The organism is Paenibacillus sp. N22P23, assembly GCF_059383735.1.
Window position 1 is genome coordinate 115,344 of the sequence record NZ_JBXENT010000007.1, and the last position, 57,671, is coordinate 173,014.

A 57,671-nucleotide genomic window follows, 5' to 3' on the forward strand; every position below is an offset into this window, starting at 1 on the left:
TGCGGCGGCGGGGCTGCTCTTCGCCGCCATGCTCTCCGCGGGCGCGGCACGCTCGCCCCGCGGCAGCGCGAGCGCTGGCTCGCGCCTGGCGCCCCGGGCGGCGGCATGGCTATGCCGCCCGGCGCTGCCGGGGGCGCTCGCTGCGCTCGCGAGCGCCTACGGCGCCTGGGCGCTGCTGGCGCAGAACATCGACAAGCCACGCCACATCACGCCGCTCATCGGCGTGATGTGGCTGCTGCTTGCGCTGTTCTGCGCGGCAGCGCCGCTGGCGCGGCTCGCCGCGCAAGATGCACCGGCAGTGCCCGGTGCATCCGCTGCTGCGCAGCAGCCCCCTGCGCCGGCGGAGCGCGGCTTGCGTATGCGCCGCACGCTGCCGACCGCGGGCGCGCTGCTAGCCGCCTGCGTCATTGCGCTGCAGGCGGCTGTGGGCGGCACGCTGGTCGCCAGGCAGGCGGATGAAAAGCCGGCTGTCTATCAGCTGGAGCAGGGGCTGCGACAGTTAGCCAGCGATCATCCTGCGAGCCGATTCGTCATCTACACGTGGGAGGAGACGCGGGTGCTTCAATATCTGCATTCGCCGGTGACCAACCGTCGAATCGAAACCTATGCCTATTTTCTGGCGGATGTACAGGCGGACCCGGAGGCCACGATTCTGTTGACCGATCATGTGCTGAAGGGATTTGAGGCACAGGTTGGATCGTTGGAGAAATACGTGCAGCCAATCGCAGTCTACCAAAGTGACGAACGGTTTGATCCGGTATACAACGAAATCATTTTATATAAGTGGATAGGTAGTCCCAAAGAATAACCCTGCAGACTGCGGGGTTATTCTTATTTTCCACTCAAATCCCTCCTAAATAGGGCTAAACTACCAAATGGATCTCAAGGGAATTTCAGGAAATAAAAGTGATTGACACCCTAGATGAAAATGATTATCATTGTTAACGGGTCATCTGAAAGTTGATTTTTTTGTATATTTATGTCTGACGGAAGGTGATATGCAATCATGCGATTAAAGTTTACGAAGACCATCATGCTGGTCATTGCGCTTTTCTTTGCACTCGCACCAACAGGGGCATGGGCTTATTCATACGGTGATGCCAATACGGAGGATGTAGCGGAAACCTTTAAGATTGTTGTGTCTTCGCTCAGCAAATCTCCTGCAGACTGGGATACTGCGCTGGCGGCGCAAAAAGAAAGACGCGAAGAAATTGCTTCACATTTCGGCAATGCAGTAGCCGCTACGCTAGATGCCAACTTCAAGTCCCTCAAAGCTAAGGAGACGATTGCCAATTACAAGGCGATTCTAATCATGAACCTTGATCGGCGATTTGAGAACACGCTGAAGGACGTAAGTGATTACACGAATGCGAAGATGCTGCTTGCCAAAGCGCGCGCAACCTTCGTAACCTTGACTCCTTACGCAGAAGCCAAGCTCTCAGCTGCTAAGATGGACAGTTTAAGTGCCGACTTCGATATCGCACTTGATGCCATCGGCAATCCAGGATTGTTCGGCGTAGGGCAGAAGGACGCTGATGAGAAAGCGTTGAAAGATGCCGTCAACCGTATTTACAGCTCGCTTAAACCGCTGTTTCCTTATACCGCGTACAAGGAGCCGACCAAACCGGCTGCCGGATCCGGTACAAGTACAGATAAAGGCACAACCGCAAAACCAAACACGAACACAGGCAGCACAGATACAGGCACCAAGAAGCCTGATAAACCGGCATCCAAGCCAAGTGAACCTGCGAAGCAGACGGAACAGCCAGTTGACAAGCCGGATGCAACAGAAACGGATGCAGCAGCGCCGGATGCAGCGGAAACAGCCGAAGGCGATAAGCCTGCAGCTGGGGAAGCAGCTTCTACAGAGGCAGCACCGGCGGATGATCAAGTCGCTGCAGGTGAGGATCAAGCAGTACCGGCGGATGATCAAGACGCAACAGCTGAAGAACCTGCAGATACAGCCGATAATCAAGCAGCTGATGCGACGGAAACAACAGACGACGCAGCTGCAACTGACAATACGGCAGTAGCGGACGAAGCTGCGGCAGCAGAGCCTGAGACCATTGATGGCACGAAGGAACATGCCGCAATGGCACGTACGGACAAAACCAATACGGGCGTCACTGTCGGTGTAATCGGCGGCGTCCTCATTGTTGGAGCAGGTGCGGTTTGGTGGGCAAGACGCAAGAAGTTTTTCTAGGCGAGTACCAAGTGCAAGCAGCAATCATCCCAATTCGAACAAGGAGTGTTCAAAACGATGAACCGAATGAAGAAGTCCTTATCCATCCTTCTTACGTTTACAATGCTGGTAGCTGCCGTATTCGCTTTCGCAGCAACTGCATTTGCTGATGATGCCCCACAGAAAGCACCGGTAAATACCGATGTAGCACCACAACTGAAAGCTTATCAAAACCTGCTTGACATGTTTGCTCAGAAGAAACCGGTAGCCGATATCAAGAAACAATACGAAGCTGATTTCAAGCTTAACGTTAAAGGCGTTGACGACAGCATCAAAGCCGGCGACCCCGTCATCAATGAGAACATCAACTTCGTTCTGGAGAACGCAGTTGCAGGCAAGCTTACATATGAGCAAACACAGCAAGCCGTTGATAAAGGGCTGCAATGGTACTTCTACTTCCTAATCAAAAACCTGACAAACGTAGGTGCGAAAGGTGCCCTTACAGCAGGCGATCAAGTTAAAGCGCAGGAGTTCATTGACAAAACAGCTGCAGTTTACACCGCTGCACTCGATGCAACAGTGAAAGCAACAGACAGCAAATTCGGCACTTCCTCTTCCAAACTGGTGACAGAAACGTTATTCCCGGCTTTCAAAGCAGATATCGAGAAGAAAGACGTAGCATCGCTTAACGTTCACCGTCAATTGCTTGATAAAACGTTGATCAAAGTGTTCGCCCTGGCAACACTTGCAGCAGCTGACGACGTTCAAGAGGTTGCTGCGGCAGAGAAGCCAGCAGCAATTATCAAAGGCTACTTCTATTACATGAGCGTGTACGGCTACCTGAAAGGCGGAAACGCTCCTGATGCCGATATCGTATACAAAGCATTCGCTTCCGGCGATGCGAAGCAATTCAACTACGATGCAATCAAGAAAGCCATCATTCGTTGTAACATCGCAAAAGTAAGTGCATACACAATCGAAGTACTTGAGAAACTCGAGAAAGGCGATGTAGCTGGCGCAGCTGGTACAGGCGGCGAGCTTTACGGCTTCTTCGCAGCTCTTGAGCCGTTCCTTGGTGAAACCTACAAAGAAGCTAAACACCTGACGGACGAAATTCTTGTAGCTTCCGCTGCGGGTAATGCAGATGCAGTTCGCGAAATCGGCTACAAAATGGCTGCTTATGCAGCAACGGTTGACGGCATTTCCTTCAATGTCGGTGACAAAGAAGTAGCAGTAGCTGGCACAGCACAAGAAGTAACGCCTTCTTTCATCGAGAAAGCTACCGGCCGTACGCTCGTGCCTACTCGTTACTTGGAATTGCTGGGCTTCCAAATTGACTTCAACAATACAACGAAAACAGCTTCCGTAACGAAAGACGGCGTAACGCTTGCTCTTACAATTGGCAGCGATGCAGTCACTAAGAACGGCGAACCTGTTGCAGACTTCAAGCTGGATCAGCCTGTAGTCGTGAAAGACAGTGTAACGTACCTGCCGCTTCGTGCGATTGCAGAACTTTCCGGTAACCACATCTACTTCAATAAAGGTGAAGTTATCGTAATCAAATAAGTACGGGCGTTTCCTTTGCCCGCGACCACCGCTTCCCGTCCTCTTTGCAGGGCGGGTTAGCTCATTTTATGAACGGTAAGGAGTGAGTCTTCGCATGAATTTGCAAGCCTTTCTCATCACATTTCGCGAAGCATTCGAAGCGATCTTGATTGTCGGCATCATTATTTCGTATTTAAACCGAATTGGTCAGTCCAAGTGGAACAAGTTTGTGTGGCTGGGGGTTGTTATGGCGATCGTCGCCAGCCTAGGCGTAGCACTTGTCTTCCAAATTGTGCTGGACGGTTATGCGACAATGGGTAGCAGAGAATATTTGCGGATTGGTATTTTGCTGGTTTCAGCGGGATTGTTAACCCATATGATCCTGTTTATGAGCAAGCAGAATCGGGAGATGCGAAGTAAGCTGCAGCAGAAAGTAGCGCTTATTCTTACGGCCGGCGGCGCGCTGAACATGATTGTGCACTCCTTCCTCGTCACACTCCGTGAAGGCGTTGAGACCGTCTTCTTCTTCGCAGCTATCTCCGGAGGCGACATTTCGCAGGTGCTGCAAAGCTGGGGAGCTTTGTTCGGATTAGTTGCGGCAGGCGTACTTGGAGTCGTCGTTTTCAAAAGCAGTAAAAAAATCCAGCTCAGCACGTTCTTCAAAATTACGAGCGTATTCTTGATCATGATTGCAGCGGGTTTGTTCGTTCAAGCGATTGGCGTCATGCAGGATTTGAAGCTGATCGGCAGTGTCTATAAGACAGCCGGCGGCGAGATTGGTGCGATGTACGATCTGACCTGGCTGATGCCAGAACATCCGATCGATGAGACGAACTATATCCGCGATACCGGCAATCATCCGATTCTGAATGGTCAAATCGGCATTTTCTTCAAGGCGTTCCTTGGTTACACCCAAGACCCGTCGCTGGAGGAATTCGTACTCTATTGGATGTACTATGGCTTCGTATTTGTCTTGATTGCGAGACAGAAGAAGCTTGCGGATTCAGCAGAGTCAGAGGATCAGGCTGCATTAGATGAGGGAACTTCGCAAGAGGGGCCGGACAAGTCGGAACGCAATGACATTAATACAGCGATATAACGAATCTGATAAGGCTTCCTTTCGCCATCTTGGCGCAGAGGGAGCTTTTTTTATTGAATAGGAATGATCAACTCTCAAATTTAGTGAATAGCTCCGGAACGGCATGTGTCATGCGGAAATCGGAATTCAGAATTCTCTAACGAACCGTAGCGCTCTTATTTGCTCCAAAATAGCTCAAAAAAATTCTAACGAACCGTAGAGGCCTTATTTGACTGATTGTGGTTATTTGGGAGCCGACTATCCCCAAATAACGCCCCTACGGTTCGTTAGAGTTTCCAAGTCCAGAAATTCGACTAAATAACGCCTCTACGGTTCGTTAGCGTTTCGCAGCGAGTGAGATACGAGTTGGTGAACGCGGTATGCGGCATCTGGTATTCAGTATCTGGTATTCGGTAAGTGGTATCTCTTATTTTTTACTACTCGGTAGCTGGCATTCGCCAACGCTCATCCTTATACCATCTTTTCAAAAGAATAATTTGCATAAAATTTCCAACCAATGTACATTCTAATGGGGAAAACCTGCAGATTTTGGCCAATTATGTAAAAAGGAAGCGCATCCAACTACATCATAGACGCAAGTGGCAGGGTTTGTTATAATTGTGAGGGAAAATTGACCAAGGTGTCAGCACCTATACCGCCCTATAGACTCATAACCATGGAGGCGAATTGTGTGGAGAAGTACATCAACAATTACGTGATTGTGACGATCTTCATTCTTCTTGGTATCCTACTTCCGGTGGTTGCTTTGGCTGTTGGACGTTTGCTGCGTCCGCACAAACCGAATGAAGAGAAGAAGACCACTTACGAGAGCGGGAACGAGCCCGTTGGGGAAGGTCAGGTTCGTTTTAATGTGCGCTACTACTTGTTTGCGCTCATGTTTGTCATCTTTGATGTAGAAACCGTTTTCCTATACCCTTGGGCCGTTGCGTATAAGCAGCTCGGCTTATTTGTGCTTGTTGAAATGGCCATTTTCACGGGATTATTGTTAATTGGATTACTCTACGCCTGGAAGAAGAAGGTGCTCAAATGGAATTCAATTTAGAGTCGATCACGCCCGAAGAACGCAAAGAACTGGAACGCAACGTGTTTATGGGTACGCTGGAAGAATTAAAGGCGTGGGCTCGCAGCAACTCGTTGTGGCCGCTTACTTTTGGACTGGCATGCTGTGCCATTGAAATGATGGGGACGGGCGCATCTCACTATGACCTTGACCGGTTCGGCGTCATGTTCCGTACTTCGCCGCGTCAATCGGACGTCATGATCGTTGCGGGGACGGTGACGAAGAAGATGGGACCGCTCCTTCGCAGGCTTTATGATCAAATGCCGGAACCCAAATGGGTGATTGCCATGGGTTCATGCGCAACTGCAGGAGGGCCATATGTGAAATCCTACGCTGTCATGAAGGGCGTTGATCAGATCGTCCCTGTTGATGTGTACATTCCGGGCTGTCCCCCGAATCCGGCAGCACTTATCTATGGAATCAATAAGCTTCAAGAGAAGATCCGCTACGAGGCGAAAACCGGGAAGCGGGTGACTAGTCGATGAGCGAGGATAAAGAGAAGGAACTGGATCAGAAGGGGCAGCCGGATAGCGAAACACCTGCGGAGCCACAACAGGCTGCACCAAGTGAGCAGCCCGGCTCAGCAGCGCCGAGCGAGCAGGTCGCCGAGCCGTCGGCAGCAGACCCAGTAGGCGAGGCCGCAGTGGTGCCTGCATCGGCAGCGCCGGAAAGTGAGCCATCTACGCAGCCTGCGGCAGATGCAGCACCGAGCGCGCAGGCAGCTGCACCTTCGGTGAGCGAGCCCGCGGTGGACCCGGAGCGGGAAGCCAAGCTGAAAGCTGCAGCAGAGGCACGAGCAGCAAGGGCGGCAGCCAAAGCTGCTGCAGGCGGCGAAGGAGGCAGCGATGCTCCAGCCGGCGAAGTCGATCCCGAGAAGGCAGCGAAGATCAAGGCTGCCGAGGAGGCGCGTGCGGCGCGAGCAGCGGCGAAAGCGGCTGCTGAGAGCGAAGCCGCCCCGGCTGAGCCGAAGCCGCCGTCACCGAAGCAACCGCAGCTGGATGAAGCTTCGGCCCTCATACGTTCATTCGTTGCTGAAGACGCCATCGTTGAAGCCTACATAAATGAAATAAACGGCCATATGCCGACGCTTATCATTCGGACCGATCGTCTGCTTGAAAGTGCCGAGCTGTTAAGGTCGCATGAAACGCAACAATTCAACTATTTGCGGAACTTATCCGGTGTCGATTATGAGACGCATCTGGAAACCGTGTATCATCTGGTATCGCTGCAATCGAAGCGGGAGATGACGGTGAAAGTGAAGACGGATCGCGATAATCCGCAAATTCCATCCGTTGTTCCGGTTTGGAACACTGCGAACTGGAATGAGCGCGAAGTGTACGATTTGCTCGGTATTGATTTTCCGGGACATCCCGATCTGCGCCGCATTATGATGCCGGACGATTGGGTGGGATATCCGCTGCGCAAAGATTATGAACCGCTAGACCCGGAGGTGTGATGAGCCGTGATTCGTACAGAAGAACTGCTGCTTAACGTCGGCCCACAGCATCCCAGTACGCATGGCGTATTCCGTATTGTCGTCAAGCTGGACGGCGAAGTCATTACGGAAGCGACGCCGGTGATGGGATACCTGCACCGTGGGACAGAGAAGCTTGCGGAGGATTTGAACTATACTCAAATCATTCCTTATACCGACCGGATGGATTATGTCTCGGCGATGACGACCAATTATGTACTCGTTCATGCAGTAGAGACGATGATGGAGCTGGAGATTCCGGAGCGTGCAGAGTTCATGCGGCTAATCGTGATGGAACTGCAGCGGATAGCCAGCCACTTGGTTTGGTGGGGCACCTATCTGCTTGATATCGGCGCGATGAGTCCGTTCCTCTTCGCATTCCGCGACCGTGAGATTATTATCAATTTGTTTAATGAGCTGTGCGGCGCACGATTAACGTACAATTACATGCGCGTTGGCGGCGTCAAATGGGATGCTCCTCCGGGCTGGATCGAGAAAGTGCACGAGTTCATCCCCTATATGGAAGGCAAGCTCGATGAGTATAACAGGCTCATAAGCGGAAACGAAATCTTCCTGGCACGGATAAAAGGCATTGGACGTTATGATGCGCAAACAGCGATCGATTACGGGCTCTCCGGCGCGAATCTGCGCTCCACAGGTGTTGATTGGGATTTACGCAAAGCGAAACCTTACAGCTTGTACGACCGATTCGAATTCGATGTGCCGGTCGGTAAGAATGGCGATTGCTACGATCGCTATCTGATCCGTCTTGAAGAGGTCCGCCAGTCGCTTCGCATCTTGAAGCAGGCCTTGGCGCAGTTCCCGTCCTCTGGCGATGTCATGGGCAAAGTGCCTCGTGTCATACGTCCCCCGGCCGGCGAACTCTATGTCGCCATCGAATCGCCGCGAGGCGAGATCGGCTGTCATATCGTTTCCAAAGGAAAAGCGGAGCCTTACCGTCTTAAATTCCGCCGGCCTTCTTTCGTTAACCTGCAAATTCTGCCGAAGCTGCTTGTCGGGGAAACCATGACGAACCTCATTACGATTCTGGGCGGCATTGATATTGTCGTAGGGGAGGTTGACTGCTGATGGGATCTTGGCTCGAAGAAACGCTGACGTGGGGAAACGCGCTGCTGTTCTTCCTATGGGGCGTCATCCTGCTCGTTATTGTACTCGGCTTTGTCACCTACGCGATCTTCTTTGAACGTAAAGTCATCGGCTGGATGCAGTTCCGAATCGGCCCGAACCGCGTTGGCCCATGGGGGCTGCTGCAGTCGGTAGCCGATATTACGAAGCTCTTGATCAAAGAAGATACGATTCCACGTAAAGCGGACAGGATGCTGTTCATCCTTGCTCCTGCGCTCGCGTATGTGCCGGCTTTTGCCGTGCTGGCGGTGATCCCGTATACGCAGAAGCTGTATTTTGCCGACATTAACGTAGGTTTGCTCTATTACGTGGCACTTTCGGGCATCTCGACAGTTGCAATCGTACTGGGCGGTTGGTCGTCCAACAACAAATACGCGCTGCTCGGCGGCATGCGTTCCGCAGCTCAAATGATCAGCTATGAAGTACCGCTCGTCATTTCCGTCGTCGGGGTCATCATGATGTCGGGCTCGCTCAATCTCCGCTCCATCGCGGAGCAGCAGGGCGATTGGTTCTGGCAGTGGAACTTCATTCCGCAAATCATCGGTTTCGTCATCTTCGTCATCGCGGCTGTATCGGAGCTAAACCGTACGCCATTTGACTTGCCGGAGGCGGAATCGGAGCTTGTAGCCGGTTATCATGTCGAATACAGCGGCTTCCGTTTTGCCTTCTTCATGCTGACTGAGTATGTGTACGTGTATGCCATCGCAGCGCTCACAACCGTATTATTCCTTGGCGGATGGCACGCACCGGCACCGTTCCTGACTTGGATACCGGGCATCATCTGGTTCCTGCTCAAGTTCTCGTCGATCGTCTTCTTCTTGTTCTGGATCCGGGCGTCCATGCCGCGTATCCGAGTCGATCAGCTGATGGGGCTGGGCTGGAAAGTGCTGCTTCCGGTAGCCATCTTGAATGTGTTTCTAACGGCGGTGTACATGGAGCTGTTCGTCAAATAAGCTTCCGGCTCGGGCTGACGGATCCGAAGGAAGAGTCTCTAGCAAATAAGGCAGTAACGTTCAGGAGGGAACAGGAATGAAAGGTCTCTTAAAAGGGCTTGGTGTCACGCTCAAATCAATGACCGAGAAAAAAGTTACCACTTCCTATCCCGATGTGCCGATCATCATGCCGGACCGCTACCGCGGCATCCAGCACTTTGAACCGGACAAATGCATCGTGTGCAATCAGTGCGTACGTATATGTCCGACGGAGTGTATCTCGCTCGTAGGTAAGGCGAACCCGGATCCGGACAAAAAAGGGAAGGTCATCGACACGTATGACATCAATTTCGAACTCTGCATTCTCTGCGATCTGTGCACCGAAGTGTGTCCGACCGAAGCGATCGTCATGACAGGCAATTTCGAATTGGCGGCTTACAGCCGAGATGAGCTGTTCAAGGATCTCAAGTGGTTGGACGAGAACAATCGCAACGTCCGCCAAGACAATAACAATATCGGTGCTCCCGCAGCTGCCAAGGGAGGCGCGAAATAGACGATGTTCAACTTCGATTTTTCCGGTGAGTTCGTCGCCTTCTTCGTGTTCTCCGTCCTCATTATCAGCGGCGCTGTACTGATGGTCAGTTTCACTAAAGTCGTGCACATGGTCGTCTCGCTTGCGGCCGTATTCATCGGCATTGCCGGTATGTTCGTTCTGCTTGAGGCAGAGTTTCTGGCTTTCGTGCAGGTGCTCATTTACGCTGGAGCGGTGTCCATCCTGATGATCTTCGGGATCATGATGACCAAACATCAGGAAGCGGAGGCGGAGCAAGCAAAGCCGCTGCGCGAAACACTGACGGCAATTGGAGCGCTTGCGCTGTTCGGCATTCTGTTCTATGCCATCCGTCAGTCCGAGTTTCCGGAACCGGAGCAGCCGCTCATGGGGGCGACGGCGGATAATACGATGGAGATCGGGAAGCTGCTGTTTACCGGTTATGTCATTCCTTTCGAGCTCGTGTCGGTGCTGCTGACGGTTGCCTTTATCGGAGCAATCGTGCTGGCGAAGAAGGAGGCCGAATAGGATGTTATCCTCGTATTTAACAATGGCCGCGATTCTGTTCTGTATTGGACTTTATGGTGCGCTTGTCAAACGTAATGCCGTTATCATCCTGTTGTCCATTGAGCTCATGCTGAATGCAGTCAACCTCAACCTCGTCGCATTCTCCAAGTATGGTGTCGTTCCATCGCTGACCGGCCAAATGTTCACGCTGTTCAGCATCGCCGTAGCAGCTGCAGAGGCAGCTGTCGGAATCGCCGTACTGATTGCGCTGTTCCGTGCACGCGGGACCGTAAATGCGGATGAGTATGACGAAATGAGGAGGTAACGGCATGGATACAAGTTTCTCACAATCAGCTTGGCTGATTCCGCTCTTTCCGTTCGCGGCCTTCCTGCTGCTGCTTGCCTTCGGGCGTGGACAGCGGATGCTTGGGGTGACACTCGGTGCAATAAGCTCCTTAGCAGCTCTGGTGCTGTCTATTCTCGTATTAATCGAGCATATGGCTGATGGATCTGCTTACTATCAATATGCGTTCAAATGGATTAGCCTCGGCAGTCTCGTGATGAATGCCGGCTTCGAGGTCACGAATTTAACGGCGATCATGCTCGTAGTCGTGACAACCGTCAGTTTCCTAGTCAATGTGTATTCGGCGGGTTATATGAAGAGCGACGAACGGATTTCCGTCTTCTACAGCTATGTAGCGCTCTTTACGTTCTCGATGCTCGGACTTGTGCTGGCGGATAATATGCTGACGCTCTATATTTTCTGGGAGCTTGTCGGTGTATGTTCCTTCCTGCTGGTCGGTTTCTGGTACAGCAAACCGGAGGCGAAGGCGGCAGCAAAGAAGGCGTTCATTGTGACGCGAATTGGCGATGCGGGCTTGCTGCTTGGCATTCTGCTGCTCTACTGGTACATGCCGGAGCATGCGCTGGATTTTGTGAGCATCGGCAACGCCTTTGACGGTGGCACGGTTTTCATAGCGGCAGGCGTAACAACCTGGATCGCGGTGCTGATCTTTATCGGCGCTGTCGGCAAATCCGGGCAGTTTCCGCTCCATGTCTGGCTTCCGGATGCGATGGAAGGCCCGACACCGATCAGTGCGCTGATCCATGCTGCAACAATGGTTGCTGCAGGGATCTATCTCGTTGCACGGACGTTTGATATTTTCCAAGCTTCGCAAACGGCAATGGATATCGTCGCTTATGTAGGTGGCTTTACCGCCATATTCGCCGCTACCATCGGTGTGGCGCAGAACGATATCAAGCGAATTCTCGCCTACTCCACGGTCAGCCAGCTTGGTTACATGATGATGGCACTGGGTCTGGGTTCGATGACAGGCGGTATCTTTCATCTCTTCACGCATGCGTTCTTCAAAGCGCTGCTCTTCCTCGGAGCGGGCAGCGTCATTCACGCCGTACATACGCAAAACATTCACGAGATGGGCGGCTTAAGCTCCAAAATGCGAATCACAACCTGGACGTTCGGCATCGGGGCGCTAGCGCTCTCCGGAATTCCGCCGTTCTCCGGCTTCTGGTCCAAGGATATGATCCTGAATGAGGCGCTTCATGAGAAACCGGTGCTCTTCGTAGTTGGCGTGGTAGCTGCATTCTTCACTGCTTTCTATATGTCGAGGCTGTTCTTCCTCGTCTTTATGGGCAAGCCAAAGGGCGATCATGCACATGAGTCACCGTCCTCGATGACGATTCCGTTAATCATCCTTGCGGTGCTGGCGGTCGTGGCAGGGTTTGTTCAAACCCCTTGGAACGACACGCTCGGAACATGGTTAACCGACGGTGCCGAGCAGGAGCATGGCGGAGGCGGTCTAGTGATGGTGATCTCTGCAGCTGTTGGGCTGCTGGGTTTATATCTGGGCTGGTTGGTCTTCGTCAAAGGCACAATTGCACGCGATGCGGTATCTTCAAGGGCGCCATGGCTTGTAAGACTTCTTGAGCGCAAATATTACATGGATGAGCTGTATGACATGCTGCTGGTGCGTCCGCTGCGCGGGCTGGGCCAGTTGCTGAATATGGTGGACGACTATGTGGTGGATGGACTTGTTCGTGTAGCAGGCGGAACGGCGGTACTGTTTGGCCGCGGCGGAACACGATTGCAATCCGGACAAATCCAAACCTATGGACTCATTACACTGCTTAGTCTCGTCGTTCTCATTGTGGCTATCGTCGGAAGGAGGTTCTGGTAATGCTGGCTGATCTTCCGATTCTATCATTAATTACTTTCTCGCCGTTGCTAGGTATTCTGGTGCTTCTGCTTCTGCCTAAACATCGGAGCCGCTGGCTGAAGGTGGCTGCCATCTCGGCTACTATTCTTCCTTTGCTGCTGTCGCTTTGGCTGTATGCCGATTATGACGGCACTAAAGGCGGGAAGAGCTATGAAGAGAAGGCGACCTGGATTGAAACCTCGCTGAACAAAGAAGCGGTAGGCGAAGTGAGCTCGTATTCGTTCTCCTTCCAATATCACATGGGCATCGATGGTCTATCGCTGCCGCTGTTGCTGCTCACAACGATTGTGGGTGTCATGGCTGCACTGGCTTCCGTGCACGTGAAGAAACGGTGGAAGTCGTTCTACATTTGGTTCTTGATGCTTGAGATCGGCATGATAGGCGTATTCCTGGCGCGAGACGTATTCTTGTTCTTCGTCTTCTTCGAAATGACCCTCATTCCGATGTTCTTCTTAATCGGCATATGGGGCTATATGAATCGTGAGAAAGCGGCGAATAAGTTTCTGCTCTATAACGGGATCGGCTCTGCGATTATGCTGCTAGCCTTCGTACTGTTAGTCTCAACAGCGGGCTTCAGCGTGGAGCAGCTGCCAGAGAAACAGCAGACGAACCTGAGCTACAGTGGCAGCTACGAAGTGATCGGCTCGAATCTGACAAATCCGGATTCCTATGTGAATATGTCGACGGAACAGATGCAGGGTCAGGATAATCCGCTCTATCTCTCGGAACGGATGCGCTGGGTGATTTTCCTGCTGCTGCTGATCGCATTCGGTATTAAGCTGCCGATCTTCCCGTTCCATACGTGGATGCTGCAGGTACATGCCGAAGCGCCGCCTTCCGTCGTTATGATCCACTCCGGCGTTCTGCTTAAGATGGGGGCGTATGGCTTGCTCCGATTTGGGATATTCATGTTCCCGGGAGTGGCGAAGGATTGGGCGGTGGCGCTAGCCATACTCGGAGTCGTAAATATTCTGTATGGTGCGGTACTAGCGCTCGTGCAGAAAGAATTTAAGCTCGTGCTGGCCTACTCCTCGATCAGTCATATGGGGATCGTGCTGCTCGGGATCGCTTCCTTTAATGAGATCGGCCTGAACGGTGCGCTGATTCAATTAATCTCGCACGGCTTAATCTCTGCGCTGTTGTTCTTGATTGTCGGCAGCATCTATGAGCGTACGGGCTCGACGGAGCTGAAGGACCTCGGCGGATTGGCAAGAAGCATGCCGTTTATGAGCGGTATTCTGCTGACGGCAGGCATGGCCTCTCTCGGATTGCCCGGTCTGTCCGGGTTCGTGGGCGAGTTCCTCTCGTTCTTGGGGCTGTTTGATTCGATGAGAGTGATTACGGGCATTGCGGTGCTCGGGGTTATTCTTACAGCGATCTATGTGCTTCGAAGTATACTTGGCATTACCTTCGGCTCGATGCCGGAACGGTTCGGGGCGGCGCGGGATGTGCGGCTGATTGAAGCGGTGCCGATGATTACGCTGCTTGCTTTCATCGTACTGATCGGGGTGTACCCGGCTGTTCTGACGGAGCCGATGAAGCATGGCTTTGACATGCTGCTTCAGCAACTTACAGAGAAGGCGGGGAGGTAGACGATGGAAGCTGCACAACAACAGCTGCAATCGCTCACCTGGAGCGATGCGGCCTATCTCGCCCCGGAATGGATTTTGATCGCGTTTATGATTGTGCTTGCTGTACTGGATTTGTTCATACCGCGCCGTTCATCTGTTATTGGCTGGCTGACGCTGGGCGGCTTTCTGACTTCACTAGGTTTTGTCGTATGGCGGATGCTGGATATGGCCCAGAAGACGGCCGATGCGGAAGCAGCCGGTCAAGCGATGAGCGGTGTCATTCGCATCATGGCGGACAGTTACCGGATTGACTATTTCTCCAGCATGCTCAAAATCGTGTTCTTAGTGGCAACTTCACTAATCGTGCTGATGAGCCTCGGTACAGTAAAGCGGTCCGATATCGCGAATAAAGGCGAGTTCTATTACTTGCTGCTTCCGGCAGTCGTCGGCGCGATGATTATGGCTTCCTCAGGAGACTTGATCACGCTTTACATCGGGCTGGAGCTGTTAAGCATTACAACCTACGTACTCGTCGGAATTCGGAAACAGGCGGTGCAATCGTCAGAGGCAGCGTTTAAATACGTCGTCACCGGTGGTATTTCCTCGGCGCTTATCCTATTCGGAATGTCGTACCTCTATGGGATTACAGGTGCTACGAATCTTGGCGCCATCGCGCAAGGCGTTCAACAGCATGCGGCGGACTTCCCGGCGCTGCTCTATGTCGGGTTCTTCTTTATCCTTGCGGGTCTGGGCATCAAAATCGCCGCAGCGCCGTTTCATTATTGGGCAGCGGATGTGTACCAGGGAGCACCTACACCGGTTACTGCTTTTCTGGCAGTCGTCTCGAAAGGTGCGGCTTTTGCCGTTATTTTCCGACTCGTGTACAACGTGGCTTTCTACGCTTCATCGCCGGAGAAGCCGATTGCGGATGATATTTTCTTAGCTTTGAACGTCATGGCAGCGGCAGCGATGCTGGTTGGTTCCACGATGGCGCTAAGACAATTCAACGTAAAACGGCTCATCGCTTTGTCCGGAGTTGCGAATGCGGGTTATCTGCTCGTGCCGCTCGGACTCTCGCTCAAAGGGATGCATGCCTCGAACTTCGGTGAATTTATATTCTACCTTGCGGCTTATCTGCTCATGACCATCGGTGCGCTTAGCGTATTCTCGGTCATTAGTAAGTCGGCTGGCAGCGATGAAGTAGGCGGCTTCTCAGGACTCTATTACAGAGCGCCGTGGACCGCAGTGGCAATGGTCGTCTTTGTACTCTCGTTAGCGGGACTGCCAATCACAGGTGGCTTCTTCGGGAAGCTGTTCATCCTGCTTGGTGCGGCTCAATCTCATCTCTACTGGATTGCAGCAGTCATGGTCGTGAGCAGTGTAATCTCGTACTATTTCTACTTCGGCATCATCAGGCAAATGTTCATGCGGGCAACAATTGATAATGAAGTGCAAGTGCCGGTAACAACCGGAATCGTCATCTGGCTGTGCGCTGTCGCAACAGTTGCGCTCGGTATCGTACCAAGTCCGGTGCTGAACTGGATTAACACCCACTTCTCGATTGTGAATGATTTGTTTGTTCGCTAGCGAAGAAGCGGCAAGGCTGGGTTAGGTTAGGGTCGAAAAGACGAGGAGCGGGCCTGCGGGTCCGCTCTTTCCTGTTTGGAAATGATAAGATGGGGTGGATCACTCCGGTAAAACAATTAGGGGGAGAATAGTTTTCATCGCAAAAGGGTTGAGGAAAGCGCTAACGAACCGTGGAGGTCTTATTTGCCCCCAAATAGCTTCCTAATAACTCTAACGGATCCTAGTGACTCTATTTGACTGAGTTTGGGTGTTTTGGAGCCGATTGTCCCACGATAGCGTCTCTACGGTTCGTTAGCGTCACGGAGCCTAGAAATCCGGCCAAATAAGGCTCCTGCGGTTCGTTGGCTTTTCGAGGGGGAGGCACATGGTAGGCGAACGTTCAGTGGGTTGGATGCTCAATGTTTAGATTGTCCAAGGATGTCCACAGGAATCACAAACACAAGTTGCTGCTTGGCGGATTTGAGGGGGCTGCTTGTCCTAGTTCTTTATTCTCGGAGTTCAACGAATCTTTAGATTAAGTCAGGCATATCGACGCATAAACATCGGAGTAAATAGCCTTTAAAGCAGGACTATCGACCTTTTAATTGTTGTTTCTACAATTTACTTAAAGGAGAATGGGACTCCGGAAGCGAAAAGTTTCAGATCACAGGCTGCGGGTTAAAGGCAGACTAAGATGGTCATCTGTCATTCACAATTTAGCCACGGTATGAAGCCGAAAGGGCCAGGCGATGTTATGCCAACAATAGGCTGCAAAGATAAGTCATATTCAGCGGTGCGCCAATTTGGCAGCCGCATCATCACCGCGGCTGCCGCGCTTGCGCCGCGCACCCTGCTGCAGGCTGCGCTCGCAGCGCTGCTGCTCTGGAGCGTCCCTGCCGGCGCGGCATCCGCCGCAGCAGCAGGGGAAGGGGACCCCGCGGCCTTGCCGCCTGCGGCGGCAACCGCCGCCCAAGGCGGCCAAGATGAGCCCGCGCCCTCCGGCGGCTGGCTCATCAAATGGCGCGACCCGGCGCAGGCGAAGGCGCTGCCGGGAACGCGCTTGATCCGCCGCCTGGCGATGCCGGCGACGGGCGCGGTGGACGTTGTCGGCCCCGAGAACCCGGGGGCGGACACGTCCGAGTGGCTCCTCCGGCTGCAGCAGATGCCGGAGATCGCTTACGCCGAGCCGATCAGCTGCGTCAAGCTGCTGGCTGCGCCGGCGAGCAATGATCCAGAGCTGCCGAAGCTGCATCATCTGGATCAAATCGGGGCCGAAACCGCCTGGACGAAGGTGCATGATCAGCTGGATCTGACCATTGCGCTTATCGATACAGGCGTAGATTTGGATCACCCCGATCTCAAGAACAATCTGGTGGCGGGTACCAATCTGGTCAATCCGGGCAAGCCGCCGGAGGATGACAACGGGCATGGAACGGCCGTAGCCGGCGTGCTCGCGGGTGAAGGGAACAACAAAGAGGGCATTGCGGGCATTCTATGGCATGCCAAGCTAATGCCGATAAAAGCGCTTGATCAAGATGGCTTCGGCGATGAAGAGCGGCTGGGCAAGGCAATCGTCTACGCGGTCGATCATGGTGCACGGATTATCGTTCTTTCCGTCGGCCTTTATCGCTATTCACCTTATCTGAGGGATATCGTGCAATATGCCGAGTCTAAGGGAGCGCTGCTCGTGGCGGCCAGCGGAAACGACGGGCTGGCGCTTGGTTCCAAAGCCGAGGTGAAATACCCGGCTGCTTATGCTACGGTACTTGCCGTGGCGGGTGTTGACGCGGACGGGAAACCGGAGCCGCGCTCCAATGCCGGACCGGAGATTGATATTGCGGCACCATGGCATGTCTATACGACGGCACTGGGAGGCGGGTACAAGCATGAAGAAGGCACCTCGATGGCTGCGCCTCAGGCGGCGGCAGCGGCAGCGCTCGTATGGGCGGAACATCCCGGCTACAAGCCATACCAAGTACGTGCTTTGCTCAGACAGACTGCAAGGGATATTGGCAAACCGGGGGTGGATGATGCTAGCGGTTATGGTCTGCTTCAGATCGACCGTGCTGTAACGGAAGTGCTTCGAGCAGATGGCTATGAACCGAACGATACCAGGCAGGCAGCGCGCAAGTTCCCGCTGGGCAAACGGATCGCCGCAGAGCTTGCAGGCGGCAAAGACAAGGATTGGTACACGCTGGACGCGCCATATGACGGTGTGATTTCCCTTCAGATACAAGGTCTCTTGACCGGAGGGGAGACTACACCGATCCTTCAGCTGACGCATGTTGCAGGGGGCGTTGTGCAGGGTACAAAAGTTACGAAACTCGGCAACCAAACCGTGGAATGGAACGTTAAGAAAGGGAGGAATGAATTTGAGCTCCGCTTCTTTGCTCAAACGAGCAAACAGCGGCTGCCTTATTTACTGACCTCCTCCTTCGAAGTGGCACCGGATACTTATGAAATAAACGATAAGCAGTATCAAGCGTTTACGCTAAAGCCGCAGTCTCAGAAGGTGACGGGCAATTTTCATCAGACGGGTGATCGCGACTGGTATGCCATTCGTTTTGAAACGGGGGGCACGCTCAAGCTCTCGCTTTCTACCGACTCCGCACGCATTGATCCCGCACTCGCCTTTGGGCGAGAAGGGGCAACGCTGCAGGAAATCGATGAGAACAGCGAAGGGGAAACCGAAACCTCGGAGCTGATCAATGTTACGCCGGGTCTATACTACATACGCGTTCACAACGGAATGTCGGCACAGGCCGGTCCGTCTGCGGCGGCGTATACACTGAATATAGAGCTTATTTCAAAATATACGGATCCCAACGAGCCAAACAACAAATCGTATGAAGCAACAGGTGTTGCGAAGGGTTCAGATTACTGGGGTGTAATAGGTGCAGAAGATGCGGACTGGTATCAGCTGCGCCTAGGCAGTGAAAGTGTGTTATCCGTGCAGGTCAACGGCATTCCGAGTGGAATCCGAATGAAGGCGGAGGTGTTCGATAAACGGCAGAAGCCGCTATTTACCTTGCAATCCGCAAAGAATGAAACCAGCATGGTCAAAGAACAGCGCGTACAGGCAGGCCTGTATTACGTCAAAGTGACGGCGAGCAGCAGCTTTGACAGGCAGTACTACGGCTTTCGCATGAACGCTGAACCGGTCGTAGCGGGGTTTCGCGATATAGCCGGTCACTGGGCAGAGGAAACGATTGTGTCGCTGACCAAGGACGGCATCGTGGAAGGGAGCGGCAATTACCGCTTCAACCCGAATCGAAGTATTACAAGAGCCGAAGCCGTTTCGATGCTGGTGAGGGCACTGAATCCGAATGCAAGCCCAGGACCGAGCTTCACCGATGTAACGACGAAGCACTGGGCGTACGCCGCAATTACGAAAGCTTCGGGAACGGGATGGGTCGGTGGTTATCCGGGCGGGGCCTTTGGTCCTAGTAAGCCAATAACCCGTGAGGAAATGGCCGTTATTCTGCTTCGGGCACTAGAGCTGAATAGCTCACGACCCTATGCAGCGACTTTCGCGGATGTGAAGCTGTCACGTTGGTCCGCACCGGCGATTCAGACGATGAAGCAGCAAGAGCTGCTCGGGGGATACCCGGATGGCAGCTTCAAACCGGAGCAGACGGCAAGCAGGGCGGAGTTCGCTGCACTGCTGCTTCGGGCAATGAACAGGTAGAATTTGTAGCAGGGAGTCAATCACATGGATCACTTAGCCGCTAATGCCGGCATACATGCACTTATTTCCATTGTTGTGGAGTTATTCAGCATTGCAATGGCTTGGATTGTTTTGCAGGAGTTGAAGCTCGATACCATCTTGAAGCGCCCGCGCAGCTCGCAGGCACGCATTTTGCAAATTATGCTCGCCATTGTGCTGGGGCATGGCTTTGCCGGCTTCGTGCTCGATTACTGGAACTGGTCGGGCTTGCTGAAGGGAATTGTCGAATAACAAGGTGGCAAAATGTCAACAATGGGTAGTATATGACGGTACGAAACGAGAAATAGGCTGCGAAGACTATAAAAAATGCCATTTTGGGTGCAGGTTCGACAGGTAGAAAATAACGCTTGTCGTTTCTTGTAAGCTGGTGGTAAGATGTAGGTTGGGTACGGAGCGCCGTACCATTAATTGTGCATAAGACAAGAATCTACTGCACGCGGAGGGAAACCTAAAGATGAGCAAAATAATCGTCCGCGGCGGCCAGCGACTATCCGGAAATGTTCGTGTAAGCGGAGCAAAGAATGCCGTATTACCGATTCTCGCTGCCACGTTACTTGCAAAGGAAGGCGAGAGCGTCATTTATGACGTGCCTAATCTAGACGATGTAATTACCATTCAACAAGTGCTTGCCGCATTAGGCGGAAAGCTCACATATGAAAATGAAACCATGCGTATCTCCGCAGCGAACTTGACTTCGTTCGAAGCTCCTTATGAATGGGTGCGCAAGATGCGTGCATCGTTCCTCGTTATGGGACCGCTTCTGGCTCGTCTTGGCCGCGCGAGAATTTCCCTCCCGGGTGGATGTGCAATCGGCACGCGTGCCATTGACCAGCATTTGAAGGGCTTCGAGGCTATGGGCGTCGAAATCGTGCTGGGTCAAGGTTTTATTGAAGCTCGCAAAGAAGGCAAGCTCAAAGGCGCCAAGATTTATCTCGATGTAGCCAGCGTTGGCGCAACGGAGAACATCATGATGGCGGCTGTACTTGCAGAAGGCACGACTTCGATCGAGAATGCGGCGAAAGAGCCGGAGATCGTTGATCTTGCCAACTACTTAAATGCTATGGGCGCGAAGGTTCGCGGAGCAGGCACAGGTATTATCCGTATTGAAGGTGTAGAAGAGCTGAAAGGCGCTCAACACACTGTCATTCCGGACCGTGTCGAAGCCGGTACATTTATGATCGCGGCTGCCATGACAGGCGGTGACGTTCATATTGACGGTGCAATCGGCGAGCATTTGGCACCGGTTATCTCGAAGCTTGAAGAGATGGGCGTTGTCATTACGGAGACAGACAATGGTCTTCACGTAGTGGGTCCGAAGAAATTGAAATCAGTAGACGTTAAGACGTTACCATACCCCGGATTCCCGACGGATATGCAGTCGCAGATGATGGCGATTCTTATGATTGCCGAAGGCACAAGCATCGTAACGGAGACGATTTTCGAGAATCGTTTCATGCATGTCGAGGAATTCCAGAAGATGAGTGCCCAGATCAAAATCGACGGCCGCATGGCAATCGTAAGCGGAAATACAGCACTGACAGGTGCGAAAGTGACCGCTACAGATCTTCGTGCGGGTGCAGCACTTATATGTGCGGCGCTATGCGCTGACGGTGAAAGCGAAATTACAGGCCTTCACCACGTAGATCGCGGATATGTCGATATTACCGGTAAGCTTGCAGCGCTTGGCGCTGATATTTACCGCGTGGATCCGGCACCGGCTGAGCCCGTGTATACGAAAGTCCTCGAAACCGTTGCTGCGGTTCTAGAGGAAGCGGAACCCGTTGTCGTAGCGGCAATGTCCGCAGAGCCTGTGAAGCGTGAGAAAGAAACGCCGCGCTTGAAGGTTCAACCGACTTGGGCATAAGATCATTTTATAACACATAACCGAAGAAGCTGCCTTAAATGTCACTTGTGACTTTTGAGGCAGCTTTTGTTTTGTTAAGCTTCGCGCTAACTAACCACTAAACCAATTCCTCCCCCGCGAACAAAGCTGACAGGTCGGAAATTGAACTCTCAACGCCGAAACCACACCGAAATGAAGCCGAGAGTTCCAACAATGGACTCTCAGCAAACAATGGATTTGCCCAAGTACCTCCTCTGCGATTCGTTAGCTATTCTCGGACTGCTCTAACAAATCGTACAGGGCTTATTTGCCTAAATATAGCACCGAAAAAAATCTAACAAATCGTACAGGGCTTATTTGACGATTTGGGGGTACTTTGAAGCCGATTTTGCTCAAATAAGGCCTCTACGATTCGTTAGATTCTCGGAGGCGAGAAATTCGACCGAATAAGGCTTCTACGATTCGTTAGTTGTTTACGGACAACGCTAACACCCCTGCGATTCGTTAGCTATTCGCGGACAACGCTAACCCGCCTGCGATTCGTTGGCTATTCGCGGAACGCTCTAACCTATTTCATAGGCACCTACTGCACTAGCTAGCACGTATTCGCATTCTCCCTCTTCCAGCGAAGTTACCGCGTGGTTAGGACTCATCGAATTACTGTTCATTCTCTCTCTTTCAACAATCTCATCTCCCTTTTTCGGTACTATCCTACCTTTCCGGTTCATAGACTGTAGCAAATGTGAATTAAGAGAAATGAGATTAGCAGGACAGACAGGAAGGAGCTGCAGATGGAACGTGTGAAATGGCGGACAGGCAGTCCGAGGAGGAGTCGGTGGTTGAAAGGCTGGATGTTGTGGTTTGCATGGGGGGTACTGCTCGTCGTGTTGGTGAGAGGGGCTGTCTATTTCCTGGATGATAGGGGAGGCGCAGCCAAGAGCGGTGAGAATGGCCTATTAGCGGAGCAGCAACAAATACTCGAGGATGCGGCGTCAGAGCAAGTTGTAGTGGAGGAAAGCGCAGAGCCGAGCGAGATGGAGACGAAGTCCGAGAAGGAACCGCAATCGTTACAACCTTCAACGGCAGATAGGAACGGCAGTAAAGGTTTGAAGGCGCTTAGCGCGTACGACCGGATGTGGGTTAAGGTCTATCTCACCAAGGAGAAGCGGATTGAGAAAATGCCAATTGAGCTTTATGTCCGCGGCGTGTTGGCCGGTGAGATGCCGATTGATTTTGAATTTGAAGCTTTGAAGGCGCAGGCCATCGCTGCCCGAACCTATATCTACAAGCGAATGCAATTGAATGATCACAGCGGGCTGAGTGGTGATGCAGAGCAAGCAGATGTGAACGATACCGTGATGAACCAAGTGTACGTGCCTCTGAGTTCGCTTCTGTCGCGTTGGAGCGGGACAACCAAGGAGAAGAACCTCCAGAAGCTTAATGAGGCTGTGGGGCAAACGAAGGGGCAAATTGTAACGTATGAGGGAGAGCCGATCCAAGCGGCCTTTTTCTCCACGAGCAATGGTTACACGGAGAATGCTTCGGATTATTGGAACCTTGATCTTCCGTACTTGCGCAGCGTTGCCAGCCCATGGGACAAGGCTATTTCCCCTAGATATAAAGAAACGGTCACGATGACGTTGAACGATTTTAGCCTGAAGCTTGGCATCAAGAAGAGTGCGGCCCGTCAAATGCGTATTCTGGATACGACCGCGGGCAAACGCATTAAGACCGTTATGGTCGGCAGGGAGATGCTAAGCGGCAGAGAGATTAGAGAGAAGCTGGGACTAGCCTCCTCACAATTCAATTGGACGATTATCGATGAAGATATCCAAATCACGACTTTCGGCTATGGGCATGGCGTTGGAATGAGTCAGTGGGGGGCAAACGGAATGGCGCAAAGCGGGGGCACAGCGGCGGAGATTCTCGCACACTATTATTCCGGGACGAAGCTTACGAAAGCGAAAGGGTTGGTAGAATAGCTTAATGATCGCCCCTATCTTCTCTAACAATCTCAAAAAATGTTAAACCCTCACGTATAAACTGCTAGGTTGTGGCAACAATGGCTAGTGAGGTGATCGAACAATGAGTGATAACAAATCAAAGTTCAATGAAGAAGCTCCCAAAAATGTAGTGGGAGGCACTGCCGTCAAACCATCTGCATGGAGAAAGCTGCTTTCGAAGAAGTGGGCAGCACCGTCAGCATTCCTAGCCGCGGCAGCAATTATCGTAACCTTAATGTGGCTCTATGGGGGAGCTGGGGAAACTAGTAACAAGCCAGCCAGCACCGACGTAGAAGTCTCGCAAGGTACGACGGATGGAATGACAGCAGAGCAATTACCGGCGGATGATGAAGCAGTTAATTCATCGGAGTCAGAACTGATGCAGTGGCCTGTTGACCGCAGCCAGCTGGATGTTGTAGCACCGTTCTATGATGCGAAAGCTACCGGTGAAGAGCGTCAAGCAGCCCTGATTCAATCGGGCAACACGTTCGTAACGAATATGGGGATTGACTTCGCGAAGAACGACACGGCATTCGATGTATCGGCAGCACTGAGCGGCCGCGTCATCGTATCCGAGAAACACCCGCTTAACGGCAATATCGTCGAAATCAAGCATGCTGACGGAATCGTAACCGTTTACCATAGCTTGAGCGACGTACAAGTTAAAGTGGGCGATGAAGTGAAACAAGGCACGATCATTGCAAAAGCCGGCAGAAGCGAGCTGGAGAAGGAACTTGGCGTCCACATGCACTTTGAAGTGCGCAAGGACGGTAAAGCGATTAACCCAAATACGCTCATCACATCTGATTCCGCAAGCGCAACTGAGAACTAGAAGCAAGCGGAGTACTTTAGAAGGCGGGATTATATCCTGCCTTCTTTTTTTATGTTCTTTTACGTGCAAAATGGGCCTTTTGGAGCGGTTGAGCAGCCGTTTCTGAAAATAATTGCGGTACTTTAGCTTGTCATGCTTGGACACAGAGAATATATACCCGTACCCCTCATATAATGTACCAAACTATCTCGAGTAGGGAGGCGGGAGCGTGCACGATTACATCAAAGAACGGACCATAAAAATCGGCCGTTGCATCGTCGAGACGAAGCACACGGTGCGGACGATCGCTAAAGAATTTGGCGTCTCCAAAAGCACAGTGCACAAGGATTTGACCGAGCGTTTACCGGAAATAAATCCCGATTTGGCAGACCAGGTCAAGCACATTCTGGAATACCACAAATCGATCCGGCACCTGAGGGGAGGAGAAGCAACCAAAATCAAGTATAAGAAGAGCTCAGGACGCAAGCGCGAAGTTCTTGCCGCAGCAAAATCGTAAGCGATTTTTTCTACAAAAATAGAGGAATTTCGTACATTTCAGCGAATACTAAACAAGATGATCATTGCATCCGACTACTAAAGACGATTGTTTTGTAAGTACATTCGTAAGTTTGTATATGCAGCACTCGTCATTCGCCGTGGAGGAATTAGAGACCTTATGTTCAGCAAGGATATTGGGATTGATTTAGGAACTGCTAACGTGTCCATTCATGTAAGAGGGAGGGGCGTTGTACTTGATGAGCCTTCTGTCGTCGCGATTGAGAGCGAGACGAAGCGCGTGCTTGCAGTAGGTGAAGAAGCGCATCGGATGGTAGGACGTACCCCTGGTAACATAATCGCCATCAGACCGCTTAGAGACGGTGTTATCGCAGATTTTGAAATTACGGAAATTATGTTGAAGGCATTCATCGATCGCGTGGGCGGCCGTTCTTGGTACAGCCGCCCCCGTATTTTAATATGCGCACCGACCAACATTACATCGGTAGAGCAGAAGGCGATCCGCGAAGCTGCAGAGCGCAGCGGCGCCAAAGATGTCTTTCTTGAAGAGGAGCCTAAGGCAGCTGCGATTGGCGCAGGCATGGATATTTACCAGCCGAGCGGCAACATGGTTGTTGATATTGGCGGCGGGACGACGGACGTGGCTGTACTATCCATGGGCGACGTTGTGACCGCCTCTTCGATTAAGGTCGCAGGGGACAAGTTTGACGAAGCGATCATGAAATACATCAAGAACAAGTACAAGCTCTTGATCGGTGAACGGACAAGCGAAGATATTAAGATTAAGATCGGTTCTGTCTACGACAATGGCTTTAGACAAGAGATCGACATTCGCGGACGGGATATGGTTACGGGCTTGCCGCTGACAGTGACGATCTACTCGGAAGAAGTGCGTGAAGCGCTTTGGGAACCGGTATCGTCTATTGTTTCAGCAGCTAAGTCTGTACTGGAACGGACTCCGCCGGAATTATCGGCCGATATTATTGACCGCGGCGTTATCTTGACAGGTGGCGGCGCACTGCTGGGCGGCTTGGATGCATTACTCGCAGAAGAGCTTAAAGTACCGGTTCTGATTGCAGAAGACCCGATGCACTGCGTTGTTAAAGGAACAGGCTTGCTGCTTGACCATTTAGACCGTGCACCGCGCAGAGACCTTGGAAAACGCTAAGCGATAAACGGATGGATGGATGCAGGATGTTCGGGTAGGACGCCTTTAGGGGGGCGTGCCAAGGGACAAGCTTTTGTACAGAATAGTTCAAAAGTCATGCAACCGTTCTATTCATCGTGAGGACGGATTAACCGATATATACGATAATCGATCCAATAACGTTAATCCGCTCAGGAGGTAGCTCATGCTAAGAGGTCTGTATACAGCTGCATCAGGCATGATTTCGCAGCAGCACCGGCATGATACAGTAACGAATAATATTTCAAACTTGAATACCCCTGGTTATAAAGAGAAAAGTGCGGTTACGCACTCCTTTCCAGATATGCTGCTGAGGCTCTCCGGCGTTCAAGACGGCGGAGGCCGTGTAGTAGGCAAGCTGAACACCGGGGTGTTCGCAGAAGAAAGCTTGCAGATCAATCTGCAGGGCGATTTGATGCAAACGAACCAGTTCAGTGATTTTGCCATTGTATCGGACATTGAAGTGCCTGGCATGACATTTGACGGATCAGGCAAGGCGATGGCGGCGGACGGTAACTACGTGTTCCAACCGCAGGCATTCTTCACGGTTCAGAATACGAATGGTGAGACCCGCTATACGCGTGACGGTAAATTCAAACTTGATGATGAAGGCTTTCTGACACTGCCAGATGGCTCCCGCGTACTAGGCGCTAATGAACAGCCGTTTCAGCTGCCGGTCGGCATGACGTTTAACAATTTGACGTTGACGAGCGACAATCAATTGGTTGATCCGCAAACAGGCGAAAGTGCCGGTCAACTGCTCATCTCCGTTATCGATAATCCGAATAATCTCGTTCGTGAAGGTGACGGAAAGTTCAAGCTTGGCGATGAGAACGTAGGTGTTCGGGCTATGGCTGCTGACGATCGGGTAGAACTTAGGCAAGGCTACGTAGAGCGCTCTAACGTGGATTCGGCACAGTCGATGGTCGACTTGATGTCGGCGGCGCGCGCATATGAAGCAAATCAGAAGGTTATTCAATTTTTTGATAAAAGTTTAGATAAAGCGGTAAATGAGATTGGCAGAATATAACCGCTAGCAAGCAATGCTTAACGATGCACAGCAGAGGAGGCTACTGAATTGAACGGTTCGATGATTAATGCAATGGTGTCCATGAATGGGCTGCAGGAGAAGCTGGACTTGCTCGCTGACAATATTGCCAATGTGAATACAGTCGGCTATAAGCGCAAGACCGGCACTTTTGAAGATTTGCTGACTACGCTAAAGAAGCAGCCGGAAGTGTTTAATCAACCGGGACGTCTGACTCCGCTTGGTTTCAACCAAGGCTGGGGCTCGCGTCTGACGATGATTCAACCGGATTTCTCTCAAGGACCGATTCAGCAGACGGACCAACCTCTTGATGTCGCAATCGAAGGCAATGCTTTGTTTGAGGTTACGGTTAATGCCGAAGGCGATCTTGGTTATACACGAGGCGGCTCATTCCAAACTACGTTTACGCGGGATGGCGTCAATATCCTGACAACCAAAGAAGGATACCCGATATCGTCTGTAGATGGCAATCCGATTGAAATACCTGCAGAGATGAAGGAAGTCCGCATCGACCCGAATGGCAGCATTATTGGTACTCTTCCATCTGGAGAGATGGTACAGATGGGGCAGCTGAAGCTGGTTCAAGTGGACAAGCCTTCACTTTTGTCGCAGGTTGCGGACAACTTGTTCGCCATTGCGGATGGATTTCAGGTAAATGATGTCATGCATGACGTAACGGCTAGCGCGGAGTCGAAGATCGCGATAAAACAAGGTTTTCTGGAGCAATCTAATGTTGTCTTGTCCGACGAGATGACGGAATTGATTAGCGTGCAAAGAGCTTATCAGCTCAGCTCAAGGGCATTATCTTCCAGCGATACGATGCTGGGCCTTGCAAACAATTTGCGCGCCTAGGAAATGAGTGAATGCGTATGGATGCAAAAAAAGAAACAGCGGCGGGCTTAGATGGCGTTACTCAACTGGAACGTTCTAGTCTGATGAACCCCTCGCCTGCAGGCGAGAGGCAGCGTCAGAGTGGCGCGACCCAGTCTGAGCGCGACCTCGAAGCTGCTAAAGGCAAGACATCAGCGCGCAAGAAACGTAATCCGGCTCTTCGGGCTTTACTGTGGACGCTGCGCAAAAGCATCGTTCCCATTCTGTGCATTGCGGCCGTTCTCGGCGGCATGTACATGGGCTATACGATTATTGGCAAGCGGCCGGGAGACGAAGTGTTCGACATTGCCACTTGGAAGCATATGTATGATCTGGTGTTTGCTGATTGATATAAAGCCTGCTCATTTGAGCAGGCTTTTCGATTTCTAATTCAAGCCGCATAAATAAGCACCTCCCCGAATATCATCGGACTACCGTGGTAGTTGTCGATGAACGCTTCGGAGGAGGTGCTTATTTACTTTTATACGGTGCTTATGATTATTTCACGACTACCCGGATGCTGGTGGATTTGCCGTCCAATATGGCTCTAACCATCGTACTGCCCTTGCCGACTGCTGTAATGACGCCGGCTTCTACTGTTGCTACTTTATTGTTGCCGACCGTCCAAGTTGCGGACTTCGTTACATCCGTCATACGGCCTACGTCGTATTCAGCTGTAACCTTAACGGTTTCTTTGCCTTCTGCTGCAAGTGTAAGAGACTTGGCCGACGAGGTCAGTTTCTTCACCTTGGCAACAACCGTAATGGCAACTTCGATCGATTTGCCTTGATAAGTGCCTGTCAGCTTGCCAGTGCCTTCAGTAAGTGCTTTTACAGTGCTTCCTTTAATAGTAGCAAGTGTTTCAGGGTTCATCGTCCAATTCATCTTGGAGCTTAAGGAAACTGATTTACCGCTCTTATAAATACCTGTTACTTTAAGGCTCTTGGTACGGGAGATGTTCAGCGCAAGGCTGCTTGAATCCACGAACAGCTTCGTTATTTCCTCTTCAATCGTTACACGGATTGCGGTTGACTTCCCAAGATACGAAGCAGTAAGTGTAACGCTCGAGGCTTGCAGGCCTCTCATGTTTGGAGCTTTCACGAGCAAGTTGGCCGAGGAGCTCTTCCATGTAACTAGGCTCGTCACGTCTTCTTCTTCGCCGCTTTCATACATTACAGTGATGACAGGCAGCTTCACTTCTTTACCAATCACAACAGAAGCGTTAGCTTGATCAGGTGTCAGCATCAGCGGCTTCTCGTGCACAACTACGCGAACAGTGACCGTTTTGGATTGAACGGTGCCAGTAAGTACGGCAGCGCCAATTTTCTTAGCCGTCCATTTCCCGTCTACTTTGTCCAGTACATCCTTGTCGCTGCTCGTCCAAGCAACGAGGTTCGTTACGTCGATGGTTTCTTCGGCGATCGACTCGGCCGAAACTTTAGGCATTGTAACACTATCGTCCAAGAAAGCATCAACGGTATCTGCCGTTGCTTTCAAGCTGTTAACCGTCGGATAAACGGTTATCGAGACTTGTTGAGAAAGACCCAAGTATGTCGCTTTAATAACGGTCGTACCCACGCCTTTAGGGGTAACGACACCGTCCTCAACGGTTGCTACATAGAAGTTGGAGGACGTCCATATGGCTTTACTCGTCACAACCTCAGGCATCAGGACGCCTTTCATAACCGTTACACTGAACGTTACCGGGCTATCTTGCATTGTCAGATGTTGATCTTCCTTAGGGGTCATGCGCATCGCTTCATAAGCAGGACGTACTACGACATTGATGCTGCTTGTTACGCCAAGGTGTGTAGCCGTAATGGTTGTTGATCCGCTGCCGACTGGAGTAACGATACCTTTGGAAACAGTAGCGACGGCTGCGTTGCCGGTTGTCCATTGTGCTGTTTCCGTAACTGCAGCAGAATCGCCTTCCTCCGTGGTAACTACGGCTGTTAACGATTGGTTACTGTCGCCAACAATGAATTCAAGCAGATCGTCAGGTGAGATGGTGATTTTATCATAAGGTGAAGTTACGGTTAATTTAACCGAATCGGTTCTGCCTTTATATTTGGCTGTGATCGTTGTTTCACCTGCATTAAGCAGCTTGATTTCTCCATCATCTACGGTTGCAACTGCGGGGTTTGAACTTGTCCACGTTGCGATATCGGTAACATCTTCGTTAGGACTGTCGCTCTTGGCTGCAGTCAGCGCGTAAGAGATGGTATCGCCTAGATGTACTTCTTCTGTGGCGTCCACATTTGTCGCGTCCTCCGTTATCGTTACACTGTCATACAAATACTGAACGGAAACAGGCAAAGTGACTTTATAGCCTTTGTATGTCGCGCTTACAGTTGCAGTGCCCTTCGCTAAACCTGTAACAACGCCGGCAGACACTTTTAGGATTGCCGTATTGGAGGAGCTCCAAGTGGAATCCGTCGTAACGTCTTTTACAGAAGTCGCGCCTTGTATAGTGGCATTCACTTCAAGTGAAATCGTATCATCATCGATATAAAGCACGGCAGGTGACGGAGCGTTCTCGAAAGCAATTCCCGTTACAACTTCTTCAGCATAAGCGAGTCCTGCAACGGAAGAGAAGCTCAGGACAATAGCAAGCATCACCGTAAGCCAGGTGCGCTGCCATAAGGGTGCTGCATGTTTGTTCTTGCGCATGATTGTCTAAAACCTCCAAAGACTATAAATTTCCTATCTCCTATAGTTAACGGCTTTAGAAGAAGGAATTTGAAGGTGTCAGATAGCTATTACCAAATTTAGTTCGCAGGTCATGGCCAAATCGGTTTAAACAACAGCATGAATTGGGTGTTGCGGCGAGTCTGGGCATAGCCCGGACAGTTTTATTTTTTCCAGCGTAGAGGTATAATGGGTTAGAATCTTTGAAGCATCTTTTCCGCCATAAAGGTAAGGGGGCGTAAACGTTTGAATCTTCCTAATTTGCTCACGATGCTTCGTTTTGCTTTAATCCCCGTTTACGTTGCCGTATTTGCATCGGACTCTTCGAATCATATGAAATGGGCTTTTCTAATTGTCGTCATCGCAGGCCTTACTGATATTTTGGACGGCTATTTGGCGCGAAAGTACGGGCAAGTGACTTCGGTAGGGGCGATGCTGGATCCGCTCGCAGATAAGATGATGATGATTACCGTCATTTTGTCGTTGCTCATTACCGAACATATTCCGTGGAGCGCGGGAGCGGCCATATTTATCCGGGATGCGGGGATGATTGTCGGGTCGGCATTTTTTCATTTTCGTGGGAAGAAGACGGTTCCTGCAAATTGGATGGGTAAACTGACGACCATCCTTTATTACTTGGCCATCTTATTTATCTTCTTTGAATTGCCTTTTGCCAGGACGTATCTATGGGGCGTCATTGCGTTTTCATTTATTACTTCATTTATTTACATTTTTCTATTCGTTGGGTTGAATAAGGACGAAGAGGAACAAAGCAGTACCGTGCAACGCTCAGAAGAGAAGACAGATAAAGAAGCACCGCACGTATAAAGGGTAAAAAGGAGATTGAGCTCGCCTTGGCCGCAATGAACGGCAGCAGCGTTCAATCCCCCTTATCTTAACCTCACGACTGCAGTTTCGTGATGGATGGCCTTATTTTGGCACAATACCCTGCAATTTATTACAACAACCTTGAAGGGAGCTTACATCATGTTAGATATCAGACAAATCCAAGAAATTATTCCGCATCGCCCGCCGTTTCTGCTCGTAGACCGCATTATTGAGCTGGAGGAGGGCAAACGCGCCGTTGGCATTAAGAATGTGACGATGAATGAACCGTTCTTCACGGGGCATTTTCCTCAATATCCGGTCATGCCAGGTGTACTTATTGTGGAGGCACTGGCGCAAGTCGGTTGTGTGGCCATTCTTAAAGTTGAAGCAAACCGCGGTAAAATTGGCTTCTTCGCGGGCATCGACAACTGTCGGTTCCGTGGACAAGTAGTTCCCGGCGACACCCTTACGTTAGAAGTGGAAATTACGAGAATGAAGGGCATGATCGGCAAAGGACAAGCTGTTGCCAAAGTTGGCGATAAAGTCGTTGCTGAAGGTGAGATTATGTTTGCACTGAAGGATCCTGAATAAACCCGGCAGGATAGGGTTAATAAAGACAGGGCCTTGAGCTTGCTACATATATAAACTGGATGGAGAGAGGATGCTGGAGATGAACCATTCTACTGTAGAACGATACGAGGCTTGGCTGAGCGATCCGATGATTGATGCTGCTACGAAACAGGAGCTTGCCGCGCTAAGGGGCAACGAGAAAGAAATTGAAGATCGTTTCTACCGTGAGCTTGAGTTCGGAACTGGTGGACTGCGCGGCGTTATGGGTGCAGGCACAAACCGATTGAACAGCTACACTGTCGGCAAAGCAACACAAGGACTGGCGAACTGGGTACTTACGAAGAGCAGCGCCCCTTCTGTTGTGATCGCTTTCGATTCGCGCAACAACTCTCCTGAGTTTGCGCTTGATGCTGCACTTGTTTTGGCTGCGAATGGTGTGACGGCTCATGTATTCCAAGCACTTCGTCCAACCCCACAGCTCTCTTATGCCGTTCGTGCGCTTGGCGCAACAAGCGGTATTGTTATCACAGCGAGCCACAATCCACCTGAGTATAACGGCTACAAGGCTTATGGTTCTGATGGCTGCCAGCTTGTTCCGGAAGACGCGGCTGAGGTTATTGGCGCGATCCAGCAAGTAACGGGATTCGATCAAGTCCGCCGGATGAGCCGTGAAGAAGCGGAAGCCAAAGGTTTGCTGCACTGGCTTGGCGACGCGGAAGACCACGATTATATCACAACTGTCGCAGCAGAGAGCTTGAACAGCAAGCTGCTTGTGGACGGGCTAGGCGAGGCGCTGACGGTCGTTTATACTCCGCTTCATGGTGCTGGCAACATGCCTGTGCGCGAGGTGCTTAAGCAAGCGGGTCTTACGAATGTTCATATCGTTCCAGAGCAAGAGAAGCCAGACGGCTACTTCAGCACGGTGAAATCACCGAATCCGGAGGAGCGGGAGGCATTCAGTCTCGCAATCAAGCTCGGACAAGAGATTGGCGCGGACATCATCATCGGAACCGATCCGGATTGTGATCGGATGGGCGCGGTTGTTCGTAATAATGAAGGCGAATATGTCGTGCTGACGGGTAACCAGTCGGGCGCGATTATGGTTAATTATTTGCTCAGCACACGTAAGGAGCGCGGCGATCTGCCTGCTAACGGCGTCGTAGTGAAGACGATTGTGACGAGTGAAATGGGTGCTGATATTGCTGCTTCCTATGGAGCGGAAGTCGTCAATACGCTGACAGGCTTCAAATATATCGGCGAGAAAATGACGCAATATGAGAAAAGCGGAGAGCGTACCTTCCTATTCGGCTATGAGGAAAGCTACGGCTACTTGGCAGGCACTTATGCGCGTGATAAAGATGCAGTTATCGCTTCCCTGCTAATTTGTGAAGCAGCTGCTTATTATAAGAGTAAAGGAAAAACGCTGTACGATGTACTTGTTGAACTGTATGCGCAGTTTGGCAACTATTTGGAGCATCTGGAATCCCGTACGCTTAAAGGCGTTGACGGCGTTGCCCAAATCGGAGCGATCATGGAAAATTGGCGCAACAATCCGCCTACTGAAATCGGCGGTGTAGCGGTTGATCAAATGCTCGATTATTTGCCGGGACTGGGCGGCTTGCCTCCTGAGAACGTATTGAAGTTTTTACTTGCTGACGGTTCGTGGTTCTGTCTGCGTCCTTCAGGCACGGAGCCGAAGATTAAAGTGTATTTTGCTGTACGCGGCAGCTCGCAAGAAGATGCGAAGGCAGCGATTCAGCGCCTGACCCAAGCTGTGATGGAGCGCGTGGACAACTAGATCGATATAGGGATCGGAGCTTCCGTACGTGAATTTCCTGCGGAAACACAGACAGATAATCGTAGCGATAATTCCTACGGAGAATGTTAAGGAGTGGAAGATGTGCAAACTGGTTGGCAGCAATGGAATCGCAAAGCAATGTTTGTCCTTTGTGTATTGACGATAATAGGGTTGATCGCAGCACTGCCTATTGGTGCTACGCGCTGGAAAATGGAGAAGACCTCCGATAAAGTTCAGATGGTGTTCGATTACCGCGACTTGGTTCAAATCGCAGCCTATCAAGCCCATCCGAAGCAGTTCGTGAAGGATGAGCTTGTAAAGATGCATTCGGCAGGCATTACGGCGATGGCGGTATTTGAGTCTTCGCTGCAGGAGCTGAGCTGGGCAGGCCGCTTGACGCTGTACAATTCTTCCGGCGCAAGCGAGCTGCAAGGCAAAACGTCTACAGCAGATAATAATTATACGTATGTGCTGTTCACGAGTGCTAAGGATGAGGAAACTCTTCGTCCACTATTGGAATCGACCTATAAACAATGGGGCATTACGACTTCCTCCTGGAGCCATGAAGGCCAAGGCGGTTTGATTCTTGAAACACCGCTTGAGAATGCGATCTTGAAGCCGATAGTGCCGGATCCGATTGCACTTGGAGAGATTCATGATGCAGGCTTTACGATTGTTCCGCGTTTGTCGGACCGCGTGCCGTTTGATGCCGCTTCGGTAGATGCGATGCTTAGCGGTTTTGAACAAATGGGTGTTTCGCGCATTCTGTTTGAAGGCGATGCTGTCAAAGGCTTCGCGGATAATGCCGAGCTGAAGAGCTTGAGCCAATTCGCAGAGCTGCTGAATAAGCATGGAATCGGAATCGCGACAATCGAGAACTCTAAGCCTCAGAAGGGCATGAACACGCTCGGATATTTGACTCATTATAATGTAGCAAGACTGTATTCGCTTTCAGATAATGATGCGGCTTCGATGAAGCCGGAAGAGATCGCAGATCGCTTCCAGCTTGCTGCGAAGGACCGCAGCATTCGCATGTTCTATCTGAACGGAGCGCCTTCGAGCAGTCCGGTGAAATCGATGATTACCGATCCGCTTCAGAATTTGTATGATGCGATGCAAGATAAGAACGGTGTATTGGACAAAATGGACAAGCTAGGCTTTTCGGTAGACAGCCCACAGCCGTTCGAGTACGAATCGCCGTCATGGCACAAGCCGCTTAAAGGCGTAGTGGTACTTGGCGCAGTTGCCTTCATTACCCTGCTGATCAGCGCATTCGTACCGGGCGTAGCCATTCCGGTGTTTGTGCTGGGTCTTCTCGGCAGCGCAGGTTTGTATGTGCTTTCGAAGTCCATTCTCGAGCAAGGACTTGCGCTTGGCGCGGCAATCAGTGCGCCAACGTTGGCCTTGATCTGGGCGATCCGCCGTGTGCGGGCGCATACCGTTGGCAACCGCAGACCGATCGGCGGTGCTGCTGATGCTACTGCAACTCGTGTAGCAGGCGGAAGCGATCAGCAAGTTCGCTGGTTCTTCCCGGGAATTAGCGCAGGACGCCGTTTCTTGATGGCGATTACGATCTTCGCTGCTACCTCTGTTATCTCGATGAGCGGGATTCCGTTTATCGTGGGTCTCTTGAACAATATTACGTACAAGCTTGTACTCGAGCAGTTCCGCGGCGTAAGCCTGCTGCACTTGGCTCCAATTGCGCTAGTTGCGCTGTACTTGCTTCTGTATACGGGCGAGTCCGTGATCGGCAATTTACGCAAGCTGCTCAAGATGCAAATTACCGTTCTCTGGGTTGGGATAGCCGGCGTGCTTGGCGTTATGGCCCTCTATTATCTGTCTCGTACCGGTAATGCAGGACAAGCTTCCTCCCTAGAACTGACGTTCCGTAATGTGCTGGAGTCGACCTTCGGCGTTCGTCCGCGGACGAAGGAGTTTCTGCTCTCGCATCCGCTCTTCTTCTTCGGGATCTTCGTTGCGCTTCGATATCGTGCAGCGTGGGTATTGTTTATTGTAGGAGCCATTGGTCAGTTGTCTATGGTGGACACATTTGCGCATATTCATACACCGCTTCCGATTTCCATTATCCGTGATTTGCTTGGTCTTGTACTAGGCGCGTTGATTGGACTTGTGATGATCGGCGTGTGGCAGATTGGGGAAGGAGTTTGGAAACGATGGGCACCACGAATCGCACAACTGAAACAGGGCTTCAAGTCCGGCGTGTAGTCATCTCCGGCTATTATGGTTTCCGCAACAGCGGTGACGAAGCGGTGTTGAAGTCGATTTTGTTCGCACTGGATGAAGAGGGTGCGAAGCAGGGGCTTCGCATCGTGCCGATCGTGTTGTCCGTCGATCCTGCTTCGACGACTGCGATGTACGGCGTGGAAGCTGTACACAGGATGCGCCTCGGAGAGATCGTTCGCGCCATTCGCGGCAGCGACGGTCTGATCAGCGGCGGCGGCAGCCTGCTGCAGGATGCAACAGGCGCCAAGACGATTCCTTATTATACGGGCATCCTCAAGCTGGCTCAGCTGCTTGGGAAGCCCACCTTCGCATACGCGCAAGGGATTGGCCCCGTGAATCGCCGGTGGATGGACCGGCTGATTCGCGGTGTCATGCGCCGCAGCGCGTATGTCTCTGTGCGGGACGCCGAATCCGCCGCCTTGCTTGGGCGGATAGGGGTACCGCGTGAGCGGATCGACGTTGTACCCGATCCGGTCATGGCCTTGCCGCTGCCGGCAGCGCAGCCGATTGCCGGCGCAGGCGGTTTTGGCGCAGACGCGGCGGAGGCAGTGGCGGGGACTTCGCCGCTGCCGGTGGTCGGCGTGTCCTTGCGCCACTGGCGCAAGGATGGCGCCGACCTGGCGCGCGTCGCCGCCGCGCTTGGCGCGCTGGCCCGCAGCCGGGCGGTGCGGCTGCGGTTCCTGCCGTTCCACACGCCATCAGACGCGGAAGCGTCGCGATGGGTGATGGAACAGCTTGGCGATCTCGGCGCCAGCGTAGCCGAGATTGCCGAGCCCGGCGACGACCCGCAGCTTATGCTGCTGGAGGTCAGCCGGTGCGATGCGCTGCTCGGCATGCGCCTGCATGCGCTTATCTATGCCGCGAATCAGTCCGTTCCGATGCTCGGACTATCGTATGATCCGAAGATTGATCAATTCCTGAACCGGATTAATCTGACCCCGATTGGCACAACCGAAGCGCTTGATTCGCAAGCTTTTGTAACAGCGATCGGCAAGCTGCTCGATGATCCGGAAGGTTGGCGCACTGCGCATCATGCCGCAATTTCACAATTAAAAGAAGAAGCGCGCGAACCGGCGAAACAAATTGCAACTATTTTACGTTAATCAATATATGGAAGACTCCTCTCCCCAGCAACCACAAAAGCTACTAAAGCATAGATATATGGCCGTAAAATGTAGCGAATGCGCTGTGCGAGAAAGAAAATGTCGCAATAACACGACCAAGCGAGCGATTTAAACGAGAATATCGTGAAAATTGCTTGAAAATGAGAGTGGAGTTTCTTTTTCAAACAGCGTATAATTCAATCCGGCGATAGCTATGAAAGGGAGATGGAAATGAGTCAGGTCGTACTATACACAATCGGATTTATCATTTCATTATGTCTTGCACTTGCACTTACCCCGTTTGTCATTAAATTTGCTAACAAAATCGGGGCAATTGACAAGCCAAATCATCGAAAAGTTCACACACGAATAATGCCGCGGCTTGGCGGTCTGGGTATATATGCTGCTTTTGTCGTTGCTTATTTTGCAGTAAAGCCTTTTATTCCAGAAGGCCTGCTGCGCAGCTACGACACGAACTTGATTAATGCGCTGCTCGTTGGCGGCACGATCATTGTCATCATCGGCGCACTGGACGACCGTTTCGAACTGTCTGCAAAAGTGAAACTGCTGGGCCAATTGATTGCGGCATGTGTTGTCGTACTCGGCTTCGGCGTTAAGATTGATCTGGTCAACATTCCATTCGGCGAAGCGATGCAGCCGATTGCAGCTTGGATCAGTATCCCGCTTACGATCATCTGGATTGTTGGCGTAACGAATGCCATCAATTTGATTGACGGCTTGGATGGCTTGGCAGCAGGTGTGTCCGGTATTGCCATCAGCAGTATCCTCGTTATGGCTGCATTCATGGGTTCTGCACCGGTCATCTTGCTAAGCGCATTGCTGCTTGGCGGCGTCATCGGATTCCTGGTCTATAACTTCCACCCGGCTAAGATCTTCATGGGTGACACCGGCTCCTTGTTCCTAGGCTTTGCTCTTGCAACATTATCGATGATGGGCTTTAAGCAGGTTACGATGGTTTCCTTCATAACACCGCTTCTCATAATTGGAGTACCTTTGTCGGATACGTTCTTCGCAATCGTACGCCGCTGGGTAAACAAGAAACCAATCTTCGCGCCTGACAAAGGCCATTTGCACCACTGCCTGCGTGAACTTGGCTTCAGTCACCGCCGTACGGTATTGATCATTTACGGAATCGCATCGATCTTCGGAATCTGCGCAGTATTGCAATCCACGATCGTGCAATCCGATGCGGCAAACTGGATCACCTTTGGCGTTATTCTCATACTCGTATTCATCCTTCAAATTGGCGCTGAACTTATCGGCATCGTCGATAAATCCCGCCGCCCGCTGCTGAACTTCCTGCAGCGCGTAGTGATGGGTACGGAGCAATCGCGTTCGAAGTAATTATTCATACTTAATGCCCTGGGCTCCTCATCGGAGCCAGGGCATTTTTATTGGGTTCCCAAATCTGTACATAACCTAAACTTTTACCACCCCACAGCCGATAACTACAGTACAGAACTAACTGAAACAGTTTACAATTTGGAGGAGGTTTACCGTGAGTAAGAAACTAGTTACCCTATTACTTATGCTCGCACTTATCCTCCAGCTGCTGCCCTCTCTCGGCCAATCAACCGTAACCGCAGCACCAGCTGGAAGCTTTGTATTCCCTAATGAGAGCTATATTCCCGGTTCACCACGTACGACATCCGATGAACGGGTTAACTTGACTGGTACCATTAACAATGTGGATCCTACTTCCATTACGTACAATGTTTATCAAATTACAAACACGCAAGGCGATTCGGATCCTTCGAATGACAAGATCAGTAATCAGCGTGAGAATTTGACTAGTAACCTCTATCTGAGCGGATACAGCTTGAATGTTTATAATCTTCAACTTTTCCCCGGATTAAACCGAATTACGTTTATGGGGACTCAAGGTGGAAGCCAAGTTACCAGCTCCATCTATATCGACTACCGCAATGGCCCGCTATTTTATAACCTGACAGCAAGCCTTGACGGAAATAACTTCCCGATCAAAGAAGCCGGAACAACAGTCGTGGAGTCGCAGTTCTCCCGTGGTCGTACATCTGCGGATATCAGTATTACAGGTAACGCACCGAACTCCAGTCAGGTTACCGTTATTGTCAATGACAAGAGCCGTACCTATGCGGTAAACAGCACGAATAATTATTCGTTTGCTGCTTCTCCGATTCATTTGCTCAAAGGAAAGAACTTAGTCACTGTCCGTGTGTCCAACCAGAATCAAGTAATCGAGACGACTCGGGAAATTGCCTTTTACAATGGCGATGTCACTTTCTATGATGTGAATATTGAAGACGGAGCGAACAAGAGCGCACTGGATTACAGTCCTAAGTTTCTGATCGATAACGATCCGCTTACACAGACAACCAAAATTACAGGTAAGCTAATCGTGCCGAATAAGATCTTTGATGGGGCTGACGCAGATACAACACCGGAGCCGCATCCTGCGCCATATGACGCATTAGGAGTTCCAATTCCACTGGATATTGATTTCACATTGAAAGATAATAAACCGATTCCCAATATAACAACTGATACGGTTCAAGCCACACTCGTGGGAACGCCAAATACTAATGATGCATTCTTTGTTTACGAGTTTACGATTAATGAATCGGACCTTATATCTCCGTTAACCATTGCTAAATATAATTTAGCTTTAGAGGCGGTCAATGAAGAGAAAACCTATTTGGCAGGTTCTGAGCAGAAAGAAGGCGCAAGCTTCAACTTTGAAACGCTAGACAAAACAGCACCGTATATTTATCAGGTCAATTACTTGCCAGGGTACAAATCAGGCTCTTCTTTCGATAATATCGAAGGTGTCGGACTTGACGGCAAGAACCTCTACAGCATGCCGTTTGCTATCGAGCTATTGATCGGCAATGATACTAACAGCACGGCAATTCCAGGAGTGATTGGAATTACAGATGTTTCAGGGAACCAAGCAGCAAATTTATCTACTAACTTTGTATGGACCCCAAAAGCAAGCACTGTAACGACAGTTACCAAGATGATTGACGGCGTGCAGACATCCTTCCGTCGAGTAGTCATGGAAGTGACCAAAATGCCGTTCGAAGGGACGCAAACCATCAATTTCAATCTCAATGGTGGATCTAAAGCGGCCTCTGCTACAGCTACGCTGCTGTTTGGTCCCTATGTAAGTTACGCCAATGCCTTCGATGGAATGGATATCGATGACGATACTACACTTACGGACCGAACGCCTATCATAACTTCAAAACTGGGAAGCTTTGCAGGGCATATTGATAACATAAGTAATGTTGCGGATATTCGTTATACTGTGGATACAGTAAATAACCTTCCGCAGACTATATTTTTCTACATCAATAACACACCGGTGCTGCTGAAGCCGGATCCAAGCAAGACCAGTGCTGCGGATTTTATTTTGGCGAACACGACCGATGCGTTAGCAGCCCTTATTACAGGTGAAAACACCGTTCGATTTGTGTATCAAGGCGCAAAGAGCTCCTATGATAAAACAATCAAGATCTTCTTGAATCCGACGAACCTGCCACTGATTCCGGCTCCGCATACGGTTGGCGTTTTCCCATACAGCGTTGAGAGCATGACGCCGTTGCCGGATGACCCGGGGTTCCAATTAGAAGGAAGCATCTATACAACGAAGAAGTCTCAAATGAAAATATTTGGAACGTTTGATTTCATTGATTTGGGAACAGATGAAACTACCGTTGATGACAAAGTGGATGCTTTAGTAACTACAACAGGTTCAGGTGCAAGTGCTGTAATAACAGATAATCGTCTCAAATATATTCTAAAGATCGATAGTACGAGCTTTACGTCACCAATTACTTGGGATCTGACGAGGCAACTGCACGTATACGACAGTACGGATCCATCAGTTAACATTACTGTTAACCCAACAGCTGCTCCTGTGAGTGGTGTTTCTGTCAGCTATGATGTCAATTCACAAACTTTCTCATTCACGTTATCTACCCAACAGCTCAGCAGCAATGGAAGCTCAAGTGTCTATAACTTCTTTGTTTACAACAGCGGTCTTGCCGGCCCGCGTGCGAGCTATCGACTAGAAGTTGATCCGACATCGCTTCCTTACGATCTCGTTCGTCCGCTTCTACCGACGAAAGGGATCATTAATAAGAACTATGTTGAGGTAGTGATTAAAGCACCGAGTGCAGAGTCTGTTATTATCAATAAAGTAACAGCTGAGAAAATCAAATACGATGCCGATAACAGCGGCGGTGTGACCGGAGCGGATTACGATGCATACCGTGCAGTCGTTGAAGACCTTAAGCCAGGTGTGAACAAAGTTACCTTCACCATCCAGAGTAAGAACGATAAGACAACGGACTTTTTTAATATCACCTACTCACCGACGAATATTCCGGGCGCGGAACTTCTACAATTAATGAAGAACTCGCACAAAGTATTTGATGGAGCCGTTTCATTAACGTTCCCGAAAGGCACAACGTTGACACGTAAAGACTTCAATGTGCCGGAGAAATACAAGAATCAAATCTATACAGGTCACAAATTGCTCTTTGCAATCGCCAATAACGAGGATGGCGTAGTGGATCGCCATGAATTCGAGACGCTGCCGAGCAACTTTGACCGTATTCTAGAAAGCTTTGGAACACGCTTCAAATTCTCGTTCCCAACAAGGTTCACGAAGGCAAGCCCGGTTTATTGGATGGATGCCGGAATGGCGGACGATATGAGCAGCGCGGATAAGTACGATCCGCTAACTTCTGGCGTAGATCCGTACCAGTTCCCAGGTGCAACAGGTACGTACGGAACCAAGATTCCTACTTATGATGAGCGCCCTGATGATCGTGAGCTTGTAACATCTAAGATTGGATCGTTAACACTTGCATTTGATCCAAGCATGCGTGAATCTGTCGGAACGATTGTTTCCGTATATCGCTATGATGTAAAGAACAAGTATTGGGAGAACATCGGTGGTGTAGTGGACAATAAGAAGAACACGATTACGGTGCCATTCACTCAGTTCGGATATTATGTGGTAGCGAAGATGGTGTATTCCTTCACTGATGTAACTAGCCATCCATATGCGCGCAACTATATGGAAGCAATGTACTCCAAGGGAGTTATGAATGCAGCTGGACTTGATGAGTTTGGTTCAGATATGTATGTCACGCGTGGAGAGTTTGCTCGTATGCTTGTGAAAGCATTAGATGTTCCGTTGAATTATGAGCTGAGCAAATCTCATTTTGATGATGTTCCTTCAATTACTAATCCAGACGCGCTTTGGGATTATAGATATGTAGAAACAGCTGCACGTGAAGGTATTATTAGAGGGAAACAACCGCGCTCCTTCGCTCCGTCGGATAATTTGACACGTGAAGAAGCAGCAGTTATTCTATCTAGAGCGCTGGATTCCAAGCTCGATACAGATGCGACGAAGATCGATAAGGCACTTGAAAAACAATTCAAGGACTATGCTGAAATCAACTTCTATGCACGAGCAGCCGTTTCGGCCATAGCGAAGAAAGCCTACATTAAAGGGTCGCCGCTAGATAGCAAAGATCCTAAGAAAGGCTTTGCCTTTGAACCACAATCCAGTCTGCTTCGTTCCGATGCAGCTATCATTATCGGTAAAATGCTAGCTGATCTCAAACGTCTTCCTAAACTAAACTAAGTTGGATATGAATGTGCTGCCCGGGAGAATTCCGGGCAGCTTTCATTTTGTTACAATTACTTCAAACGATTGCTAGAGTTATCTTTACATGGGAAATGTTATCTATCGACGAATATAGGACATTCGGTCTATAATAAACAACGTGGTAGACAAGTTGTTCTAGTTCATGTGGCATATCGACAAATTCGAATAAATAGCGTTAGAGAAGAAGTTTCAAAAAAACTTTTCCTGACAACGCAACTTTTTCGAAACCTGTGCGTTTAATTACATGAACAAGGCAACAGGAAAGCTGATCAAGTGTAGCGGAGTACTTGGAACTAATTCTCAAATTGCTCTTTACGCTAGAAATAGGCCATTGTATAATGTTATAGTGGTGTTCAGACTCTACCAGATTTTTCTTGTCAACTTTTGTTTACAAGATTCTGCGACAGGTTCCTACAAGGAACACTTCTAGCAGACATTATTTATACTAAATCTGCTCAACTCGTGAAAGGGGGTGAATCGGCCAATGAGACAAACGAGCAATCTATATTCTAAACAAAACTCTAAAGAAACCAAGCATTATATAGGAGGAGACAAAAAGGTTATGAAAAAAAGTTTATCACTTCTCGTAGCAGCAGCTATGACTCTATCTACAGCATCGGTGGCATTTGCTGCTGACGCAACAACTACTGAATTGTCCACTCAAGCAAAGTTCGACGCACTTAAAGCAGCAGGTATCTTCAGCGGTTTCCCAGACGGTTCTGCTGGTCTTGAAAAAGAAATGACTCGCGCTGAGTTCGCGAAAGTACTTACGAAGTTGAGCGAGCTTGCAGAAAACTCTGCAGCTAACGTTTACTCCGACGTAGCAAAAACTCACTGGGCAGCTGGATTTATCGGCGCTGCATCTGAAGCTGGCCTTCTTAACGGTCTTGGCGGCGGCAAATTCGGACCATCCGGTAAAGTAACAATCGAGCAAATCGCTAAAGTTGCTGACTTGCTAGCAGGCGTTGAGCCTTCTGACAAAGAAGTAACTGGTAAAGTATCTGCTTGGGCTAAAGGTTTCGTAGCAGCAGCTATCGAAGCTGGCTTGCTTCCTGAGCTTCCTTCCTACCAAGTGAACGCAACTCGCGGTCAACTAGTAGACGTAGCTTACGATCTTGCACAACCAGAAGATGCAGCTCTTGCAGCAACTGCTAAAGTAGCAGGCGCTAAGAAAATCGAAGTTGCTCTTAACAAAGCTTCTGATAAAGCAACTTTCGAAGTTAAGAACGCTTCCGGTACAGTTGTTAACGTTAAAGAAGTAACTTTCTCTACTGATAACAAAACTGCAACGCTTGCATTCGCTTCTAACCTTGTTAAAGGCGAATACACAGTAAACGTTAAAAACGCTGAAGAAACTGCTTCCGCTAAAGTAACTGCAGAAGACGAGAAAGTAACGAAAATCGAATTCGCTTCTGACAAAGCGGTTATCGACCGTGCAGACACTGACAACGAAACTGTTTACACTACTGTTAAAATCCTCAACCAATACGGTGAAGACGTAACATCTGCTAAAGCAGGTTCTGTTACAGTAACTGCTGGTAAAGGCAGTGCAGTTCTTAACACAAACGGAAGCCTAGTTTTAACATCTGCAGCAAAATACACTAAAGATGAGAAGGTAGCAGTAAGCGCACTTGACGCTTCCAGCAATACTTTTGCATCCGCAGTGCTGACAGTGGTTGACAAAGCAGCTGTTGCTGAATTGACAATCGACAAACTGTACAATGCAGACGGCAAAACACTCACGAAAAACGAAGAAGCTCCTGAGAACTTCGTTCTTATTGTAACTGGTAAAGACCAATACGGTAACTCGATCACTAAACCAGAATATTTCGAACAAGATGTACTGGTTAGCGCGAGCAACCCTTCGGTTTCCGGTGTGTTGACTAAAGTTGTTAACACTGTGACTGTAGCTGACTTCGGTACTACTACAATCGACGGTACAACTTATGTATCGCTTCCAGTTCAACTTCCAGAAACAAATGCACTTGCTGGTACTTCGAAGATCACTATGATCTCCAAAACTACTGGTAAAAATACATCGTTCGATGTAGTTGTTAAAGACACTGTTAAAGTGGATACATTGACGCTTTCTGCCCCTGCACTTGCAGTAGCTGGCGAGACTGTTGACGTTCCTTTCACAGCTGTTGATCAATTCGGCGCAGCAGTTACAAGCGAAGGTGACATTGAAGGCGGAATCGTTAGTGCATCTGTAACAGGTGGAACAATTGATTTCGTTCAAGACTATGTTAAGAACACAGCTAAACTGCAAGTTAAAGTTGCAGCTGAAGGTACTGCAATCGTAACAGTTATTACTGGTACTAACAAAGTTGCTCAACTGACTATCAGTGTTCAAGCGGTTGCTAAGCCAGTTGTAGTCTCTGCTATCAAAGACTTCAACAAAAACTTCGCTGCAGGTGCTACAGCAACATTGACTAAAGACAATGTAGTTGCTAAAGACCAATACGGCCGTGACATCGCAACAACTGGTTACAATGTATACGTGTCGACTTCCGATGCGGCTAAAGTAAAACTGACTGGTACTCCAGTTGGCGATACAGGTTTCTTCAATCTTACAGCTGCTAATGTAACTGTTGGCGCACTGGCTAAAGGTTCGTCCACTGTTACTTTGAAGTTGGTTACTGGCGCTGGCGCTGATGTAACAAACAGCGAGTACACTTACACTTCCAAAGTAGTTGAAAAAGCAGATGTTGCTTCGTACGAACTTGCTGACTTGGGTAATGTATACCATGTTCCAGCAGCAACAGCAAACACTAACTACCAAAAAGACATCACTGTAAACGGTGTGTTAGCTGATGGTTCCAAAGTAGCTGTACCAGGTGGTTGGTTCGAAGTTGAATCCACTGATGCTCAAGTTACTGTATCTGGCGACAAGCTGAATGCATTCGGTCTTGCACCTGCTGGCTTTACAGACGGCGCTAAAGACGTAACTGTAACTGCAGTTGTTGAAGGTGCTTCCGGTCCAGTTGTATTGACTAAAGTTGTTAAAGTTACTACAGCTGCTCCAACAGTATCTACTCTTGAAGTTGTAGGTGCTACACTTGATCAAGGTACTGAAGCTACAGGTGACGATGTTGTCTTCACTAAAGAAGATACAAACGTTATTTCTGCAAAAGTAGCAGACGTTAACAGTCCAGCACTTGTTGAAACATTGGTTGACGCAGTTGTTAAAGCTGTAGACCAATATGGTGTTGAGTTGACTGGTGGTTCTGAGCCTGCTTACAAAAACTACATCACTAACATCACTGGTCTTGCTACTGGTGAAACTGATGTAACTGACGTAACAGCTGGTGACACGTTCCAAGTGACTACTGTAATTGGCGGCAAAACAATTTCCTTCAAAGTTATTGTTAAGCTTTAATAGAGACTTAACTCTCTGAGAAACAGGACCGAGCAATCGGTCCTGTTTTTTCTTGTTTTTAGAAACTTTTCGACGTAATATCCGTCTATATCAGTAGAATCTAAAAAAGGATGATGAATAGATGCGATTAATTCAACGTGCGGGCCTTTCCTTACTTCTTGCTTCAACAGTTGTACTGCCGGTTACGAGTCTCACGCAACCTAATCAAGTATTCGCAGCGACAACTACTTCGGCTGTCGTAAATAAAATTAAAGCTTTTAGCTTGGGCGGTGGAAGCACTGCGCAAGTAACGGATCTGCAATTCTTGTATGGCGATAACGAGAAGACTGCTTATTTCACCATATCTGTGTATAACAATTCCAATAAGGAGTTGGATTTCTCCGACTTTTGGGTTGAGTTATGGACTAAGAAAGGTACCAAATACTCGATTAAGATGAATGAACAAGATGCAAAGAAGACTAAGGTTGTAGCAAAGACGACAACGGATTATCATTTTACGGCTAAAGTGAACCCGAATCTGAATTTATCCGACTTCTCGTTCAAGTTGATCAAATGGGATTTCAGCCAAGCGAACTATACACGGACGATCGGTCAAGTAGTGGTTCCATCTACATTTAATCCCATCGTTCCAGCAGCAACCGGTAAAGTCGTAAAGGTTGGCAACAAGAAGATGAGCAGTATTCTTGCTAAATCTCAATTTGCTGTCATTAGCGGCCAGCTTGAGGGGGCTCTCGTATACCGAGTCACCAACTACAGTTCCCAAACCATTCCAATGAATAATCTTAACTTTTACATAAAGCGCTCGGGTGGAACATTGAGCAAACTTAGTGTAGATACGTCAGGCGATCAACAACTCGCACCAGGAGCTTCTAAAGAAATTCAGCTTTACGGTACGTTGCCCATTACTAAGATTGACCCTAATATGCAGCTGATTGTTACTTCATCCGATGAAGAAACAAAGGCTGAAACACCAATCGCCACCTATACGGTTAAACCGGTGACGCTCGATAAGGTGTATGTGAAGCCGGGTCAGACTGGCAAGCTGTCGATTGAAAGCAATGTTATTAACACCAAGGTCAGAGATGCCTTCTACAATCAAGATGCCCAGACGCAATCATTATCGTTGTACTTAAACTTCAATAACGCCGGCAAATCATCAGTTAGTTTACCGACATACAGCTATTATATTTTAACCAGTACTGGCGCAATGTATCCGGCGAAAGCATCGCAAGCAGCAGCAACTATAGAACTTTCTCCTGGAATTGAGAAAGAGCAATATATGCAGTTTACGCTTCCTGCAGGTGTTAAGACCGATTTCCTCAAACTCATCATTAAGAAAACAAGTGAAGAGAACAAGAAGGGGTATGTTGTTGGTCTTTTCCAAGTTCCGCCTAAATCAAGCAGTCAGAACATTAGTACGACGCCAATTAAATATGTTACTAAACAGGGAATGTTTGAATTTTCGCTGCTGCGTGGCGAACGTCTGCCATGGGGCGAACAGGATATGATTAATGCGCTTGTTTCTGTGAAGAATCCACAGTTTGATGTGAAATCATTGCCTAATTTGAAAGCATCTATTCAACTTGGCGACTATAAGGTCGATGATAAAGATATCCAGCTCATCAAGACGGAACAGATTGTTGCCATTGGCGGAAATACCTATACCACATATATAGTTAGCACGAAGGTACCATATACCTTCGCGGCTAGTGATGTTACCGTTTCTTTGTCCGAAGCGACAGGGGAAGGCGATGCTGGCTCAACGCCAATCGGAACCTTCCAGTTGAAGAACAGTCAATTAAAGCTCCCTGTTATTAAATCGACAAGCCCTCTTGATATTACGGGAATCGGAAGAAAAGCCAGCCTTCAAATTAAACAAACGCATACGTACTTCAATACAGATGAGGATACTAAACTCCTGTATGCCGAGTTTGACTATTCAAGCTTGGAGCAGCGTTTTGCGAATCTAGCGAATATGCAGGCTTATTTTAAGACGAAAGATGGCAACTATGTTCCGGCAAACTTCCAGAATATCAAGGATAAGATAACACCGAATAAACAGAATCTTGTTATGGCTTATGCGAGCTTCCCAGAAAATTATGATTTAACTGATGTTCAGCTCATCATCGGTCAAGGTATTACTGCTGGTCAACTCACTGCCCCTGATGGAGTAGCTGATGGATATGTTAATGCCGTTCAATACGAAATGCCGGCTGAGAAATCGACGGTTCTATCGACTTTCGAGAATTTGGTCATTAATCCTTACAAATTGTCGATGACGAAACTCTCGCCGTCTCTGCAGGATGCTTACAAGATGAATATCGATTTTGAATACGATCTTGCGAAAACCGTTGAATACGAGAAAATGGCAGGAACGCATCAATTGGTTGTCGAACTAGTCGATAGAGATAACAAGTTTGAGCATGTGTTCGAATTGGAAAAAGGCAATGGCGCACTGAAAGTCGGCGAAGACATTAAAGAATCTGTTTCGTTCGAAGACGAGAAGCTATGGGGCATTATTTATCGAGAATTTACCGTTAATGTCTATGATCAATTCCAAGGTCAAAAGAAACTGCTTGCGACAAAGGTGCTGAATCAAGCCATGACTAACGGGTAATGAAGTTATGAGGTGAAGTGAGACTTGAAGAGAAGCGCGAAGTTTGCAGTTTTTTGTTCCATTATTGGCGCAGGCATTGTATTTGGTGTAGTAACCAACCAAGCTATCGGTGATAGTGACTCAGCTACCCCAGGTTCCGTCAACGATCCTGTCGTAACGAAGAGTTACATTGATAAGCAGGTTTCGGAACTTGTGAAGGCGGAATTGGCCAAGCAGAACGGACAGGGCATGGATGAGAAGAAACTTCAGGAAATGTTGGATGCGTTCCGCGCCGAAATGGAGCAGAGCGGAGGTTCATCTAAAGTAGAAGTCGTCACTGTGCCTGTCGGTAAGCGACTTGTTGCTAAAGATGGCACTGAATTTATCGTTCGTGCAGGCAAAGCAATGGCCTATAGTTCAGACGCGAATGGTATTTCTGATCTAACAGATGGTGTAGACATTACGAATGGTAAACCTGTTCCTAATAATCATTTCATTCTGTTTCCGCGCGGTGGTCGTGGTGTGACGGCGCAAGTCGGTCAGAAGACCGGACTAACGGTGCTTGTCCGTGGCGATTATGAAATGCAAGTGCAGCAATAGTTATTTTTACCCGATCTGACAACAAGTTATCCGCTTCGAACAGCGCATTCCGGAACAAACTATAAGCATCCCATCAGGAGGTGCTTATCATGTCGAGAAGTAATCGCAAAGTTGTTCCGGAATGTGCACAGGCGCTCAATCAGATGAAGTATGAAATTGCAGCTGAGCTTGGTCTTATGTCCGGAGGAAATGCCGCCGGATCTGATGACACAGAGTTTGCAACGGAGCTTGGTGGTACAGGTAGTTCAGGCGGTCATGTCAATTGGTCGCAACTTGCGACAAGAGATGCAGGTTCTGTAGGCGGAAATATGACAAGGCTGCTCGTTCAGCGTGCAGAGCAGGTCCTCAAAGGGTTATCGTAGTTAGCTGACTATTGCCATTGACACAAAGCGACAGTTTCGGTATCATACTGTTTTAGAGAGTTATTCATGAGACCTTTTCCGATTTCGCTTCGGAAAAGGTTCATTTTTTGGAATCGAAACGTTGGGCATTATATAGAACCCATTTTCGGGTATTCATTTTCTTATAGAGTCCCAGCATTTTGTGCATGTTATTCATCATACTTAGAATTTTGAAAGCTGTAGGAGGTTGAGATTAGATGTCACTCAAAGGACGTCATTTGTTCACATCGGAATCCGTAACAGAAGGTCATCCCGATAAGATATGTGATCAAATTTCAGATGCGGTATTGGATGCTTTTCTTGAGGTTGACCCGTATGCGCGCGTAGCGTGCGAAGTTTCGGTAGCAACTGGTTTGGTGCTTGTTATCGGCGAAATCAGCAGTAAAGCGGATTATGTCGATATTCCTGCAATCGTTCGCCGTACCATTAAGGATATCGGCTACACGCGTGCTAAATTCGGCTTCGATTACAGCACTTGTGCGGTTCTTACATCGCTTAATGAACAATCCGCTGACATTGCGCAAGGCGTTAACGCTGCGCTTGAAACACGTGAAGGCGTAGAGAACGTTCATCTAGAAAACCCGGATATCGGCGCAGGCGACCAAGGTTTGATGTTTGGTTTTGCTTCGAACGAAACACCTGAGCTTATGCCGCTTCCAATCGCACTTGCTCACCGCATTTCGCGTCAATTGTCGGAAGTACGTAAGAACGGTACGCTGGATTACCTCCGTCCGGATGGTAAAACACAAGTAACGATCGAATACGTGGACGGCAAGCCAGTACGTGTAGATGCGATTGTTGTTTCGACACAACATGCGGAAGAAGTCACTTTGGAGCAAATCCAAGCAGATATCCGTAAGCATGTTATCGCTCCTGTCGTTCCTACAGAATGGCTCGACGAAGAAACAAAATACTTCATTAACCCAACAGGCCGTTTCGTAATTGGCGGTCCTCAAGGTGATGCTGGTCTTACAGGTCGTAAAATCATCGTGGATACGTACGGCGGTTACGCTCGTCACGGCGGCGGTGCTTTCTCCGGTAAGGATCCTACAAAAGTTGACCGTTCCGCAGCTTATGCAGCGCGTTATGTAGCGAAAAACATCGTTGCAGCAGGCCTTGCAGATAAATGCGAAATTCAACTTGCTTACGCGATCGGCGTAGCAAACCCAGTATCCATTAACGTAGACACTTATGGCACAGGTAAAGTTGACGAGGAAGTTCTTGTTGAAGTCATTAAGAACAACTTCGATCTTCGTCCTGCGGGCATCATCAAGATGCTTGATCTTCGTCGTCCAATCTACGGTAAAACAGCTGCTTATGGTCACTTTGGCCGTACAGACATCGATTTTCCGTGGGAACGCGTTGACAAAGCAGAACTGTTGAAAGCCGACGCTCAGCGTTAATAATCGACTCAATAAGCGAACCGCTCCTGACAAGGAGCGGTTTTTTTATGCAACTTTTAACTATATCTTCATTTCGAACCCCTCCGAGCCGAAAAATATAATACATGTGTCTTAATTAGGGAGTGGGTAATGGTGGTCCGAAATCGTAGATGGATATCAATCTTAGCAGCAGCATTGTTGGTGGTGCAATTCGTGGCAGGCGGATTCGCAGTCAAGCCTTCACAGGTATCGGCCGCCGCTAGCGGACCGGTTATCTCCAGTTTCTCACCATCGGTCCAAGGTGCAAATGTACCGGTGAACACCAAGCTGATTTTGGCTTTCGATGAGAATGTAAAGAAAGGCACGGGCTCAGCTACAATACAAATTCGTAGACAACTCGATAATCAACTGTTCGAGTCGTATAACGTCGCGACAGACAGCAAGGTTGCTGTAGGAAGCGGTTCGAGCCGGAACATCGTGACGATTTCTCCAAGCACGAATTTCGCGTTAAATACGAGCTATTATGTCACGATCGATGCAGGAGCGTTCGCGAACGATGCGAATACGAACTTTGCAGGGTTGACAAGTGCTGTCGGTTGGGTGTTCACAACGGTGACCTCAGTCGACACAACGGCTCCTACACTAACGACTGTTCCAAACGTGGATCCGCTGACACCAGCTAACGGTACAACAGCCGGAATTAGTACGACATTGACGTTGGTATTCAGTGAGACAGTGTATGCGGCCAGCGGCAATATTACGGTCACGAATGTGAATCATCCTTCTGATGCGCAGTCCATCAGCGTGAACTCTACCAATGTGACGGGAAGCGGAAGTACGAGTAAAACAATAAATGTGAGTTTGCCAAGCAGTTTACAAGGGAACAGCACATATGAGGTTATCGTCCCGTATGGCGCATTCCAAGACGCAGCAGGAAACAACTTCAATGGAATAGCGACTAATCAGTGGGAATTTATGACCAATGCGCCACCGATTGGCGCTGCGGTTCTCTCGCCGCTTGATAATGCATTTGCCGTAAGTGTGGCTTCAAACTTTTCACTTACATTCCCAAGTACGGTTAGAGTGAATAGCGGAAATATCAGTATCAATAAAATCTCAGATAATAGCACGGTACAAACAATCAGTGTCAACTCTGCAGCGGTTACGGCTGCAGCAAGTGGGGGCGGAACAACGATCATCATTAACCCACCTGCTGATTTAGCGGCAAATACGGGCTTTTATATCCTTATAGATGCCGGAGCATTCGTCGATGCAATAGATTCATCCAAACAGTATCAAGGGTTACAGGACGCGACTTCCTGGAATTTCTACACGGATCCGGGTAATGATACAACGCCTCCGACAATGCTTGCCGATCGGAAGCCTCTCAATGCCCAATCGACGACATCTATTAATCTAGAGATGAATTTCAGCGAACCGGTCTATCCGGGAACAGGGAACATCACAATTCGCACCTCGCCATCCGGCGCTGTGTTTGCGACAATTCCGGTTACTTCCTCTAAGGTTAGCGGTGGAGGATCAGCTAAAATTGTCATAACGGATACCAGTAAAACCTACGTGAACAACCAAAGCTATTATGTAGAAATTGGCGGACAAGCGTTTTCGGATGCGAAAGGGAACTATTTTGCAGGCTTATCCGGTCAGAATGCTTGGCGCTTCACGGTTACGCAAGATAATGTGACGCCTACAATCGTGACACAAACGCCTGCCAATACGGCGCTTGATGTTCCTGTACTGGGGATGAAGCTAGAAGCGTTGTTCAGCGAGCCGATTTTGCTTGGTGCTGATTCACCAGCGATCCTTATCAAGCCTATTATAACTGGCTCAGGGGGCGGAACAATCGCAACCACCTATGCGATCGATCCGGATAACAATCGCAAACTCCTTATTACAATAAACAGCGCGATGGCAGCTAGCACAGACTATTATGTGGAGATGGCAGCAGGTGTCGTTACCGATCTGGCGGGCAATCCATTTGATGGCATTCTCAATCAGTATCAGTGGACATTTAAGACATCGACTGGGGCAGCAGGTGCTCCAACCGTTACAAGAGCTGATTTGGTAGGGAATACGAAGATAACGATCACGTTCAACGAAAATTTGAACACCAGCACAGATACGACCCCGGTTCCGGCTAATTTCTATGTGACCGTTAATGGAACAGCTAGGGCTGTGACTGCTGTACAAATTAGCGGTCAAGTCGTGACACTCACGCTGCAGAGTGCTGCATCCTATGGACAAGTGATAAGGGTATCCTACTCAGCGGGCTCCAAGCCGATTAAAGATTTAACGGGAACGGCCGCTGCAAATTTCTCGAATCTAGCTGTTTCGAACGTGCCGGATTCCGCAGCTCCAAGGCAAGTAAGTGGTACGATTGCAGGGAACTTGATCATATTGACCATGAGTGAAGAAATGGCGACTTTAAATCAGAACGCGTATTCGCAATTCACGGTTCTAATTGATGGCGCGTACAGAACGGTGACGCAAATAAGCGGCAGCGGGAATACGATTTTTCTGAATTTCAGTGGGAATTCGGCTTCTGTAGGACAGTCGGTTACGTTGTCGTATTCTGCAGGCTCGTATCCGCTTCGCGACTTATCGAACAATGCGCTTGTTTCCTTTAGCGGCTTCTATATCCAGAATGGGCAGGACGCGAAAGCGCCACTGCTGCAATCGATAACCTCGTCGGGCTATACGATAACGTTGAACTATGACGAAGGACTTAACGGTGCACTGATTCCCTATACCTCGTCGTTCTATGTGACAGTGAACGGAATAGCTAAATCGGTCTCCTATGTGACTGTAAGCGGGACGCAAGTTATATTGAGTCTTCCTGCTTCAACTATTGCCAGCGATGTCATCTTGGTCAGTTACGTAGGCGGGGCACCGGCAATTACGGACCTCGGAGGAATGCCGGCACAGGCGTTTAGCGCCATGCAGGCGAATGCGGGCGGAACAACAACGCTTGCGCTCAATGGGATTGTAGCAAAAGGCAGCGAAGTAACAATCACGTTCTCCAATGCCCTGAATACGTCCTACTTGCCTTCTACATCGCAATTTGGCGTAAAGGTGAATAATGTGTCTCGTCCGATCTCATCAGCACTCATTAGAGGATCTGCTGTCGTACTTTCTTTATACACACCGATCAGTGTAGGTGAAGTAATCAAGGCGAGCTACAGCAATGCCGGAACATCCATTCGTTCCACATCCGGTGCGATAGCTGCTTCATTCACGGACTCGAATGTGGCAAATCAGACAACATGGGATGATTCGACCAGTGGTGATTTCAAGTCTGCGGCAGGCGGAGGCTTGGAAATGAAAGTTTCCAGTGCGACGACAGCGGCAGCGGTATCGCCAGCGGGAAATGCAGTGAATAAATTTATCTTGTCCTCCGAGAAGGTGACACTGGCGTATAACGCTGTTCGGAAAGCCGGCGGTACGTTGCCGCGAGTAGTCTTCACCGTGCCGGACTCTGAGAAAGCGGCTATAGTGGCGCTTCCGCTTGCCACATTGGAAGATACGAAGAAAGCGACGTCCAATGCCTCCTTCGCGATCGTATACAAGAATGTAACCTATGAATTCCCGCTCAGCGCACTGAATTACGCACAGCTCGGACAAATGATGAATGCAGCCAGCGCAGTCGGGCAGTTGAATGTGTCCATAGATACAAATGCAGGAACGCTGGGATCTTCTCTTACTACACAGTTGAATGGATCTAATGCACAAATTCTCTTCAATCCAATCAGCTTCGAGATGTCCGTTACAAGCAATGGCCAAACGAAGAACGTAGATTCGTTGAATACCTATGTGACCAGGTCCGTTACTACAGGAGCTGCCTTGGATGGCAAGGCAGTATCGGTTGTATGGCTTGATCCGCACACAGGTAAACTTGCCTATGTACCAACGCGAGTTACCCGCGAGAACGGACTGTCCGTCATTACGTTTAAACGCAAAGGTAACAGTGTATATGCGGTTGTGCAGGGTGCTGCTGGGTATACGGATCTAAACAACCATTGGGCGCGTGGTGACATTCTGCTGCTTGCAAAGAAATATATAGTCGAGGGCAATACGCTTACGACCTTCGCGCCGAAGAAAGCCATTACTCGCGGTGAGTTTGCCATGTTCATAGCCAAAGGGCTCGGCCTTGCCGGTGATCGCATAGCAGCTGGCAAATTCAAAGATGTGAATACGTCAACGGCGCTGGCGGCCTATATTGGGTCCGCGAGTGCGGCAGGAATCGTACAAGGGATGGCAGATGGCTCATTTAAGCCAAACAATCCGATTACACGTGAAGAGATGGCATCCATGATGGTACGTGCAGCAAGTGCGGCGGGCGTATCCATTGTTCCGAAGCAAACGACGGCCAACTTGCTTAAGAAGTTCACAGACCGCGGCAAAATCGGAACGTGGGCGCAAAACGACGTAGCTAAAGCAGTCGATTCCAACATCATAAGCGGATTGACGACAAGTACCTTCGGAGCCAAAAATAAAGCGACAAGGGCAGAGGCTGCAGTCATGCTGAAACGGCTGCTCAGCTACTTGGAATTTATCGATATTTAAGAGATTTAGAGCTATCCTGTCGAATCGACACGGATAGCTTTTTTTTGTCGGTCGAATGATGTTGATAGGAGTCTTCTATCAGACGTAACTTTTCTACTAGTTTTATAGTCTAACCATCATAGGACATTTATGTGATGGGAGAGTTGCAAGAGTAATGCGCAAACTAGTAGAGAAGAAGAAGACCGCACATTCCGGAAAACAACTGCTTACACTGACGCTGGGCGCAGCGCTGCTCGTTCAGCCGATTTCCACAATAGCATGGTCATCAACGGCCGCAGCAGCAAGCGAAACAGAGGCCGTACCACAAACCACAACTACACAAGTGACGCAGCAGCAACAACAGCAGTTAGTTCGTATGTCAGAAGAGATGATTACTTCCGGCGCCAAGCGCGTCGACTATACATGGACAAGCAAGCCAGGGGATGGCGCAGTGCTGTCCCGTGTGCATGTCATTGAGATCGATCTGACCAACCCCTACGTAAAACTCGATGTGATGAATGGCAAACCCGGTTCGGTTTCCAGCGTGAGCTCGGTTGGCAGCATGGTGAGCAAGACCGGCGCTGTTGCCGGTATTAACGGCGATTATTTTAATACAGCCAATGGCAAAGGGAACCCTATCGGCGCGCAAGTGACGAGCGGGATGCTTGCTGTTAGTCCATCGAAGCTGACGGGCATGTATGCTTTTGCCGTGACGGCAGATCGGAAACCGATCATTGATTCCTTTGGATTCGAAGGAAGCGTAACAGCAGGAGATGGTTCGACGTTCGCGCTATCCGGTATTAATAAGGCAGCCTACCGTACGGAGCCGGACAATGCATTCAGTCATGCCAATGCGATGTACATCTACACGAGTGCTTGGACGCAGTCACGTCCGGATGTTACGGACAGTTCAACAACACCGACAGAGGTGCTTGTACAGAATGGCATCGTCACGCAATTCGTCGATAATGGCATGATTCCAGGTACAGTACCAGCGGACGGCTATATTCTTCGGACACATGGCAAGGCAGCTCAGTATGCAAGAGAGCACCTCCAGGTCGGACAACCGGTAAACGCGTCCTATAATCTAATTGCCCAATCTACGGGACAGAAGATTGACCCGAACTCGCTGCAAATGCTGATTGGCGGCCACACCATTCTGGTTGATAATGGCGCAGCGGCGACGTATACAAGAAATCCAAGCAGTATCAGTCCAAACACAGACCGTGCACGCACAGCGGTCGGCTATTCCAAGGACGGCACCAAGGTCATGCTCATTACTGTTGAAGACAGTGGCAGCAGTCAAGGCGTGACATTGCCGGAGCTGCAGCAGCTTATGGTGAAGTTATCAGTGTGGCGCGGCGTTAACCTCGACGGCGGCGGCTCCACGACGATGATCGCGCGTCCGCTTGGCGATACAAGCACACAGCTGGCTTTCCCAACGGAATATGGCGATACACAGCGTCAGGTTGCAAATGGTCTTGGCGTATTCTCGTTGGCTCCGCAAGGCCAGTTGAAGGGGATTAAAGCAAGCGGAAGCAGCGTGCTGTTCCTCGGGCAGCAGGCAGCTTACTCCATGAAAGCCTATGACACCTACTACAATCCGGTAGATCCCGGTTCGCTGACTCCGGTATGGAAGAGTGCGGATGCGCTGGGCACCTTTAGCGGCAGCACCTTTACAGCGTCCAAAGTAGGCAAAACGTCCATCAGCGTCAAATCCGGCGAGATCAGCGATAAGCTGGATATTGAAGTCATCGGCGGCGAATCGATCGCGTCCATGACTGTAGATGCAAGCTCACTAGTACTTGAGAGCGGTAAATCGCTGACTGTACCGGTTCATGTAACATTGAACGATGGTCGCCAGTTGACGGTGCCGGCATCCTCGCTGAAGTGGGAGCTGCGCGGCTTCACCGGCGCATGGAGCGGGAATACACTGACAATCGGAACGGTGAATCCATCCGCA

At 49.7% G+C, this 57,671-nt stretch carries 40 protein-coding genes (2 of these 40 cut by a window edge); 39 read left to right on the top strand and 1 reads right to left on the bottom strand.

Annotated features, from left to right (window positions below; genetic code table 11):
• The 25 genes from AC506A_RS23670 to AC506A_RS23790 all read left to right on the top strand — a co-directional run.
• Window positions 1–808, top strand: the 3' end of a protein-coding gene (locus AC506A_RS23670; protein ID WP_495463461.1) for an ArnT family glycosyltransferase. The gene continues 896 nt to the left of window position 1, outside the view; only the last 808 of its 1,704 coding nucleotides appear in the window; its start codon lies beyond the left edge, outside the window; its stop codon occupies window positions 806–808.
• Between the two features lie 198 nt (window positions 809–1,006).
• On the top strand, window positions 1,007–2,203 hold the full coding sequence (locus AC506A_RS23675; protein ID WP_495463462.1) for a hypothetical protein: 1,197 nt from the start codon (window positions 1,007–1,009) through the stop codon (window positions 2,201–2,203).
• A gap of 57 nt (window positions 2,204–2,260) precedes the next feature.
• A complete protein-coding gene (locus AC506A_RS23680) occupies window positions 2,261–3,748 on the top strand; it encodes a copper amine oxidase N-terminal domain-containing protein (protein ID WP_495463463.1) in 1,488 nt (495 codons plus the stop codon).
• Between the two features lie 94 nt (window positions 3,749–3,842).
• Entirely contained in the window at window positions 3,843–4,826 is a 984-nt protein-coding gene (locus AC506A_RS23685) for an FTR1 family iron permease (RefSeq protein ID WP_495463464.1), read from the top strand.
• Window positions 4,827–5,481: 655 nt separating this feature from the next.
• Window positions 5,482–5,868: an NADH-quinone oxidoreductase subunit A gene (locus AC506A_RS23690; protein ID WP_495463553.1), complete on the top strand. Its 387-nt coding sequence runs from the start codon at window positions 5,482–5,484 to the stop codon at window positions 5,866–5,868.
• The gene (locus AC506A_RS23695; protein WP_495463465.1) at window positions 5,853–6,371 is read left to right on the top strand and encodes a NuoB/complex I 20 kDa subunit family protein; all 519 of its coding nucleotides are present in this window, start codon (window positions 5,853–5,855) and stop codon (window positions 6,369–6,371) included. The genes AC506A_RS23690 and AC506A_RS23695 overlap by 16 nt, the downstream gene beginning before the upstream one ends.
• On the top strand, window positions 6,368–7,342 hold the full coding sequence (locus AC506A_RS23700) for an NADH-quinone oxidoreductase subunit C (protein WP_495463466.1): 975 nt from the start codon (window positions 6,368–6,370) through the stop codon (window positions 7,340–7,342). The genes AC506A_RS23695 and AC506A_RS23700 overlap by 4 nt, the downstream gene beginning before the upstream one ends.
• A gap of 6 nt (window positions 7,343–7,348) precedes the next feature.
• Entirely contained in the window at window positions 7,349–8,449 is a 1,101-nt protein-coding gene (locus tag AC506A_RS23705; RefSeq protein ID WP_495463467.1) for an NADH-quinone oxidoreductase subunit D, read from the top strand.
• Window positions 8,449–9,459: an NADH-quinone oxidoreductase subunit NuoH gene (gene nuoH / locus AC506A_RS23710; protein WP_495463468.1), complete on the top strand. Its 1,011-nt coding sequence runs from the start codon at window positions 8,449–8,451 to the stop codon at window positions 9,457–9,459. Before AC506A_RS23705 ends, nuoH begins: the two co-directional genes overlap by 1 nt.
• A 76-nt stretch (window positions 9,460–9,535) precedes the next feature.
• The gene (nuoI, locus tag AC506A_RS23715) at window positions 9,536–9,991 is read left to right on the top strand and encodes an NADH-quinone oxidoreductase subunit NuoI (protein WP_495463469.1); all 456 of its coding nucleotides are present in this window, start codon (window positions 9,536–9,538) and stop codon (window positions 9,989–9,991) included.
• A 3-nt stretch (window positions 9,992–9,994) separates the two neighbouring features.
• Window positions 9,995–10,516: an NADH-quinone oxidoreductase subunit J gene (locus tag AC506A_RS23720; RefSeq protein ID WP_495463470.1), complete on the top strand. Its 522-nt coding sequence runs from the start codon at window positions 9,995–9,997 to the stop codon at window positions 10,514–10,516.
• A gap of 1 nt (window position 10,517) precedes the next feature.
• The gene (nuoK, locus tag AC506A_RS23725) at window positions 10,518–10,820 is read left to right on the top strand and encodes an NADH-quinone oxidoreductase subunit NuoK (protein WP_090982274.1); all 303 of its coding nucleotides are present in this window, start codon (window positions 10,518–10,520) and stop codon (window positions 10,818–10,820) included.
• Between the two features lie 4 nt (window positions 10,821–10,824).
• Window positions 10,825–12,693 carry an NADH-quinone oxidoreductase subunit L gene (nuoL, locus tag AC506A_RS23730; RefSeq protein WP_495463471.1) on the top strand — a complete coding sequence of 623 codons (1,869 nt, stop codon included), beginning with the start codon at window positions 10,825–10,827 and terminating at the stop codon, window positions 12,691–12,693.
• Window positions 12,693–14,324, top strand: a complete 1,632-nt coding sequence (locus AC506A_RS23735; protein WP_495463472.1) for a complex I subunit 4 family protein — start codon at window positions 12,693–12,695, stop codon at window positions 14,322–14,324. Before nuoL ends, AC506A_RS23735 begins: the two co-directional genes overlap by 1 nt.
• 3 nt (window positions 14,325–14,327) lie before the next feature.
• Entirely contained in the window at window positions 14,328–15,890 is a 1,563-nt protein-coding gene (locus tag AC506A_RS23740) for an NADH-quinone oxidoreductase subunit N (RefSeq protein WP_495463473.1), read from the top strand.
• Between the two features lie 733 nt (window positions 15,891–16,623).
• A complete protein-coding gene (locus tag AC506A_RS23745) occupies window positions 16,624–19,557 on the top strand; it encodes a S8 family serine peptidase (protein WP_495463474.1) in 2,934 nt (977 codons plus the stop codon).
• Window positions 19,558–19,581: 24 nt separating this feature from the next.
• Window positions 19,582–19,827 carry a DUF1146 domain-containing protein gene (locus tag AC506A_RS23750; RefSeq protein WP_495463475.1) on the top strand — a complete coding sequence of 82 codons (246 nt, stop codon included), beginning with the start codon at window positions 19,582–19,584 and terminating at the stop codon, window positions 19,825–19,827.
• A 223-nt stretch (window positions 19,828–20,050) separates the two neighbouring features.
• Window positions 20,051–21,460 carry a UDP-N-acetylglucosamine 1-carboxyvinyltransferase gene (gene murA, locus AC506A_RS23755; RefSeq protein WP_495463476.1) on the top strand — a complete coding sequence of 470 codons (1,410 nt, stop codon included), beginning with the start codon at window positions 20,051–20,053 and terminating at the stop codon, window positions 21,458–21,460.
• Window positions 21,461–22,230: 770 nt separating this feature from the next.
• The gene (gene spoIID, locus AC506A_RS23760; protein ID WP_495463477.1) at window positions 22,231–23,421 is read left to right on the top strand and encodes a stage II sporulation protein D; all 1,191 of its coding nucleotides are present in this window, start codon (window positions 22,231–22,233) and stop codon (window positions 23,419–23,421) included.
• A gap of 103 nt (window positions 23,422–23,524) precedes the next feature.
• Complete coding sequence (locus AC506A_RS23765) at window positions 23,525–24,274, top strand: peptidoglycan DD-metalloendopeptidase family protein (protein WP_495463478.1); 750 nt, start codon at window positions 23,525–23,527, stop codon at window positions 24,272–24,274.
• Window positions 24,275–24,482: 208 nt separating this feature from the next.
• Window positions 24,483–24,770 carry a sporulation transcriptional regulator SpoIIID gene (spoIIID, locus tag AC506A_RS23770; RefSeq protein WP_090575384.1) on the top strand — a complete coding sequence of 96 codons (288 nt, stop codon included), beginning with the start codon at window positions 24,483–24,485 and terminating at the stop codon, window positions 24,768–24,770.
• 159 nt (window positions 24,771–24,929) lie between these two features.
• The gene (mreB, locus tag AC506A_RS23775; protein ID WP_495463479.1) at window positions 24,930–25,937 is read left to right on the top strand and encodes a rod shape-determining protein MreB; all 1,008 of its coding nucleotides are present in this window, start codon (window positions 24,930–24,932) and stop codon (window positions 25,935–25,937) included.
• A gap of 184 nt (window positions 25,938–26,121) precedes the next feature.
• Window positions 26,122–26,985, top strand: coding sequence for a flagellar hook-basal body protein (locus tag AC506A_RS23780; RefSeq protein ID WP_495463480.1), 864 nt, complete (start codon window positions 26,122–26,124; stop codon window positions 26,983–26,985).
• Window positions 26,986–27,033: 48 nt separating this feature from the next.
• Window positions 27,034–27,855 carry a flagellar hook-basal body protein gene (locus AC506A_RS23785; protein ID WP_495463481.1) on the top strand — a complete coding sequence of 274 codons (822 nt, stop codon included), beginning with the start codon at window positions 27,034–27,036 and terminating at the stop codon, window positions 27,853–27,855.
• 17 nt (window positions 27,856–27,872) lie between these two features.
• A complete protein-coding gene (locus tag AC506A_RS23790; protein ID WP_495463482.1) occupies window positions 27,873–28,223 on the top strand; it encodes a DNA-directed RNA polymerase subunit beta in 351 nt (116 codons plus the stop codon).
• A 148-nt stretch (window positions 28,224–28,371) separates the two neighbouring features.
• On the opposite strand, the gene AC506A_RS23795 is transcribed toward AC506A_RS23790, so the two are convergent.
• Entirely contained in the window at window positions 28,372–30,543 is a 2,172-nt protein-coding gene (locus AC506A_RS23795) for an Ig-like domain-containing protein (RefSeq protein ID WP_495463483.1), read from the bottom strand.
• A gap of 264 nt (window positions 30,544–30,807) precedes the next feature.
• On the opposite strand from AC506A_RS23795, the gene AC506A_RS23800 reads away from it, so the two are divergent.
• The 14 genes from AC506A_RS23800 to AC506A_RS23865 form a co-directional block, all read left to right on the top strand.
• Entirely contained in the window at window positions 30,808–31,389 is a 582-nt protein-coding gene (locus AC506A_RS23800; protein ID WP_495463484.1) for a CDP-alcohol phosphatidyltransferase family protein, read from the top strand.
• A gap of 159 nt (window positions 31,390–31,548) precedes the next feature.
• Entirely contained in the window at window positions 31,549–31,980 is a 432-nt protein-coding gene (gene fabZ / locus AC506A_RS23805) for a 3-hydroxyacyl-ACP dehydratase FabZ (protein ID WP_090982305.1), read from the top strand.
• A 70-nt stretch (window positions 31,981–32,050) separates the two neighbouring features.
• The gene (locus AC506A_RS23810) at window positions 32,051–33,757 is read left to right on the top strand and encodes a phospho-sugar mutase (RefSeq protein WP_495463485.1); all 1,707 of its coding nucleotides are present in this window, start codon (window positions 32,051–32,053) and stop codon (window positions 33,755–33,757) included.
• 102 nt (window positions 33,758–33,859) lie between these two features.
• Window positions 33,860–35,983 carry a DUF5693 family protein gene (locus AC506A_RS23815; protein ID WP_495463486.1) on the top strand — a complete coding sequence of 708 codons (2,124 nt, stop codon included), beginning with the start codon at window positions 33,860–33,862 and terminating at the stop codon, window positions 35,981–35,983.
• Window positions 35,932–37,104, top strand: a complete 1,173-nt coding sequence (csaB, locus tag AC506A_RS23820; RefSeq protein WP_495463554.1) for a polysaccharide pyruvyl transferase CsaB — start codon at window positions 35,932–35,934, stop codon at window positions 37,102–37,104. Before AC506A_RS23815 ends, csaB begins: the two co-directional genes overlap by 52 nt.
• A 231-nt stretch (window positions 37,105–37,335) precedes the next feature.
• Window positions 37,336–38,469, top strand: a complete 1,134-nt coding sequence (locus AC506A_RS23825; RefSeq protein ID WP_495463487.1) for a glycosyltransferase family 4 protein — start codon at window positions 37,336–37,338, stop codon at window positions 38,467–38,469.
• Between the two features lie 154 nt (window positions 38,470–38,623).
• Entirely contained in the window at window positions 38,624–42,766 is a 4,143-nt protein-coding gene (locus AC506A_RS23830) for an S-layer homology domain-containing protein (RefSeq protein ID WP_495463488.1), read from the top strand.
• Window positions 42,767–43,274: 508 nt separating this feature from the next.
• Window positions 43,275–46,169 carry an S-layer homology domain-containing protein gene (locus AC506A_RS23835; RefSeq protein WP_495463489.1) on the top strand — a complete coding sequence of 965 codons (2,895 nt, stop codon included), beginning with the start codon at window positions 43,275–43,277 and terminating at the stop codon, window positions 46,167–46,169.
• A 121-nt stretch (window positions 46,170–46,290) separates the two neighbouring features.
• A complete protein-coding gene (locus AC506A_RS23840; RefSeq protein ID WP_495463490.1) occupies window positions 46,291–48,786 on the top strand; it encodes a hypothetical protein in 2,496 nt (831 codons plus the stop codon).
• Window positions 48,787–48,810: 24 nt separating this feature from the next.
• On the top strand, window positions 48,811–49,365 hold the full coding sequence (locus tag AC506A_RS23845; RefSeq protein ID WP_495463491.1) for a hypothetical protein: 555 nt from the start codon (window positions 48,811–48,813) through the stop codon (window positions 49,363–49,365).
• Between the two features lie 89 nt (window positions 49,366–49,454).
• The gene (locus tag AC506A_RS23850; RefSeq protein WP_495463492.1) at window positions 49,455–49,727 is read left to right on the top strand and encodes an alpha/beta-type small acid-soluble spore protein; all 273 of its coding nucleotides are present in this window, start codon (window positions 49,455–49,457) and stop codon (window positions 49,725–49,727) included.
• A gap of 236 nt (window positions 49,728–49,963) precedes the next feature.
• Window positions 49,964–51,169, top strand: a complete 1,206-nt coding sequence (gene metK / locus AC506A_RS23855) for a methionine adenosyltransferase (protein ID WP_495463493.1) — start codon at window positions 49,964–49,966, stop codon at window positions 51,167–51,169.
• A gap of 129 nt (window positions 51,170–51,298) precedes the next feature.
• Complete coding sequence (locus tag AC506A_RS23860) at window positions 51,299–55,729, top strand: Ig-like domain-containing protein (protein ID WP_495463494.1); 4,431 nt, start codon at window positions 51,299–51,301, stop codon at window positions 55,727–55,729.
• Window positions 55,730–55,883: 154 nt separating this feature from the next.
• Window positions 55,884–57,671, top strand: partial view of a stalk domain-containing protein gene (locus tag AC506A_RS23865; RefSeq protein ID WP_495463495.1) — the 5' portion only. It continues 939 nt past the right edge of the window; 1,788 of the gene's 2,727 nt are visible here — the first part of the coding sequence; its start codon is at window positions 55,884–55,886; its stop codon lies off the right edge, out of view.

Excerpts from the sequence above, each read along its gene's own strand:
- AC506A_RS23675 (WP_495463462.1), top strand. The coding sequence starts at position 1,007 with ATGCGATTAAAGTTTACGAAGACCATCATGCTGGTCATTGCGCTTTTC.
- AC506A_RS23680 (WP_495463463.1), top strand. The coding sequence starts at position 2,261 with ATGAACCGAATGAAGAAGTCCTTATCCATCCTTCTTACGTTTACAATG.
- AC506A_RS23685 (WP_495463464.1), top strand. The coding sequence starts at position 3,843 with ATGAATTTGCAAGCCTTTCTCATCACATTTCGCGAAGCATTCGAAGCG.
- AC506A_RS23690 (WP_495463553.1), top strand. The coding sequence starts at position 5,482 with ATGGAGGCGAATTGTGTGGAGAAGTACATCAACAATTACGTGATTGTG.
- AC506A_RS23695 (WP_495463465.1), top strand. The coding sequence starts at position 5,853 with ATGGAATTCAATTTAGAGTCGATCACGCCCGAAGAACGCAAAGAACTG.
- AC506A_RS23700 (WP_495463466.1), top strand. The coding sequence starts at position 6,368 with ATGAGCGAGGATAAAGAGAAGGAACTGGATCAGAAGGGGCAGCCGGAT.
- nuoH (WP_495463468.1), top strand. The coding sequence starts at position 8,449 with ATGGGATCTTGGCTCGAAGAAACGCTGACGTGGGGAAACGCGCTGCTG.
- nuoI (WP_495463469.1), top strand. The coding sequence starts at position 9,536 with ATGAAAGGTCTCTTAAAAGGGCTTGGTGTCACGCTCAAATCAATGACC.
- AC506A_RS23720 (WP_495463470.1), top strand. The coding sequence starts at position 9,995 with ATGTTCAACTTCGATTTTTCCGGTGAGTTCGTCGCCTTCTTCGTGTTC.
- nuoK (WP_090982274.1), top strand. The coding sequence starts at position 10,518 with ATGTTATCCTCGTATTTAACAATGGCCGCGATTCTGTTCTGTATTGGA.
- nuoL (WP_495463471.1), top strand. The coding sequence starts at position 10,825 with ATGGATACAAGTTTCTCACAATCAGCTTGGCTGATTCCGCTCTTTCCG.
- AC506A_RS23735 (WP_495463472.1), top strand. The coding sequence starts at position 12,693 with ATGCTGGCTGATCTTCCGATTCTATCATTAATTACTTTCTCGCCGTTG.
- AC506A_RS23740 (WP_495463473.1), top strand. The coding sequence starts at position 14,328 with ATGGAAGCTGCACAACAACAGCTGCAATCGCTCACCTGGAGCGATGCG.
- AC506A_RS23745 (WP_495463474.1), top strand. The coding sequence starts at position 16,624 with ATGCCAACAATAGGCTGCAAAGATAAGTCATATTCAGCGGTGCGCCAA.
- AC506A_RS23750 (WP_495463475.1), top strand. The coding sequence starts at position 19,582 with ATGGATCACTTAGCCGCTAATGCCGGCATACATGCACTTATTTCCATT.
- murA (WP_495463476.1), top strand. The coding sequence starts at position 20,051 with ATGAGCAAAATAATCGTCCGCGGCGGCCAGCGACTATCCGGAAATGTT.
- spoIID (WP_495463477.1), top strand. The coding sequence starts at position 22,231 with ATGGAACGTGTGAAATGGCGGACAGGCAGTCCGAGGAGGAGTCGGTGG.
- AC506A_RS23765 (WP_495463478.1), top strand. The coding sequence starts at position 23,525 with ATGAGTGATAACAAATCAAAGTTCAATGAAGAAGCTCCCAAAAATGTA.
- mreB (WP_495463479.1), top strand. The coding sequence starts at position 24,930 with ATGTTCAGCAAGGATATTGGGATTGATTTAGGAACTGCTAACGTGTCC.
- AC506A_RS23780 (WP_495463480.1), top strand. The coding sequence starts at position 26,122 with ATGCTAAGAGGTCTGTATACAGCTGCATCAGGCATGATTTCGCAGCAG.
- AC506A_RS23790 (WP_495463482.1), top strand. The coding sequence starts at position 27,873 with ATGGATGCAAAAAAAGAAACAGCGGCGGGCTTAGATGGCGTTACTCAA.
- AC506A_RS23795 (WP_495463483.1), bottom strand. The coding sequence starts at position 30,543 with ATGCGCAAGAACAAACATGCAGCACCCTTATGGCAGCGCACCTGGCTT.
- fabZ (WP_090982305.1), top strand. The coding sequence starts at position 31,549 with ATGTTAGATATCAGACAAATCCAAGAAATTATTCCGCATCGCCCGCCG.
- AC506A_RS23810 (WP_495463485.1), top strand. The coding sequence starts at position 32,051 with ATGCTGGAGATGAACCATTCTACTGTAGAACGATACGAGGCTTGGCTG.
- csaB (WP_495463554.1), top strand. The coding sequence starts at position 35,932 with ATGGGCACCACGAATCGCACAACTGAAACAGGGCTTCAAGTCCGGCGT.
- AC506A_RS23825 (WP_495463487.1), top strand. The coding sequence starts at position 37,336 with ATGAGTCAGGTCGTACTATACACAATCGGATTTATCATTTCATTATGT.
- AC506A_RS23835 (WP_495463489.1), top strand. The coding sequence starts at position 43,275 with ATGAGACAAACGAGCAATCTATATTCTAAACAAAACTCTAAAGAAACC.
- AC506A_RS23840 (WP_495463490.1), top strand. The coding sequence starts at position 46,291 with ATGCGATTAATTCAACGTGCGGGCCTTTCCTTACTTCTTGCTTCAACA.
- AC506A_RS23850 (WP_495463492.1), top strand. The coding sequence starts at position 49,455 with ATGTCGAGAAGTAATCGCAAAGTTGTTCCGGAATGTGCACAGGCGCTC.
- metK (WP_495463493.1), top strand. The coding sequence starts at position 49,964 with ATGTCACTCAAAGGACGTCATTTGTTCACATCGGAATCCGTAACAGAA.
- AC506A_RS23860 (WP_495463494.1), top strand. The coding sequence starts at position 51,299 with ATGGTGGTCCGAAATCGTAGATGGATATCAATCTTAGCAGCAGCATTG.